A 57,671-nucleotide genomic window follows, 5' to 3' on the forward strand; every position below is an offset into this window, starting at 1 on the left:
ATTGGTAATAATAGCGCTGTTTTTAGGGTACAGCATTCCCCATATCGAACTGCTGGTGTAACCCATTATCAGTACCACATCAAACTTCCGTTTACGGGCATCCATAATACAGTTAAAATCGTATGCAAATTGCCCCGCGGCGCCCAGCAGGTATTCCGGATCGTAACAATGCACAATATCAACCCCGTTCCAGTTACTGGCGGTATAAGAGTGATTGTGCGAATTATAAACAGCAACCGAATGCCCTTTTTTAACCAGGCCTTCAGATACATACTCGGATATATGTTCAAATCCCCCGTAATTATTGGGGATGCCACGTGTACCTAAAATTGCTATTCTCAATTTCATGCGTTGTAGTTTGCTTGTAACAGGTTATAAAATTTGTTGCTACTATTTTGCCAGTTGTATTGCAGCCTTACTTGTGCAGCCACTTTCTCCATAAAGATGTTTGAAGGAGCCGTATCTATCATCTGCGATAGCTTTTGCTCAAAGTCGTTTTCATCAGCAGGATCAAATCTGTATGGTTCAAAAAAAGTGAAATCCTGCATGGCTGTTGCCGATGAACATAGCACAGGTGCGCCGCAAATAGCAGCCTCTAATGGCGGTATACCAAATCCTTCGGCTTTTGAGGGGTAAACAAACAGTTTGCAAGCCCGGTAAAACGCAGCCAAGTTTGGCTGGCTTACCTGTTTTATCCAATAAAATAGTTGCTTTTGCTCATCACTCAGGCCTTTGATCAGTTTGGTAAGGGCAGGAGTATGGATAGATTCCTTACCTATAAAAACCAATGCGATACCACGCTTATATAGTTCGAGTTTTAAATAACTTTTAAGGAGCAAAAGTTGGTTCTTTCGCGGCTCGATACGGCTGGTATACAGGATAAAGTTTTTAATACCGAACTTTTGTTCAACCGCTTTAATAGCGTGCTGCTTTGAGCTTTGAAACTGCATTAAGGCATCGTTTACGCCATTTTGGATAATGTGTACATCTGCCTCGGGGATGTTGTAATAGCTGCAAATGCGTTGTCTGGAATAGGCTGATACGGTGGTTTTAATATGCGCGCGTTTGATGCTGCTGCCAAAAAGCAGGTTCCGGCTTATACGGTACAGGAAAGAAAAATCCTGCCTGAAATCGTTAAACAAAACATCGTGCAGGGTTATTATATACTTACAACCCGGGCGGTTTTTTGGGGCGATGTATTGGAAATGGGCAAAATCAAAATGGTGTTTTTTGATGTATGCCGGGATGTCGAATATATAGCGTAACAAGCCTATCGTTCTTTTTTTGTAGCGAAGGATATTAGCTTGGGGTACTGTAGGAAAGATATTGCTGATGTTGGCTGTATCATAAGCCCCAAAATAGATATCCAGATTGGGATAGTTGACCAGCAGCTGCGTATACAACTCCCTTATAAAAGTTTGCGCACCCTGGTACTCCTTGTCAAAAACATGGGCATCAACAAATAACTTTATCTTTTTAGCTGCCATAGTTTAAACTTTTATTGTTTAATAATGTGATGGGCAGCTTTACCTTACCTAAACCGTAATTTGTTTTTGTGGAATGATAAAAGCCACGCAAAAACTTCTCGGGCAGGAAGGATAAAAGTAGTAGCAGATAGTTCTTGATATGCAACGGACTTATAGATAATGTCCTGATAAGATTTTTACGGGCCTTTTGCGGCTGATAGTTATTCCATAGGTGTTTTTTGCCTAACAGGGCATAATAAGCACCTTCCTTTATCCGCGGCGAATGTTGTTTTTTGCCTATCTGGCTTAGCTTTTGTCCGTCGGCTTCAGTAATGGTCAGGCTATTTAGAGCGGCATATTTTATTTTACGGAAGTTTATGGTACGCCATTTTTCATCAATAGTAATCGATTCGGGGTTTAAACGCACTTTAATAAGTGGTTGAGGTAGGTTGCAGGCTTTTTCGGTTTTGAGGATATTAGCCCAAAGAAAATGATCTTCAAAAGTATAGGCATGTTCGTTATACCCGCCTGCATTTATCACCACGTCCTTTTCGTAAAATACCCCCGAGTGGATAAAGGGACATACCTTATAACTTAACTGCCTTATTTCTGCAGAACTATAAGCCGCGGGCTGATGGGTAAATACATATTCGCCATCCACATCAACATAATCTGCCGCCGAACCTACGATGGAATAATCAGGGTGCGCGGTTATGAAATCGTACTGCACCTGCAACCTGTCGCGATAGCAAATGTCGTCCGCATCAAAACGGGCTATATAGGGTGCTTGCGCATGCTGCAGACCGTTGTTTAAAGCCGAGGCAACACCTTTATTTGCTTGGTTGATAACACGGATGCGGGCATCGTTAAAAGAAATGATCACGGCTAAAGTATCATCGGTAGAGCCATCGTTAACAATAAGCAGCTCGAAATTGGTAAAAGACTGCGCGAGTACGGAGTTAATTGCTTCGTGGATGTACCTGCTTGCGTTGTAAGCAGGCATTAAAACGGTTATTGCGGGGTTATGCATGTTCGAATCCTCCTGCAATACCTTGGGTTGTTTCTTTAATGTTGAGTAATAATAACAGTTCAAAAAACATCAATATGGATAACTGCTCAAACCAGTAATCGACTAATAATACGGCCATAATTAGTAGCAGTATAGGCAACCCGTAAGTAAGCTTTTTGTAATGCTTGGCAAAAAACCATAAGTAATAAACCGCGAAGGCCAGTAAGCCAAGCAATCCGTATTCTGCCCATAACTGGTCGTACACCGAAAAGGGGCTGTTTGTTAAAGAATGATACCCGGTATTTTTACTGAAAAAGTTAAGGTACAGGTCCAGATGATTGAGCATAAACGCTTGGTTGATGTAGACGTATTTATGCGGATAACCGCCCGCTATTCCCAATCCGGTTGCCCTGAAAGCCAGCTTTGATGAGAAATTTCCCATACCATCGCCCAGCAAAATTTTACCGGGGTGTTGCGCCATAAATTTGCCCGTTTGCAGTAAGCCAATAGCCTTGCCCGGGAGTGGTGGGGCAGGGATGTTTTCTGCTGAAATGGGTAGACCTGTTTTATGCCTGTCGATAAACGTAATAAGCGGATGCTGCGCCGGCAAAGGCACTTTAATACTTTGGTATGTTGCCGAATGGATATTTGCCTGTGGTAGCACAACTCTTCCTCCATCGGTGCGGATAATTGCTGGGTCTAACCGTTTGGGGGTGTGTTTATTTACCCTGATATACTCGGCCATGCTTAAGCTATCCAAATAAAGGGTGGCTATTTTTTCTTTACGTTGATCGGGGGTAAGTTCCGAGTCGGGCCTGTCGACAAGAGGGGTTTCCTTAACCTGTGGTTTTATATGATGCTTTGGATATCTCTCCAGTATATCTGCAATTGTTTCGTCAACGTATTGGTTATTTTGTGGGGATACTTTAGCCATAAAAACTACCAGCATCATCAGGCATGCCAGCATCATGCTTTTTTGGTTGCGGGTACTCCTGAAAGCAAACAGCAAAGCCATAATAAGCAGCAATGTTATGTTGATGAAGTTGCTACCGGTAAGCAATAAGGTTGCCATACAAACCAAGAGCATAACAGGCTTGCCCCTTACCAAAAAGTAGATAACGCCCATGGCATTTATCACCGCGTTGGTGGTGGAGGTATCAAAGGTTAATCCCCTGATGTAATCGCCGGTGCCGATGAAATATTTTTGATACTGCCCCTGGTACAGGTAAGGGTTAAGGGCTTTTATCTCCCATATAATGCTCAGCAGGTTTAATGCGGAAAATGCAACGTTAATAATAAAAAACAGCATCAGGGTATTGTGTATGGTTACCAATGATCTGCCCTCTACCGATAGCTTAACCTGGTGTATAGCCAGTATACACAGCACCCAAAAAACGATACCGGTACAAAAGGCTATCAGGTAATTGGTGTGGGTATAGCCGCCATTAATTAGCATCCCCACAAAGGCTAATGCTATGATGAGCAGGTAAAAAAGCGGCAGCCTTGAATTGTTAAACTTAAAGCCAAACTTAAAATCGAACTGTAACAGATAAATAAGCGCTATGGCAGGAATTTTTATAGCCAGCTTTACGTTTAGAAACAGCACAAGTAGCACCAATAGTTTCCAGTCGGCGTAACTTGTCCATTTTTTACGATCGAATTTTGTAAGGCTGATTGCCATCCCTCATTTATTGTTTACGGATAGAATGTATAAGCCTTTCGCGGCCATTTTACATGGGCACTGGTAGCATCCCCGGTGTATATAATCCTCAAAAACAATACGGACTAAAAATTAGAATGGTTGCTTTACATCTGCGGATAAAATGGAATTTATGTGCTAAAAAGTTTCCGGGTGGCATGGTAATCGGCAGGTCTTATTTGGGCGGTGATAAACAAGAGCGCAATGTAGAGTGTCACCGCTAAGACCGGTGCGATATTGGGGTTTAAAAAGTATGTTTTCGCAATTACACAGGATAGCACGGCGCAAAGTATACAGGCCAGTAAATTAAACCAAAGTCTGTTAAAACCCGCCATTGGGTACTTGATCATATAATACACCGACTGTACTATAGTTGCTGCTAAGAAAGCTGCCGCAGCACCTTCATTGCTGTAGATGGGAATAAGCACAACATCAAGCAAAACGTTTACTAACAGGGTGATGATAAAGCCTTTCAGGATCATTTTCATTCGCCCATTTGCAAAATGTATGGTCCACAAAAAATTATTGAGATATAAAAAGGGGATGCATAGGCTAAGAATGAATATGGTTTTGGTATTTACCGATCCATATTTTCCGGCTGTAACAGCATCAATAGCCGGCGACCAAAGCGTATTTATTAACACAATGGTTAAGGCCGCTATAATCATTTCGGTTTTTAATAACAGTTTAAGCGGGCCTGTGTCGATGTCATCCTGCTTAAATAATTTGGTAAACCATGGCAACAGCAGCGGCGCTATTGCCAGCAGGGGTAGGGTAGACATTTCAAAAACTTTATAGGCAAAGCTATACTCGGCCAGTTTTATAGCCGAAACGGTGAAGCCTATAAATATCCAATCGAAACGGGACATGGCCGAGGTAATTATTACAACACCCATTTGCGGTAAAGCTTCACGCAGTAAACCTATATATCCGGTTTTATTTAAGCTGATGTTCACCGGCAATCTGGTGATCCGCTTAAACAGGTAAATGCAAAACAGCAACTCTAACAGATCGCCGGCAATAAACAGGATTATTATGGTTTTTAAGGATAGGATATGTAATAAAACTAACAGGATCAGCCCGCCACCACGTACCAGGTTTGATATCACCAGCATAAAGGCCAATGGCCTAAAATGCTCCAGTCCGCTGGCGGCCTGCTTAAACGGGGTAGAGAAATAGATCATGAGCTTACCTAAGCCAATTAGTATTAAAATAGGATAAAGCCCGCCTTGCAGATCAATAAAAGTGCTGCCGGTTAGCAGAATAAAATAAAACAATAAACCCGTTAGTAAAACATGGAACAGGTAAAGCGACAGGATAGTCCCGGGTGGGTTACCCAATGCTATTTTGCGGATAGCAACTTGGTCTATCCCCAAACTAAGCAGGTTAAAAACGATAAGCAGAATTGCCAGTGCCAGGTTAAGCTGCCCAAAGCTGCTTTTATCAAGCCCGGTTGATAGTACGTAAAAAATAACCAGCCCCAATAGCTGATTAACAGCCAATTGAATTGTATTTGCCGATAGGTTACGTATTAAAGTGTTTTTCAAGAGCGTTAATATTCAACAACCAATTCCTTGTGAATGCCTTGCGTGGTTTGGGTAATGGGCTTGCTTTTTGTATATAGCCTCAAATAGGCATACTTAAGCCGGGTGTTTTTGTAAATGGCAAGGGCGATGTCAAGCCCTTCGGCACCATCCAGAAACCCAAAACGAAAAATATAATTTTTTACAAAGCCAAAAACAGGCGAAAGGTACAGCTTGGTAAACGTGGCTTTTTTGCCCATGGCATGGTATTGCCTGGCACTTAAACGGGCATAGTACACCGCTTTGCTGTTACACTCTTCTATATTTTGTACCGAGTAATGGTGCAGGTGACCGGCTATCTTCTTTATTTTAATATCATTGCATACCATCAGTTTTTCATGCACTTCGGGTTCCGACCATTTTACCGTTGTGCGGTTAAATAAGCGCAGGTGATGATCGCGCCCCCAGTTACCAAAACGGATCAGCTTTTCACCAAAGTACGACCGGAATTTGATGTCGTAAGCCACCTTAGGGTCTTGCAGATCAAGGTTGTGAAGGGCTGTTACCAGTTCCATATCCGGCAGTTCGTCGGCATCAATACTTAAGATCCAGTTGTAACGTGCAAGGGCCACACCTTTGTTTTTATTAGCCCCATAGCCGTACCAGTTTGTTTGAAACAGGCGGCAATTATATTGCCTTATGATCTGTAATGTTTCATCGGTACTGCCATTGTCAATCACCACAATATCATCTGTTATTAATGATGCCGCTTGTATGCAACCTGCAATTAATGCAGCTTCGTTTTTGGTGATGATAACAACAGAAACAGGTGCCATTTTACAATAGATATGTGAGATTCTTATTAACCGGAATATGAAATGCGGTTATAAGTAATTCGTTGAATAAGCCGCCGGGGTTGCCTGTGTATTAAGATATATTCAAATAAATATTGAGTGAAGATATTTTGTAGAGGGTATATAACACAGAAGCCCGACTTGTCAAAGCCGGGCTTCTGTTTCATTAGATCGAGTTAACGATTGAACTTTTCAGCAAACGTTTTTGCAAAATCTTCCAGTTTAGTTTTACCAAATGCGGCGGGTTTATTCAGGTCGTAATCTTCCCATAATATACCGCTTTTTGTGGCTGTGCCCATTTCAACATAGTTATTGGCAATTTCTGTTGGTAGGCCGGCTTGTTGCATGCCTTGTAATGCTTGTTCATCAGTAAACTCAACCCATTTAAGATCTGGCTGGCCAATGGCTTTGCCTAATGCTGATGCTACCTCACCCGCTGTACGCTCGTCCGAAGAAATATACCTGATACTTGTTCCTGTAAAATCCTGCTGTAACTCCTGTGCGGCAACCTCTGCAATATCATTTGGGTGCACTAACACCATGCGGGTATCAGCAGGGTAGTTTGAACCAATAAAGCCCAGGTGTTTTATCATCTCTATATTTTCGTTGAAATTAGTATAGAAAAATGCCGGGCGTAAATGCTTTATAGCTATGCCATTTAGTTTGCTATACGTTTGTTCTACATCATGTATACCGGATATCGGGCCTGTGCCGCCATCAATATGCGCACCTATACTACTCAGATTCACCACTTTTTTCACGCCCGAAGCTTGTATCGCATCAGCATAATTCTTGCCTATGTCGCCAATATATTGCCTGTAGTTTGTTGCACCGAAATTATTGGGCACCATTGTATATATGGCATCGGCACCTTTAAATGCATTTGTTAAAAAGGCAACATCCTCTACCGGGCCAATGGCCGGAATAGCGCCCAGTTTTTCAATCTCTGCCAATTTATTTTCACTGCTGCTGATAACTGTTACCTGATGACCCGCCTGAACTAATGTTTTTGCCAGCGATTTGCTGATGTTCCCTAATGAACCTGTTAATGTAATTTTCATGATAATTTTATTTTTGATTTGTTGGATACAAAGGTATATTTGTACTTACTTTTATACAAGTACTTACCCTAAAGTATGTATCAATGACAGCCATCAAAGAAAGCTCGACAAGAAACGAAAACAAGGAAATGTCTATCAGCGCCTGCCCGGTAAGCTATGTAATGAACAAGATAGGCGGGCACTGGAAGCCTGTTATCCTGTATCAGCTAATGAGCGGCCCCAAACGGTATAGCGAATTAAGAAAAGCGATCCCCACAATTACCGAAAAAATGCTGATTCAGCACCTTAAGCAATTACAGACCGATGACCTGGTGATACGTACAGCCGAGCCGGTTGTGCCCCCCTTTGTAACCTATAAACTTAGCAAGGTAGGTGAAAGCCTTACACCGGTATTAAACGCCATTGCAAATTGGGGTTATGCACAAACCGGCAGGTAACAGGAAAAATACTTTTAAAAATTTCCCTTGTGCAATTGTTTCATTATTAGTGACTTGCAAGGCGATGCAGTGGGTTTTAAATAGAAAATTTGTTGCTTGATAAACAATTTTCTTTCTTTTGGCGTTATAGTTGGCAGATAGTCATTTAAAAAACACTTACGATATAGATAAAAGATATACGCTTTAACCAAATTAATAAATTGAATTCAAACATGAACAGCATGAAAAAGTCCCTTTTAATGGTTGGCGCATTAGTCCTTTTAAATTTAACGGCCAGCCGCGTATTTGCGCAAGTACAGGATACCACTAAAAAAACAACCACCACAACCACTACAGCCACTACACCTGCAACCGATGGAGCAAGTGACGTGGTAGGCGCTTTAGCCAGTAATGCAGATTATTCAACAGCATTAAGTGCAGTAAAGGCAGCCGGGCTGGAGCCCACACTAAAAACAGGTGGCCCTTATACAATTTTTGCACCTAATAATATTGCTTTCAGTAGCCTTCCACAGGCAAAGCTGGATAGCTTAATGAAAGATCCGGCTAAACTGGCAACCGTATTAAAAGGCCACGTAGTTACCGGCAAATATGCCAAAGCCGATATCATTAAAGCATTAAATGCGGGTAAAGGCAAGGCTACATTAACCACTTTAGATGGGCAAACGCTTACCCTATCTGTAACGGCAGATAAGAAACTGCAATTAGCTGATGCTAAAGGTGATGCTGCCCAGGTGGTTTTATACGACCTGATAGGCGCCAATGGCGTTGTTAACGGCCTTAACGGTGTTTTAGCACCCACTAAGTAAATTACTTACATTAATAACACAAAAGCCCGGTTATGCCGGGCTTTTGTTGTTTATGATTACAATGGATATATTCTGCAATGCTGGCTGCTGATAGCAAGCAATAGTTTGGATGGCTATTCTTCTTCTTTTTCCTCTTTTAGCTCATCCTGTTTTTTGCCCTTACCCAGGCGGATCTTTGGCTTTTCCTGTGTACCGGTAATGGTCATCGGGATACCAAAAATACCAAATGGGGGCAGCCCCAGTCTAAATTTCAGGTTCAGGTCGCCTTTAAAGCTTACCTGGCCTTCAATGCGGGGCCTAAAGCCTGCCAATTTTATGGTAGTACGGTTTATGGTGATAATATTATTGGCTATGGCGGTTTTAATATCAACTTTTGAAACATCTTTACCTGCGCCAAGGCTGTCCCGCCCGGTTGATTTACCTACAGCGCTAAAGAGTTTAAAACCACGCAGTTTAACCTTCTTAACCGACAGCACACCACCGCCTTTTAAGGATGGATACATAGGCATCATATCACCATTAAGCTTGCCGCTTAATTTGTAATCTAAAGAAACAATACCCTGTACGTTTTTTGCCGATGAAGCCATGTCATGAAACAGCTTTACTTCGCGATAAGCGCGCTGGATATCAAATTCTTTGGCATCAATATGGTAATCAAAAAAGGCCTTTTGAGGGCTTATACTGCCATACGTGGCATCCATAATAACCGGGGCGCCAATTAAATTAAAGCCTGCTTGTTTAAGTATTATTTGCCCGTTACTGATATTCATTTGCCCCTTGGCGTCATTAATATCGAGGCCGTTATATTTTACCTTTTTAACATTAGCTATAAAGGCAAGGTCGAGGTTGGCCGGTACTAATATTACACCCGATGATTTGTTTGGTTTTGCAGAAGGGGTTGTACCTGCAAAAGCCATAAAGTCATCTGCAAGGATTAAATCGCTGGTAAAGGTAAATTCGCCTTTTAGGGGTGAGTTTGGTTTGATAGCGTAGTTGATAACATTTGATAATGAGCCGTTTAATGCAATTGCTGATTTGCCGTAATCTGCCCTAAACTGGTCAAATTTCATTTTATCCTGATTGAAGCTAAAATTGCCAGTTCTGATCAGGAATGGTTTAGGGAACAGGTCCGAGCTTAAGGCTATGTCCTTCACCTTCAGGGTGCCCGAGTTAGCCAATTGATCGTATCGGCCTGCGGTGGCATCACTATGTTTACCTTTTAAAGAGAAATTAGTCCGCACAAATCCCTTTACATCATAGCCTTTTATGGCAAATACCCGGTAAATTTTACCAATATCTAAAGTACCACGCGATGCTATGCGATAGTCCAGGTCATCAAAGTTTTTAAGGTTGGCCTTTAGGGTAAATGGCTTGTCCTCAAATTTGAAAGATATAGGTTTGATGTCGACTTTTAGACCTTTTAACGAGCCTGTATTATTCAAGATATTAACCCAAATATTTAAGTTTTGTACCGGATGAGGATAATATTTAGTTAATATGTATCCATTTTGCAGGTTAATATTCGCTTTTGTGACCGGAAAGATCCTTTTGCCGGGGATATATCTGCCTTTGGTTTGCACATCGGCCAGCAGGTCGCCTTTCATATCCAAACTATCAACCGGGTAGAATTTTTTGATATCCGCCAGGTGAAATTTCGCGTTGATGACAGCATCAATTAAGGCACCCGCGGTGTTGCTCATTTTAAGTCGGCCTTTTATATAATTGTTTAAGGCCTCGGCGTTAATGTTGCTCATATCCATAGTGGCATGGGCAATGTTATTGTCAGGGCAAGAGGCGTTCAGATCAAATCGGATGTTCTTCACCGCTTCGGGCAGGCGGGTGTATTTTACATAACCATCGCGGAAAGACGACCTCAGCGTAAATTTGGGGATGCTGGTAATAACGGTATCAACTTTCTGCCTTAAGCCGGTCTTTTTTATGCCTGTACTGTATTTGCCTTCGGCCAGCAGGTTTAGCTTGTACCGGCCCTTTACCTGGAATGGCTTTATACCAAAAGCTTTGTACCATTTCTCGAGATCAATTTCGGTGTTGATCTTGGCGAAAACATCCGGCGATTTTAATCCTTTCACTTTTATTACCGAGCCAAAGTAATCCTTATCGATATTAAAATATATCGAATCTATGTTCAGATCAAGGTTTTCGGGGTTTAGGCCGGGTACCTTGGCATCCATATTAATATACAGGTTTTTTACAGGCGCCGGTGTGTTCTTATTAGCCACATAGCCGTTTCTTACTTTTAGGTTGAAGCTAAGATCGGGCATGATGTTTTTTGCAGCGATATACTTGCCAATAAGGTTCATTTGTATTACACCGGTGCCTTTAATATCAGTGCCTTCTACATATTTGGCATATTCGGCGGGCAGGGCGGTGAAAATATCGCTCAGGTTATTTTGCTCAGATATGATCCTGAAATCCATGTCATAACCATCTTTCAAAAACTCGAACTTCCCTTTAAACGCTACCGGTAAACGGTTGATAAGCAGGTTATTCTTTTGAAAAGCAAAGGCAAGAGATTTGGTGTTGATGCTGGTAACCAGATCAGCATTAACTTTTTTATTGAGTACGTAGGGCTGGCCCCCGTAATAAAAATCGACAGACGACGCATCGGTATGGCTGTAAAGGTCAAAAATATCCTTGCTTAAATCGCCGCTGCCTTTGTAATTGAACCCACGTGCATTTACAAGCAGGGGCATAGAGCGGTCGTTATAAACCAGCCTGCTATTCTCTACCAGTATTTGCTCTATCCCTAACGAAGCGCTGCTGGTATCGGCAGGGTTAGCTTGTTCGTTACCCTTTGATTTGTACACGTTATAATTTGCACGGCCCGCGCTATCTACTTGTATATTGATCAGTGCCTGGTTAAGGTATATTTTATTAATGTTGATCTTGCTTTTTAACACCGATGACAGATCGATAGCCAGCGAGATCTCTTTGGCCGAAACAAGCGTGTCCGCTTCAAAAGGTGCGCTACCGGATAACGAAAAATTGTTAAGTGTAAGCGTAAGCGCCGGGAACTTTTTAAAGAAAGACAAGTTTGTATCCGAAAAGGCAAGCTTGCCGTTGATGCTGCCACCTGCCCATTGTTTTATTTTTTGCGTTACCGTTTGCGGGAACAGGTAAGGCAGCAAAAACATCAGGCATAATAAGGAAACGATTGTTATGGCGCTTATCTTAAACGTTTTGAGCAGGATTTTTTTTACGGGTAGCGGCATAATAAAGCAATAGGATGGCATGAAGGTAATGATAAAATATTACGACAATAAAAAGCATTTGTAATATATCTGTAGGTTTTTCACTCAATTTAATAATGTGCCTTAAAGGAAATTTAATTTAACATTTAAAAGATAACAGGCACTCGCTCGTCTTAACCAATAAGGATGCGCATACCAATGCGCAGTAAAACATATTAAACAGATTATACAAAAACAATGAACATAATTAAAGATAAAAAGATAGCCATAATAGGAGCAGGTCCCGGCGGGTTAACCCTTGCAAGGCTATTGCAAATAAACGATGCCGAAGTAAAAGTTTACGAACGGGATATAAACAAAGATGCCAGGGCAAAAGGTGCCACTTTAGATCTGCATGACGAATCGGGCTTAGCGGCCCTGCGTGCGGCAGGGTTAATGAGCGCCTTTATGGTAAACTATCGCCCGGGTGCAGACAAGCTGCGCATTGTGGATAAGCATGCGAATATTGTGCTGGAAGATAATGAGGAAAAAGAAGGCGAACGCTTTAGACCGGAAATTGACCGCGGCCCTCTGCAAAATATCCTGCTTGATTCCTTACAACCGGATACTGTGGTGTGGGACAGGCAGTTTGTGGCACTTAAACCCAACGATGGTGGATGGCAGATAGAATTTAAAAACGGCACAACTGCTTTTGCTGATATAGTGATAGCGGCAGATGGCGCAAACTCAAAGGTTCGCCCGTATATAACGCCTATAAAACCATTTTATGCCGGAGTTACTGCTGTAGAAGGCGCGGTTTATAATTCGGAAATAGCATGCCCGGGGATACACAAGCTATTAAATGGCGGAAAGATCTTTGCTATGGACGATGCAAAATCATTGATAGTAAGTTCCAAAGGGGATGGTAGTTTGGTTTTTTACCCAGGCTTTAAAAAGGACGAAAACTGGACGCGCGAATGCGGAATAGACTTTACTGATAAGGCACAGGTACTGGCCTGGTTTAAAACAGAGTATGCAGGCTGGGGCGATATCTGGGATGAGCTATTTGAGAATGCAAGCAACAGCTTTGTGCCCCGCCCGCAATATTGCATGCCCTTAGATCAAACCTGGGAAACGCTACCAAACCTTACTATGCTTGGCGATGCCGCCCACCTGATGCCACCGTATGCAGGCGAGGGCGTAAATATGGCTATGCTGGATGCTTTAGAGCTAAGCCGATACCTGCTTAACAAAAACTACCCGGATACCTTATCGGCTATTACTATATACGAAACCCGGATGCGTAAAAGAGCTTCAGAAACCGCAGATATGACCCTGCAATCAACAGAGGCATTACACACTGAAGGGGCGATTGAGTTTATGATGAATGTGATAAGTTAAGCGGCTACTTAAAAACGAAGAAATGTTACCCATTGGCCGGTCAAGGTATAAGATAAGGCGCTAAAGAACAGGATCATTTAATTGCTGCACCATTATCCATTGGTAAGCTTACATAAAACACTGTTCCTTTACCGGCATCGCTCTCAAACCAAATTTTTCCGTGGTGCGCCTCTATAATTTGCTTGCTGATATACAAACCTAAACCAATTGGCTGCTCGTTATGTGTGCCTTGCCGCCTGGCAGAAGTGAACGGATCAAATATCTGATTTTGTAAACTGACCGGTATACCCATACCCGTATCTGCTACGGCTATCACTACCTCATTGTTCAATTGTCCGGCATCAATATATATATCACTGCCTGCCGGACTAAACTTAATAGCGTTAATGATCAGATTATTCATCACACGCCATAGCTTTTCATAATCGGCACTTATAACCTCCGGCGCATTGCTGTTTAAAATTACCTCCTGTTCTTTGTCCTGCGCCATAAAACTAAGCAAGCGCGTACATTGCTCCAGCAGTTCGTTAAGGTTTACTTTCTCTCTTTTTAAATTTTGCTGCTGATCAAGGTCAGTTTCCAATAGTTCGTTGATAAGCTCTAAACAGTTTTTGCTCGAAACCTGCACCAGGTTAACTAACTCCCGCGTTTCTGCCGTCAGGGTCTTATCGGGTTGAAGCATGGCCGTAATAGTGTTAATGGCACCTATGGGGTTACGCAGATCATGTGCTACAATCTTAATTACCCGGGCATAATCCTTGTTCATCAGATCCAAAGCCTCCATGGTAGATTCTGATTGCTCAAACTGCACCCTTAATGCTTGCGCTATTTTTTGTGACCGTTTGCGGCTACGCCATAATATAATAATGATAATGAGGGTCATTATGCATAACAATACAGCCAAAAACAAAAATAGCATCTGGTATTTTGACTGTGTACGGGCCGAGTTTAACTGCTGGTCTTTCAGGGCGTATTCAATATAATCCACCCCCGAGTTACTACTCATCTTCTGCTGTTCATCATGCAGGGCTACCAGTTGTTTGCTGTAATTAAAAGCGGCGGCGTTATCGTTTTTTGCGCTATAAAAATTATACAGTATCCGGGTAAAATGCTCGTTATAAATGATGTAATTTTTTTCACGAGTAATTTCTAACCCCTGCAGGTAATACTTAACAGCCATAGCCGAATCTGTCGGCGCGTAAAAATCACCCAGGTTGGTAAGCAGATCAAGCGAAAGGTAATAGAGCTTATAGGCAAGCGCTTTAGAAAGGGTTTGTTTTAATAATGTTATACCCTTGGCTTCCTCATTATTCTTAATGTAGTTACGGGCAATTAATTGGTCAACAGCCAGTAATAAAACGCTGTCTTTATACTTAAGGCTAATTTTGCGGGCCCTGTCAATATATACCTGTACCGAATCTTTGGAGATACTATCCGGATATTGCAACACATAATCATAATAAACCAACGACATTATAGAGTCTTGCCGGAGTGTACGACCCTGGCTAACAGCTTGCTTATAATGAAGGACCGCTTTTTGATTGTTACCCATTTCCTGGTAAACCATTGCGATGTTTATAAGAGTTTGTATCACATTGGCCGAATCATGCAGGGCAAGGTAACGCATGCGGGCATCATTATAATACCGCATTGCCAGTTGCAGGTTGCCTTTTATATCATAAACTATACCCAGGTTATTGGCGGCATCGGCCATGCCGCGGGGATATGCCAGCCTATCGGCAATTGCGCGGGCCTTTTCTGTGTAATATAAAGTGGAGTCTGCATTTTCCTCATACAATAGCATGCCGAGCCTGTTCAAAGCATCCACATAGCGCAGGCTATCATGTATAAGGGGTAATTGTTGCTGTAGTTTTTTAATATTTTCTGTTTGGGCGTTACAAACAGCACACAACATTGTCAATAAGGCAAACAGTATCGGCTTTTTTCCCATAGAAAATTATCTTAATCTAAGATGCAGACCAGCGTAGTCCAATTTAATAAGAAATATTAACTGATACAATGCGTCGGAGCTGTAAAAGACAAATTAAGAATATTTATTGCGGAGGTATACGTAAACTGCTAAACAGAGTTGTGTTTATTTGCATATACAAAGGAGGTGGCAATGTACTCTATACAACTGCCAATGATGAGGCCTGTGCATTAAAGACAACGCAATTATGCCTTTTTTAAAGTAATTACTGTAATCTCTGGCCAGATACCCAGGCGCCCCTTGAAACCTAAAAAGCCGAAACCCCGGTTAACATACAAGTATTTCCCGTTTTGTTCATAAAGGCCGGCCCATTGGGGGTAAATATATTTAACAGGGCTCCATTGAAAGCCGAAAAGTTCGATGCCGAATTGCATGCCGTGCGTATGCCCGGCCAGCGCCAGGTGAATATGTTTTAAATGTTCCAGCGTTTTCGCTTCCCAGTGCGAAGGGTCATGCGACATTAAGATCTTGAATGCATCATCCGGCACATTCTCTGCAGCTTTGGTTAGGCTGCCATATTTATGAAAGCCGCCCTTGCCCCAGTTCTCTACACCGATAAGTGCAATAGATTGCCCGCCTTTTTCAATCTTAACCGCCTCGTTTAATAACAAATTAAAACCAATTTCCTGCTGTACTTTTTTTAGACGGTTAAGGTTGGCATATTTAGCTTGTTTGCTACCCCACTTAATGTAATCGCCATAATCATGATTGCCCAGAACCGAATATTTTCCAAAAGGAGCTGTTAATTTTGAAAAGGTATCTTTCCAGGGCTCCATTTCGTCCGCCTTGTTATTTACCATATCGCCGGTGAACAGTAGCAGGTCGCTCTTTTGTTTATTAACTAAAGCAACACCCTTTTCCACGCCTCTTTTGCTGGTAAAGCTGCCCGCATGAATATCAGATAATTGGGTGATGGTAAAACCGTCAAAAGCCTGTGGCAGATCGGGGAACTCCAGCATTGCCCGGTGTACCTTATAATGATGCCTCCCGCCGCTCATCCCATAAATAAGGCTGAAAAACGGTACGCCTGCTACAAAAACCGCTAATTTACTAACCCATACTTCCCTTGGGGGGAAATGCCGAAAGAACCTTGTAATATCTTCCAGAAGCAGTATTGGAAAAGCGAAAATTTTGGGGACAATAGTAAGAAGCGTTAACGCCATTAGCCAGGTAATAAGGTTGGCCGGTGATTGTTTGGCACGGCGCAAGCCGATGAGGTAGATAAAGCCTACTACGAGCAGAATGTCTCCCAGCCAATAAGCATGCAGTATAACCTCGTTTGTTGTAAGTGTTTGAACCGCTTCAAAAAAATAAATATCGGCTATAAACCAGGCTAATAAGATAAAAGGTAGTCGCTTTCCCATCAGAAATGCAAGCCGCAAATATGAATTATTTTAACCTGCTATACAAATAGACGATTATGCGGCCTAATTATTTTAAATAATATAGGTTTATAGCGAAAATATGTGGTAAAAACCCTAATATGACTTAGTTAAGATATTATGAGCACGCACCTAAAGCTATTAATTAGGCAAGCATTAAAACGATTTGAACCAAAAAACGCTGGCTTTTGAACTTATTAGCGAGGCCCAATTTGACGATTTTAAATATTACCCGGCCAATCGGTTAATTTTTAGATGGGTGGCATACAACAATTCTAACCTGTCCTTCTTAATGGGTTTCGATATAAAATCCCTTTACAAATAAATATTGTTTTGCTTTTAGCTTTTCGTCCTGGCATATGGAAGAGGATAGAATATAAATGCTGATAGATTTTTTGAACGACAAATACAACCGCTCAAATTGTTCAAGGAAATCCCTGCCGCTAAATTCCGGCATATTAAGGTCTAAAAATATAATATCAGGTAGCTCTACGGTATTTGTCCGGTTTTCAATTAAAAAATCAATTATGATTTGACCGCCCAACGCGTGCGACGCATTGGGAAACAGGTGATAGCGGTCAAATATTCTCTGCATAATCATGTGTTCCATCGGGTTGTCATCAATCATTACAAGCTTACACATATGTTGAATATTAGTATCTGGAAATCAATAAGGTACAATAACCACTCCAGTAAGTAACAAAAGACTTTATTCTTGTAAGTTGTTACACAAATACAAATAATACCCCCTGTATAAGGTTTTTTTCCCTTTGTCATTGTATTAGAAATAAATGCTACCGTACTGAATAGCCGTCAGATTTAAAGGAAAAAGAGCAAAGTGGATAAAAGCTTGCGATTAACTGACAATAAAAAACGGCCGGTTTAAGGCAATAAAACAGATATTTGCAGGTTTCTTTTATATCGCCTTTGTTAAATGGATTTGGTTTTTCGTTACGTTTACGTACTGCTTTTTTTTTGCTTACTTGCGCCGGGTTTTGCTCATGGCCAACAGCGCGTAGCCATTGATGATCAAAGGGAACAGCACATTTTTACCTTTAAAGAAATTGAAAGATTAGAAGACCCCGGTGGTAACCTGTCTTTCGGCCAGGTAACAAGCCCTGTCTTTAACAAGCGCTTTAAAGCCAGTGCAACCAGCACCCCGCAAAATACCCGGCTTAACGGCGTTTATTGGTACCGAATAAAAATTGCCCACCAAACAACCACCGATAAGGAATGGTTATTAGAGTTTTTTGATCAAACTATTGACCATATAACCGCGTACCTGCCTAATGGCAAAGGCGGATATACTATTAAGCGTTTGGGCGATGCCGAGGATTTTAGAAGCCGCGAGTTCAGGCATAAAAACTTTGAGATCCCGATAAAGCAATTTAACGGCGAGGACGTGTACTATTTCAGGATAAGGTCTCATCAAACAGCAGATATAATTGTTGTGCTCAGGTCTGTAAATTGGTTTGTGCAGTATGCAAACGATGAATATTTCACGTTTGGGATATTTTATGGTATGATCCTGATCTTCGGGTTTTATAACCTGCTTATGTTTGCTGCGGTAAGGTTACGGCAATATTTGTATTATATGCTTTACTTGTTTAGTATAGGCTTATATGAGATGTGTACCGATGGGCTGGCGTTTCAATACCTGTGGCCTTCCAACCCCGCGTTTAACCAGTATGCCTTTGCCATAGCGTTATGCCTTATAAGCACATTCTGTTTGCTTTTTACCCGTGCGCTGCTGCATACCAAAACAAATGCCCCGCTTTTAGATAAGATTATAGTGACTACTATAATAGTAAGGATAACCTTCTTCTTTTTCTGCTTTGGATTTAACAGAAGTTTATTCAATTATAAATTTATAGAGTTTATACCGCTTCTGCTTGCTTTTAGCACCGGTGTTGTGGTGTATCTAAAAGGGTATCGGCCAGCCTTTTATTTTGTGATAGGTTATGGCTGCCTGTGCTTCGGTTTCACCTATAAGATCCTGATCATGCTGCATTTAGATTGGTTAAACTTTGGTGCGATCACCTATTACAGCCTCACCATTAGTTTTATTGCCGAAATGATCTTCCTGTCGCTGGCCATTGCAGCGCAGGTAAGCGGGCTTAAACGCACAAAAGAAAAAGCCCAAAGGCGCATGATAACGGAGATGAAAAAAAGCCGTGACTTGCAACATACGCTGAATAAAGAGCTTGGCCATCTGGTGGATCTGCGCACGAGAGAATTACAGGAGAAGAGCGCGGTTGTAGAGGCGCAAAATCTCGCCCTTGCCCAAAACAACGAGATATTAGTTAAGCAGGCAGAGGAGATCTCGAGGATGAACGTGCTGCTGGAAAAAGATAATGAAGAACTGCATATCAGTGTGGTGGAAGTTACCCGCTCGCGTATTATGTCGGAAGAGGTAGACTTTGAGGAGTTCAGTAAGATCTATCCGGATAACGAAAGTTGTTTTGCCTACCTGGCCAACCTGAAATGGGCCAATAATTATAGCTGCCGCAAATGCGGTAACGATCATTACTTTGCCGGACATACCCCTCACAGCCGGCGTTGTGCTAAATGCGATTACGATGAATCTGTAATTGCCCATACCATTTTTCAACATTCGCGGATACCCATTACCAAAGCTTTTTACCTGTTGTTCCTGATGTACTCCAGCAAAGGGAAGATCTCTTCACATAAACTATCCGGGATATTAAATATCAGACAAGGCACCTGCTGGTCTTACAGCACTAAGATCAAAAAGCTGATGGACGATAAAAAGAAAGAGCTGAAGCAGGGAACTAAAGAGGGCTGGAGCAAATTGGTGCTTGAAAATCACGGATAAAAACTACCCATATTGCCATAGTATTGTAACAATTTTGAGCCATTACAAGGGTGTTTATGCGTATCGTTATGCTAATAACCTAAGCCTTTGGCTATTACTTTATTCCTTGATTATCAGCACATACTTTCCATTTCAAACAACGGCGTCTATCCGTATCAAATATCTCGTAACATGTTATTTATCAATGTATTGTGAGTTTATTTAGCTTGCTAATAAGAAGTATTGCATTCAAATTTGTCTCATCATTACATGCACTCTCTGTAGTAATGAAACCAGTTTCATTAACCAATTCAAAAAATTATGCAAAAACGAATTACTTTATTCTGTGCGTTTTTATTGGCCAGTGTTTTTGCCTATGGGCAAAACATTACCGTAAAGGGTACAGTAAGAGACCAGAAGGGGGAGACCCTTCCAGGCGTAAGTGTTAGGGTAAAAGATAGTGATGCCGGCGTCGCAACAGATGCTAACGGGGCTTTCAGTATCAATACCGCATCTAACAGCACATTGATTTTTTCCTACATCGGTTTCGCCACTAAAGAGCAGCCGGTAGCCGGACAAACAGTATTGAACGTAGTACTTGACGAAAGCAACAAAGCCCTTAGCGAAGTTATTGTTGTTGGTTATGGTACACAGCGTAAAGGCGATATTACAGGCGCCGTATCAGTTATTGGCAAAAAAGACCTGGATCAGCGACCGAACACCCAAATTGGTAACCTGATTGAAGGTAAAACAGCAGGTGTGCAGGTGGTATCGCCTTCTGGTAGTCCATCGGCAACGCTAAGTATCAAAATACGCGGTACAAATTCCATTAACGCAGGAAGTAACCCGCTATACGTTATTGATGGCGTGCCCGCTCAGGATACCCGTTCGTTGAACCCTGCCGATATCGAAACCATATCTGTACTAAAAGATGCTTCGTCTGCAGCCATATATGGTGCGCAGGGTGCAAACGGTGTTGTTTTGATCACAACCAAGCGTGGTACTACTGCAAAACCTAAAGTTGAGCTTTCTGCTTACTACGGCTTTGCCTCTGTAAGGAAAAAGCTTGATGTACTCAACGCCGATCAGTATCATCAGTTAGCTACAGATTTGGGTTACAGCACCGACTGGACAAAGTATACCGCAAACAACGATTGGCAGGATGAGATTTTCAGATCGGGTTCATCACAAAACTACCAGTTAGCTATATCAGGTAAAAATGAGGGTACCAGTTATTACATATCAGGTGGTTATGCAAAGCAGCTGGGCGTAATAGAAAGCTCGGAAATGGCACGCGCCAATTTCAAGGTAAACCTTGATCAGAAAGTAAATAATTGGTTAACCGTGGGTACAAACGTTGCTTATACCCGTTACAATGACGTAAGCATTACTGATGATACCAACGTTAATGGCGGAGGTGTTTTGTTAGGTGCGTTAACTACGCCGCCAAACATAGGTATATTTAACGCGGATGGTACGTATACCGCCAACCCTTTCCAGCAATGGGAAAACCCGCTTGCCAGTCTGTATGGTTCAACAAGGCCGTATAAAAACCAACGTTTATTAGGTAATGCTTATGGCGAAATAAAATTCACGCCTGATTTGAAATTCAGAAGCAGCCTGGGTATCGATTACATTAATGCGGTAAGTGATTATTTCCTTGACCCGTATTTAACTTCATACGGCCGCCAAAACAATGGTATTGCACGTAACGAGACCAACTTAACCAACTATTGGATCTCTGATAATACCTTAACCTACACAAAAAAATTAGGTAAACATAACTTTAATATTTTGGGCGGTTTTGTTGCGCAGAAATACCGTTACGAAAATACCTACATCCAAACTACCGGTTTCTCTGGTAATACCATCCCAACAACCAATGCCGGTTCGGTTATAGGTTCGGCTTATAATAATAAGTCCGAGAAATTTAATAACTCAATTATCGGTCGTGTTAATTATGACTATGCCGGCAAATATCTGTTCACCGCTAACTTCCGTGCAGATGCTTCATCGGTGTTCGGGCCTAATACACGCTGGGGATATTTCCCGTCGTTCTCTGCAGGCTGGAGATTATCCGAAGAAAGCTTCCTGAAAGACGTTACTGTAATTAACGACCTGAAATTAAGGGCTGGTTACGGTATAGTGGGTAACGATCAAATAAGTACTACTAATTATTACTCTTACTTAGGTGGAGTAGGTAGCGGTGCAAATTACATTATCGGTGGTAACATTCAGCCGGGTAATTATCCGTCTTCAATTGAAAACAGGAACCTTAAATGGGAAGAGACCAAGCAAACCAACATTGGTATTGATTTGACCATTTTAAACAACCGACTTACTTTCTCTGCGGATGCTTATATAAAAGACACAAAAGACTTGTTACAAACTTACCCTGTACCAAGATCAACAGGGTTTGATTTTGCGCTGAAAAATATAGGTACACTGCGTAACAAGGGTTTGGAATTTTTGGTGAGCTCTAAAAATATCGTGCAAAAAGATTTCCAGTGGAGCACAGACTTCAATATTTCGTTTAACCGTAATAATGTTACCGCTCTTTACGGTCAGCAGTATTTCTTAAATACCATTGCCGGTCGCAGCGAGGCTTCATTAGTGACCGAAGGCAAGCCGCTTGGTGTATTTTACGGATACGTTTACGAGGGTGTTGACCCCCAAACAGGTAATGCATTATACCTTGCAAAAAGTGGTGAGAAGAGTAGCAACCCAACGGCAGACGACCGTACCATTATTGGCAACCCCAATCCCGACTTTATTTACGGTTTAACCAACACATTCAGCTATAAAGATTTCAGCTTTACTGTGTTCCTTCAAGGTTCGCAGGGTAACGACATATTTAACGCTACCCGTATCGAAACCGAAGGCATGACAGGTCCGCAAAACCAATCTACCGCGGTATTACGCCGCTGGACTACACCTGGCCAGAACACTGATATCCCTAAAGCATCTGTAAACAATACCGATAATTCAAGGATCTCAACCCGCTTTGTGGAGAACGGATCATACCTGAGGGTGAAAACGGCCACGTTGAGCTACAATTTGCCTAAAACAATTGCTGCAAAATTAAGGCTGGCCAGTATCAGGTTTTATGCAACCGGCGAAAACCTGTTCACCTTTACCAAATATTCCGGATTTGACCCCGAAGTAAATGCATTTACATCAGGTAGTTCTGCAAATACAAACGGTGGTTTTGGTATAGATTACGGAACCTATCCACAAACAAGGAACTTGATTTTTGGTTTAAACGCTTCTTTTTAACACGCAAAAAAATGACAACAAAATATATTTTTAGATATGCCCTTGCTGCCTCACTGGCGGTTAGTGCAGCATCCTGTAAAAAATCGCTTGATTTGCAGCCTATCTCCGATGCAACGGTTAATAATTCATACAATACCGCATCACAGGCAGAGGCAGCCCTGGCAGGTGCTTACAATACTTTTGTATCTTCAGATTATTACATCTGGGATAATACCTACACAAGCGATGTACGGTCTGATAACCATTATGCCGGTGGTGATAACCCAGATTTCTTTCAGTACGATAACCTTACCTTAACAGCCACTAACAGCAAGGTATATGGCGATTGGAGCAACCTTTACAATGGCATATTAAAGGCAAACACGGTTATTCAACGTGTGCCCTTGATTACCGACCCCAGCTTAGCTGCCGACCGCAAGGCGCAGATAGTGGGCGAGGCCAAATTTCTGCGTGCTTACCACTATTTCCAGTTGGTTAAAAACTGGGGTGGCGTGCCGCTGGTTACGGTACCGGTAACTACTACAGATCCGGCTGATATTAATACACCACGCGCTTCTGTAGCCGATGTGTACAACCAGATCATTGCCGACCTTACCGATGCTGCAGGGGTATTGCCGGACACTTATGGCGATGCAAGCGTGAACAAAGCCCGTGCAACCAAGGGCGCGGCTAATGCATTACTGGCGAAGGTATACGCTCAAAAGCCAGATCGTGATTACAATAAAGTGCTTACTTATGCCGATGCTGTAATAAGCAGCCCTGCCGGTTATGCATTGGTTAGCAACTATAGCGATTTGTTCGACGATAACCATTATAACAACTCGGAGTCGATATTGGAAGCACAATTCAATGGTACAACTATAGGCAACTGGTCGCCATCATTATTGTTGCCGCCATCTATAACAAGTACTACCTGGAGGAAATTTATTACCCCATCAAAAAACCTGGCTAACGCGTTTGACAGCGAAGGTGATGTGGTTCGTAAAAACCAAACCATGCTTTTTGAAGCCGCTCCCTGGGTTGATGAATATTGGTCTGCAACTGTTAACGGTGTTGTGCCTTTCCCATACAAACAACGTAACCTGGTTAATGGTAACAGTACCAGCAGGCAATATATGTTAAGGTTAGGCGATATTATTTTACTAAAAGCAGAGGCCTTAAACGCGCTTGGCCGCACCGGCGAAGCTGCTACCGAAGTAAACAAGATCCGTACACGTGCGCACTTAGGAAATACCCCCGCGGCAACGCAATCTGCAATGGCCCTTGCTATTGAAAAAGAACGCCGTTTGGAGTTGGCACAGGAAGGCCAGCGCTGGGATGATCTTGTAAGGTATGGCAGGGCAGAAACGGTAATGAATGCCTTGAATGAAACTAACCTGATCACAGGCCAAAAAGTAAATTACAACATGACAGTTCAGAAGGAGTTGTTGCCAATTCCGCAGACAGAACTTAACCGTAATCCGGCTTTAACACAAAATCCCGGATATTAATAAAAAAGGCGGGACAATATTCCCGCCTTTTTTATATTAAATTTATTACAAAATTAAACCACTCTTATCTTGAAACCAATACTTGTAATTATACTATTGCTTACCGCTTTCGGCAGCGGAGCTATCAAGGCGCAGGAAAAAGCGGCGCGTAAACCATTGAGATCTGCAAAAGCAACTGTTTGGCTTACCAAGCCCGATAAGTCAGCTTTATTAGAGAAACAGGCTACACCGTTAACTTTTAGCAGGCTGAAAAATAATTACCCAACCATTACGGTAGATGAAAACCAAAAATACCAGCAGATAGATGGCTTTGGCTTTACGCTTACCGGGGGTAGTGCCGTGCTCATAAATAAATTGCCACTACAAGCCAGGAAACACCTGTTAAACGAACTTTTTTCTACCAGGGGGAATGGCATTGGTGTAAGTTATCTTCGTATAAGTATTGGCGCGTCTGACCTTAACAGCGAGGTTTTTACTTATGATGATGTACCTGCGGGCGAAACGGATGTTAAGCTGAGCAAGTTTAGCTTAGCAAAAGACGCTGACGTTATTTCGCTGTTAAAAGAGGTCTTAGCTATTAACCCACGGATTAAAATACTAGGTAGCCCCTGGACGGCGCCTTCATGGATGAAAACTAATGAGTCATCAAAGGGCGGATATTTAAAACCGGAATATTACCAGGTTTACGCGCAATACCTCACAAAGTATATCCAGCTAATGAAAGCGGAACACATCAATATAGATGCTATTACACCGCAAAATGAACCGCTTAACCCAAAAAATAACCCAAGCATGGTGATGGAGGCAGCGCAGCAGGCCGAGTTTATAAAAACTAACCTGGGGCCAACCTTTAAAGCAGCCGGCGTTAAAACAAAGATCATTACTTATGATCACAATGCCGACCGGCCGGATTATCCTATGGATATTTTGAAAGACCCGGAAGCCCGGAAATATGTAGATGGCTCAGCATTTCACTTATATGGTGGAAAGATCGAAGCACTTACCGAGGTTCACAATGCCTATCCGGATAAGAATATTTACTTTACAGAACAGTGGGTAGGTGCTCCGGGAGATTTTGCAAGTAATTTAAACTGGCACATCAATCAGCTTATTATAGGTGCCACACGTAACTGGTCGCGCAATGTACTGGAATGGAACTTAGCCGCAGATGCAAGTTATTCGCCGCATACGCCCGGTGGCTGCACAGAATGTTTGGGCGCCATCACGGTAGGAAATGATATTACCCGCAATGTTGCTTATTACATTATTGGCCATGCTTCAAAATTTGTGCCTCAGGGTTCGGTACGCATCGCGTCAAACATAAGCGGCGATTTTGTGAATGTTGCTTTCCGTACGCCTCAGGGTAAAAAGGTATTGATCGTTATAAATAACGGTAAAAATAAAGGCTCATTTAATATTAGAGATAAAGGCAAAGCCGTTGCTTACGAACTGGGTGCCGGCGCTGTAGGTACTTTTGTTTGGTAACCTGTTTTTTTTATTGCGGGAACCGGCAATTATAACTGATTTGATCACATTATTTGAAATTCACAAATAATGGATTGAAATGTACAAACTGCGGGCTAATATCTTCAGCACCTTTGCTTTATCAAAATGAATAACAACATGGAAGACAAAAGTAAGGTAGCCCTGGTAACCGGCGGTAGCCGCGGTTTGGGTAAAAATATGGCGCTAAAACTTGCCGATAAAGGTATTAACGTGGTTATTACTTATTACAGCAAAGAGCAGGAAGCGCTTGAGGTAGTTGCAGAAATACAACAAAAAGGGTTAAAAGCCGCCGCTTTAAAGTTAGACGCGGGAGATGTAAAAAGCTTCGATGCTTTTTTTGGCCGGTTAAAAGATGTTCTTAAAAGTACCTTCAACTCACAAAGTTTTGACTTTTTGATCAATAACGCCGGTATTGGGCGGAATGAGTTGATTGAAAAACTGGAAGAAGATATTTTTGACGAATTGCTGAATGTGCACTTTAAGGGCGTATATTTTTTAACACAGAAAGCACTGCCTTTGCTGAACGACGGCGGAGGTATTATCAATATATCGACAGGCCTTAGCCGTATTATTTTGCCACGATACTCTGCCTATGGGTCTATAAAAAGCGCGGTAGAGACCTTTACCAAATACCTTGCTGTTGAGCTTGGCGGCCGTAAGATAAGGGCGAATGTGGTAGCGCCGGGAGCTATTGCAACAGATTTTTCTGGCGGACACGTTCGTGATAACGAACAAGTTAACCAGACGGTATCTGGTATGACCGCACTTGGCCGCGCCGGTTTGCCGGAAGATATAGGCGGGGTTGTAGCTTTTTTATGTACCCCGGATGCAGGCTGGATAAATGCACAGCGTATTGAGGTATCCGGTGGTATGCGTATTTAATAAGATCAGTAAAATTTGTGGCAGATAGTTAAATTTGATTTTGCAAAAGTTATGATCTCAAAATCGATAGAAGACTTTTATAGGAAATCAACAGCCAGCCTCCCGCAAGGAATTATAAAGGAAATTGGCCATTTCAATGTATTTGAGATAGAAAAGCTGTTTGATAAAAAAACGGGTACACGCATAATGCCCTACAGCAGGCGCGAGTATTACAAGATCAGTTTTATAAAAGGCAGGAGCAGGGCGGAGTATGCCGATAAGGTAATTGATATCCCGGAGAGCGCCCTGCTTTTTGCTACACCCAAAATACCCTATCACTGGATTCCGCAGGATGATAACCAGTCGGGGTTATTTTGCATTTTTACCGGAGATTTTTTATCTCAGAATAAGGCCGGTATTGTACTGGATGACCTGCCGATCTTCCGCCCGGGCGAACTGCCTGTCTTTCAGATCACAGCAGAGCAATCGCAAGAACTGGAATACATTTTTCGAAAGATGCATAAAGAGCTGGCAACAGATTATCTGTATAAGTATGACCTGCTTCGTAACCTGCTTTTAGAAGTGATCCATTATGGGCAAAAATTGCAGCCCATGTCGGCACTCCACTCTACTCAGAATGCCTCCGAAAGAATATCTTCCTTATTTATCGAACTGCTGGAAAGGCAGTTCCCTGTAGAATCGCCACAGCAGCATCGGCTTGGTCTTCGTACAGCTAAAGAATATGCAGACAGGTTAGCCATACATGTTAATCATCTTAATAAGGTACTAAAAGAATCTACCGGTAAAACAACTACAGAGATAATTAGCGGCAGGGTAACGCAGGAAGCGAAAATTTTGCTTAAGCAAACCGACTGGAATATTTCTGAAATAGCTTACCTATTGGGCTTTGACGATCTGGCAAATTTTTCTAATTTTTTCAAAAAGCAAACTACTTTTACACCAATGGCGTTTCGTTCTTAGTACTATCCCTTAATATCGTTTCCAGCAGTATATCGGTTTAACGTAAATTCATACATCATGAAAAACATATCAAAAAACATTATCCGTATAACCATGGCTGTAGGTATAGCATTTGCCGCTTTATTTACCCCATCTGTGGCGCATGCACAGCAGGCTGCCCCGGTTAAAAACATCGTTTTGGTACACGGCGCATTTGTAGATGGTTCGGGATGGAAGCCGGTTTATGAGATACTGGTGAGTAAAGGTTACCACGTGAGCGTTGTACAGCAGCCTTTAACCTCTTTTGATGCCGATCTGACTGCGGTAAAGCGCGTATTAGATCTTCAAAATGGCCCTTGTATTTTAGTTGGCCATAGTTATGGCGGTGGTTTAATAACCGAAGCTGGTAACGACCCTCATGTGGTGGGTTTGGTTTACATAGCGGCCCATGCACCCGATAAGGGCGAATCTGAAGCAGACAATGGCAAGCGTATGCCTTCTGCTTATAAATCCCTGCAAAAGCCGGCTAATGGGTTCGATTACATAGACCCGGCACAATTTCCCGCCGATTTTGCAGGTGACCTTCCTAAAAAGGAAGCGGAATTTATGGCCAACGCGCAGATGCCAACAGCCGACCAGGTTTTTCATGCCATAATTCAAAATCCAGCATGGCGGACTAAACCCAGTTGGTACATGGTAGCTAAAGCCGACCGCATTATCAATCCTGACCTGGAAAGGATGTATGCCAAACGTGCCGGCAGCCATACCGTGGAAATAGAGGGGGCAAGCCATTCTGTATTTTTGTCGCACCCCGCGGATGTTGCCCGGTTAATTATTGAAGCAGCAACAGGAAGCTCTAAATAGCATTATTGCACCCCGTTGCCGCTTCTGTAAATTTCTACTAATTTTTTACCATGCGTACGCCATAAACCGGGCCGGCGCTGTTGCCTTGTTTAGGTAATAATTTTATGCTGACCTTGTTTTTTCCTTTTGTTAACTCGATAGGTATCTCATAAGAGATATCATAAAAGCGGCTTTCTTTATACTTGTTCAGGTCCTCGGTAGTTAGCTTTACGTTATCGATCAATATATCGAAAACACGGCCGCGGTTATCCATACCCCAGTAGGTGTTGATAAGCGTGTTTTTTTCGTTGGCATCTATCTTCATATCAAAGGTGATAAAACCTCCCTCATTAGTAGAGCGCCATTTACGCTGATGATCTTCACCGTTAATGATCTTTTCGCCGGTAAAGTTATGGTCGCGCTCGGGTTGCATTTCTCCCACACGTAAAATATCGGTAGTGCGGGCCTCCAGCTCCCGGGCTTTTTTACGGGCTTCATCATAGGCTTTTTGTTGCACCACCCAGGCATCCGGCGAAAACACATCCCAGTAAACAGAGTAATACTCGTTTTTAGTTTGATTGAATGGGATTAATTTCACATCGGCAGGCTGGGCAATATTAGCGGTACGGAAGCCGAGCTGGCTTTTATCAACCATCTGTAGCCACTTGTTAGGGTCGGTTTCGCTGGTTACAAATACAGGTACACCATTTAACGGATCTGGCTCGGTATCGCCTAAAACACCGGCTAACAAAACCGGGCCATAAAACAACGCGCGGCGGTTGGCATTATCAGGCATCGATTCGGTATAAATACTTTCAGGAACTGTAAACTCAATCAGGTCGTTATTTTTCCAGGTACGATCTATCACAAGGTAACCGGTACTGTCTTTACTTACCTGCAGTGTTTTGCCGTTTACTTTAAGTACCGAACCGGTGGTCCATTTTGGTTGACGGATGCGGATAGCAAACTTTATTGGCTTTGTTGCGCCAATAGTAAAAGTAACCTTATCGCTCTGGGGCAGGGTGGTTTCCTGTTTAATGGTGATGCCCTTATCCTTCCAGTTAAGTATCGATGGGATGAATAAGTTAACATATAAGCTGCCATCGCTACCGCGGAAATAAATGCTCTCGTTATATTTTACATGGTTCTCCATACCCGAACCTACACAGCAGGTAAAGGAGGTAAACGGTGAGCTGTATTCCTTTTTACCACCCATGCGCAAAGGCACAAAATAGCACATCATGCCATCGTCATGGTTTTGCGAGGCAAGGATGTGGTTATAAAGCGCTTTTTCGTAATAATCCATTAAACCTGCAGAGGGGTTAACCGCGAATAGGTGGCGGGTAAGCTTTAGCATGTTATAGGTATTGCAAGTTTCGGTAGTATTTTCGGTGAGTTTATCGTTAAGCTTGCATGGCTCGCCCAGGTATTCGTAATTGCTGTTACCGCCGGTAACGTACGAGTGGTTGTTTACAACAGTTTCCCAAAAAAAGTCGGCGATAGCCTGGTCTTTTTTATCTCCGGTGAGTTCATATCTGCGGGCGCTGGCAATAACTTTGGGTATTTGTGTATTAGAGTGCTTACCCGGCAATACATCCTGTTTTTCGGCCAGTGGGTCAAGTATCCGTTTATCGTAGAATTTATACGACAGATCAAGATACTTTTTATTGCCCGTAAAGGCATATAGATTTACAAATGTTTCGGCCATGCCGCCATATTCGCAGAATAGCATTTTCTGCAGTTTTTCATCATCCAGGTTTTTGATGGTTTCGCCTGTCCAGTTGGCTAAACCTTCGCTTATCTTCAATGCCTGTTTATTACCACAATATAAGTAAACATCAAGCAAGCCCGCGAAAACCTTATGTACCGTATACCAGGGCGACCACCCGCCATTAAGGTCAAACCCGCGCGAACGGATTTCGCCCGCGGCAACTTCGGCCCAAATGGTATCTTCTTTAGGAATAGCACCTATATAGCCTGTTTTGCGTGCCTTTTGGCACTCATCAAGTTCGCTCACTATGTAATTTGCACGTTTTAAAAATTCCGCATCGCCTGTAGATGCATAGTGCATGGCTATGGCAGACATATAATGCCCCAGGGTATGGCCGGCCAATCCCGATGATTCCCAACCTTCATACTTTGCACCTTTAGGCTTTAACCCCGAATGCGAGCGAAAATCTGAAAGCAACCTGTCGGGGTTAATTGATAGCAGGTAAGCCTCATCAGCTTTCATGGCAGTTTTAAAAGGCCCGTTAAGCAATTGTACCTGGTTTAAATTAAAGCTGTAAGCTTTTATAGGGGTAGCTGTTTTTACCTTGATGTGCGAGTCGTTAAACTCCGGGACATAATTTTGTGCATTTATATCATTAGCAGTACCTATAACCATCAATATATAGCAGGGTACCAATAGTAATTTTTTCTTCAGCATAATAGTTTATAAACAGGTGAATGAGTGAGGTAAAATTAGGGTAAATAAAATACCGCTATTGTATCATTATTGGCAATTGATACCCGGATTTTAACTCGTTTATATGTAAGTATGCTTAGGCAATATATTAACTGTTGTTAATATATTGCTATTAGTGAGCAAATTACGGCTAACTCCCGGTTGGCAATGCTAATATCTTTATCCTAAAGTTTTATTAACCCCTAAAATAACTGGATATGGATTTTAAATGGCTACTCAAATTTGCGTGCCTTATACTATGCTGTACATTTACAGCTACGGTATACGCACAAACCACACAACTGCGAGGTAAAATACTTGATGATGATAATGCACCTGTGCCCGGTGCTACCATCAAAGTAAAAGGAACCACAAATGCGGTAAGCAGCGCGGCAGACGGAAGCTTTTCAATAAGCTATAATAATCCGTCGACTTTAATTGTAAGTTTTATAGGCTACACCACTAAGAATATAAATGTAACCAACGAAACTAATTTGGTTATAACCTTAGCCCCAGACAGGCAGGCCCTGGGCGAGGTTGTGGTGACAGCATTAGGTGTAAAGCGAGAGAAGCGAAACCTTACTTACAGCACACAGGAAATAAAAGGAGAACAGCTCACGCAAACAAAAGAACCCAACCTGGTAAATGCTATTGCAGGCAAAGTTTCGGGTGTGCAAGTAACAAGTTCATCGGGCACGCCGGGTAGCTCTTCAAGGATAGTTATACGTGGCGGGTCATCCTTTTTTGGCGAAAACCAGCCGCTAATGGTAATTGATGGTGTGCCGGTTGACAATGCGGAAACGGGTAACCTTAATTCGGGCCCGGGAACTAACAGGCTGGCAGATATCGACCCTGCTATAATAGATAACATAAACGTATTAAAGGGTGCTGCCGCAACAGCGCTATACGGCTCTAAAGGCGCTAATGGCGTTGTTATTATCACAACCAAAAATGGAGGATTAAATAAAAGGGCGACCATTAACGTTTCATCCGATTTTTCGTTCGAGAAACCTTTATTACCACAAATACAAAGCAAGTACTCGCTGGGAACCAACGGGATTTATTTTGATGGCGAAAGTCAAAAAACAAGTACCTCATGGGGCGCTCTTATGGATACGCTGTTAATTAACGGCCAACCCGCCAAAAAGTACAACCAGTCCGATTTGTTTTTTAGAACAGGGCATACTTATAACAATACAGTAAGCATAAACGGCGGCGGTGCAGCATCTACCTACTTAATATCTTATTCAAACCTTACGCAGGACGGAACAGTACCTACAACATCTTTTAAAAGGAACACAATATTTGCCAAATATGGGGCAGAGATCCTTCCAAATTTACATACCACGTTCCAGCTGAATTATGCTAACTCCAAAAACGACAGGATGCCGGAAGGATACGCACTGGAAAGCCCGGTTTGGACAATTTTTTCGGCGCCTATATCTTACAATATGCAGCCTTCTACAAATCCTGATGGCACACAGCGTTTGTATCGTTTTTCGCGCAATAACCCTTATTGGGTGCTTGACAATATCAAGAACACATCATCAGTAAACAGGTTTCTGCCAACATTTACGGCAGATTACAAACCTTTAAAGTGGCTTACTATCACCGAGCGCTTCGGGGCAGATGTGTATACAGAGATGGCAAGATACCGCGAGTCGACCAAGTCATCATCTAATCCGAACGGGCGTTTGGTTGATTATAATAACACCTTCAGACAAATCAACAATGATTTAATTATCAGTGCCAACAAGCAGGCCGGCGATTTTAATATAGACGTGTTATTGGGAAATAACATTATATCAACATATTCAGAAAATACATATGCTAACGGTGTTGGATTAACCGTGCCTGGTTTATATAACATGAGCTCGGCATCGTCGGTTACTTATAGCGAAGGATCTTACCTACAGCGTAAAGTTGGGTTTTATCTGCAATCATCGGTAGATTATAAACGTTTCCTGATATTATCCCTTACAGGCAGATATGATGGAAACTCGGTACTAGCAACGGATAAAAACTTTTATCCTTACGGCTCGGCAGCAACCAGCTTCATATTTTCCGAATTCTTTTCTGATAGCTTTAAGCAAATAATGAACCTGGGTAAAGTGAGGGTTTCTTACGGTACTGTGGGTAACGACGGCAGCATAGGCGCGTATAATTTATCAACGGCTTACGATAAGCAAACTATCCGCAATATAGCTTTTCCATACAGCGGGCAGGCAGGGTTCTTGATAAGCAATACGCTTGCTAACGCCACCCTTAAAAACGAAAGGATCAACGAGTTTGAAGTTGGTTTCGAGGCAGGCTTTTTTAACAACCGTATCAGTTTAGAAGCATCTTATTTTAATAAGCAAACCATTGATGGGATTATTCCAAATGTGGCCATTGCGCCGTCAACCGGCTATAGTGCCACCAGCGTAAACTCTGCTAAAATGCGTAACAGGGGTATTGAGGTATTATTGAACGCGACCCCGGTTAAAACGCAGGATTTCCGTTGGGACCTTACCTTAAACTTTACACGGCTCCGCAATAAGGTGCTCGGTATTTACCAGGATCAAAAACAACTTAGCAATGGCTTTACATCTATTATCCTGGATCAGCCTTATGGGGTTATCTTTGGTACGCGTTACGCGCGTAATGATCAGGGTAAATTGCTAACTGATGATACCGGATTGCCGTTTGCCGATGCCGAGCAAGGGATTGTTGGTAACATAAACCCCGACTGGCTTGGCGGGATGAACAACAATATCAGGTATAAACAATTTTCATTAAGCTTCTTCTTTGATATTAAACAAGGTGGTGATATTCAGAATAACGTTGATGGATACGGCTATTTTTATGGAACACCAAAGGTGACAGAAGATAGAGGCCCGCGTGTTGTTGACGGTATAAACGCTACAACCGGCCAGCCAAATACAGTATCTGTTAACGGGCAGGCGTATTACCAACGTATTAATGGTGTGCTGGAATCTGTGATTCAGGATGGCAGTTATATTAAGTTACGTAATGTAAGTATTGGTTATAGCTTTAAGCCATCATGGTTAGCTAAAACGCCTTTCAAATCGGCCTCGGTGGGGGTTACCGGTCGTAACTTGTGGATACATGCACCACATTTTACCGGTGGCGACCCTGAAGTAAGTTCGTTTGGAGCTGCAAACGGATCGCAGGGGATCTATTCATTCTCTACACCAACATCAAGGTCAATCGATTTTAATATTAAGTTCACCTTATAAGCTTTTGCTTATTGCAAATAAAGTAAACATGAAAAAATATATAATCTTACTAACAGTTACACTCACCGTATTTACGGGGTGTAAAAAATATATCGATGTAAATAAGGACCCTAACAGGCCTGTAAACGTAAGCGAGGCTTTAATACTTGCACCGGTAGAAGTAGCTATATCACAAAACATACAAGCCGCCGGGGGCGGTAACCTGGCTATTATAATACAGGAATATATGCAGGTGATAGCGCTGAACCAGCCGCCGCCTAATGCAGGTACTTATTTAATGTACAACCAGGATATGGACGGCGATTGGTACAACTTTTACGTTCAATGCCTTAATAATCTGGTTATTTTAAATAAAAAAGCCGAAGCAAATAATAATACCAATTACGCTGCTATAGCCAAAATACTAACCGCCTATTGCCTTGGCTCGGCTACCGATGTTTGGGGTGATATACCCTATTCAGAGGCTTTTAATGGTATAGATAACTTAACGCCTGTGTATGATTCACAGGAGAAGATTTACGAGAGTATCCAAACCCTGCTTGACAATGCGATAGCAGATATTGCTAAGGGCGGCATACTAAAGCCGGCTGGCGACGACTTCTTTTATGGGGGCGATATGGATAAATGGCAAAGGCTTGCTTATACGTTAAAGGCACGTTATTATATGCATTTAACTAAAGCGCCCGGCCATACGGCGGCAGCACAAGCACAGCTTGCCCTTACCGCCCTTGAAAAAGGAATGATAAGTAACGATGATGACCTGAAAATGGAATTTGGTGGTGAGGCCGGCGAAGAGAATCCATGGCAGCAAAACTTTCTTCCGGGTTCTACGCTGGTGCTGGCATCTACGGGAGTAGAAGGGTTTAAACAACGTAGCGATCCCAGATTATCAAAAATGGTAGCGCCAGCAAAAGAAACAGGCTTATACACAGGCAGAGAGATAGGAATTGATGGAATTGGTAGCTTAGAATCATATTCATTAGGTGGGCCTTTTTATGCTAATGCAAGCTCAAATAACTACATTTTCAACTATTCAGAAGCGCTGTTTTTAAAGGCGGAAGCTACCCTTATTACATCAGGTGTTAGCGCTGCCCAACCCATTTATGTAGATGCTGTAATGTCGCACATGACTAAGCTTGGTATAGGTACTACCGCTGCAAATAACTATCTCACCGCGAGGGGGGCATTAACAGCCGGCAATGCGCTGCAACTGATCATTGAAGAGAAGCAGATAGCGAACTACCTTTCGATGGAAAATTTTACCGATTGGAGAAGAACGGGCTTCCCGGTGTTAACCAAGGTGAAAAATGCATTATCGGAGATCCCGCGCCGGGTATTGTATCCTCAAGCAGAGATCATAGCTAATTCGCAGCCTCAACAAACTGCAAAGTTAACTGATAGATTATGGTGGGATGCGCAATAATGTATGCTACTTAACAGATATTACTATTAAGCCCATTTTTGATAATATAATGCTACAACCTGTTAAATAGCAGCATTATTACTTTTAAGCGAAGAGTTAATTTTGAACAAATAATAAAATATGATAAAATTTGATTGGAAAGGTGTTTTCCCGGCAGTAACAACAAAGTTTACAGCAAACGATGAATTAGATTTTGAAGCCTTTGATAAGAATTTAAACGCGCAGATAGAAGCAGGTGTAAACGGCATTATATTAGGCGGATCGCTGGGGGAGGCCAGTGTTTTAAGCGATGAGGAAAAGTTTGCGTTACTTACGCATACCATTAAGTTTGTTGACGCGCAAATACCTGTTTTGTTAAATATTGCCGAGCAAACCACCAAAGCAGCTATTGCACTTGCCCAAAAAGCGTTGGATTTAGGTGCCGATGGTTTAATGGCATTGCCACCAATGCGATATAATGCTGATACTTACGAAACGCTTAATTATTTTAGCGCGATAGCCAAAAGCACGCCTTTGCCTATTATGATATACAATAACCCGGTTGATTATAAAATAGAGGTTACCCTTGATATGTTTGAAGAACTTGCCGCTTATGATAATATACAGGCGGTAAAAGAATCAACCCGTAACATATCAAATGTTACCCGTATGATCAACCGCTTTGGCGACAGGTTTAAAATAATGACCGGGGTTGACCCCTTAGCTATGGAAAGCCTTGTAATGGGCGCGCATGGCTGGGTAGCCGGTTTGGTTGATGCCTTCCCAAAAGAAACGGTTGCTATTTACAGGCTGGTAAAAGCAGGGCGTATTGATGAGGCATTGGCTATATATCGTTGGTTTTTGCCTGTTTTAGAGCTGGATATACACCCCAAACTGGTACAATACATTAAACTGGCCGAAGTGGCAACAGGTATTGGTACCGAAACGGTACGCGCGCCGCGTTTAGCCCTGATGGGAGCAGAGCGTGCGCAGGTGCAAAAAATTATAGATGATGCATTGGCTACCAGACCGGTTTTACCTGAAGGTACCTGGGGTGAGTTAAGCGAAGTAACAGCATAGGTTAATCAGAATTAACACAGCGAAGCCAGATAGGTATTTATGTCTATTCTTTTGCTTAAAGCAAGTTTGAGTTAATAATTACACTGCAAAACAGAAGGCTGCCAAATAATATTTTGGCAGCCTTCTGTTTTTAACGTTAGCTTGATTTTGTTTTTCGCAAAATCACATCGATTTTATCAAATACTACCCATATTTTACCCTAATTAGTGTTACGTGTTGGTATTTAAAGTTAAATAATTGTAAATTGTACACATATTAAATCTGCCACCATGAAAGTACTGCAATTTACAATACCGGTAGCACACGATAAAAGTGTGATTGCAGAGCAGGTTAACCTGCCGCATCATTATCCTTACCTGCATCGTCACCAGGAGGCGCAGATCACCTGGATCCAGGAAGGGGAGGGAACTTTAATAGCAGGGAATAACATGCATGCTTTTGGCCCCGGCGATATATTTTTATTAGGGGTTAACCTGCCGCATTTATTTAAAAGTAATCATGAATATTATCAGCCCGATAGTACCTTGCGGGCAAAAGCGATAACCATTTTCTTTAATCCGGATGGCTTACTTTCGTCTATGTTTGAGCTGCCCGAAATGAAAGCGTTCAAGATCTTTATTCAGCAGCACCAGCAAGGATTTAAGGTGCCCGAAGAGTATTCTCACAAAATATCGCAGGCCATGTATTCGGTTAAAAAGGCAAAAGGCTGCGATCAGCTCATTGCTTTCTTTAATCTGCTTAAAAACTTGCATATGATGAACGCTAAGCTCGGCCCGCTCTCTGCATTTGGTAGTTTCCCGGGCATTACCGAAAATGAAGGTATCAGGATAGGCAATATCTACAATTTTATAATGCAAAACTACAGCGAATCTATAACGCTGGAAGATGTTGCAAAAGCGGCCTATATGACACCCGAATCATTTTGCCGATATTTTAAAAAGCATACCGGGCATACCTTTATATCATTCCTTAACGAGATGCGCATTAACGAGGCCTGTAAAAAACTTACCGAGCATAAGTTTGCAAGTATCTCAACAGTAGCTTACAATTGCGGTTTTAAAAGCATTAATAACTTTAACAGGGTGTTTAAGTATTTAATAGGCAGCTCTCCGCGCGAGTATTTGGACAGTTACAATAACAACGTAAGCAACCTTACCCGGGTAGCAAGCTAACGTGATCTAAAAATAATCGGTTTCAATTTTATAGCCGGACAGGCACCGGATGGCCAACCTTATTTCTTTTTTTATGAATAAAAACACACTATTTTCCGTTCCTGTTAGCGGGCTGTATAAATGTCTTTTAGTTTTAATGTTGACGGTTTACAGTCCGCTTGTTTTTGCGCAAAACACGGCTAATATGGCCGCTATTTATGAACAAGCCAGTGAAATGTCGGGCAAGATCATTCAGTACAACCAGGATGTAGACGCTATATCAGATTTTTATTCGCCATACACCACTAATGAACGTACGGAGTATCAACGCAGACAACAGGCGCTTAACTCGCCGCAGCAGCGTAAAAGATTGGTTGAACTAAACAACGATTATCTTAAACAATTGGCCGGTACCAATTTTGATGCGATGAGTATCTACGGTAAGGTTGATTATATCCTGCTGAAAAAGAAGATCAATTTTGAGCTGCTTGATTTAGATAAAGAAGAAGAAAAATACAACGGCATTAAAAAATATATATCATTTGCCAATCCTATTTACGAGTTGGAAATGAAACGCCGCCGAGGCGGCAGCATGGATGCGCAACAGGTAGCCCAGCAATTGAACGCTATTATTAAACAAATAAAAACAGACTCGGCATCGGTTAAAAAAGTGGCATCAATAGATATGCCTTTAGCCAAAATGGCCCAATCTGCCGTTATTGGTCTGCGCGATCGTTTAAGAAGCACCTGTAATTTCTACTTGGGGTACGATCCGCAATTTACGTGGTGGATAGCTGCTCCTTACAGATCATTGGATAGCAGCCTTACACGTTACAGCAAACTCCTGATTGGCGCTGGAAAAGTATTAAACACCACACAAAAACCAGATAGCAGCGGTATTAAGGGTGTCCCTATTGGCCGTGATCAACTGATAAAACAATTGCAAGCCGAACTGATCCCATATACCCCTGAGGAACTTATTGCGCTTGCCAATAAGGAATTTGCCTGGTGCGATAAAGAAATGCTTAAAGCGTCAAATGAAATGGGTTTTGGCAACGACTGGAAAAAAGCCCTCGAAAAGGTAAAGAATAGTTATGTAGAAGTAGGTAAACAACCCGAGCTGATCGTAAAGCTATATAACGACGCTATCTCTTTCATAAAAGAGCGGGATATGATCACCATACCACCACTTGCCGAAGAAACTTGGGGAATGGTAATGATGTCGCCCCAGAGGCAGTTGGTGAACCCATTTTTTACCGGTGGTAAAGAGATCAGCATATCCTACCCTACTAATACAATGAGTACGGAAGATAAACTAATGAGTATGCGCGGCAACAATCCTTATTTTTCGAGGGGCACGGTACAGCATGAGTTGATACCGGGTCATAATCTGCAATATTTTATGAACAGTCGTTACAAACCCTATCGCCGGGATTTTTCTACGCCGTTTGCTATCGAAGGCTGGTCGTTATACTGGGAGCTGCTATTGTATGATAAAGGTTTTGCCAAAACGCCTGAAGAAAGGATAGGGATGTTGTTTTGGCGGATGCACCGTTGCGCGCGTATTATTTTCTCGCTTAACTATCACTTAGGCAAATGGTCGCCACAGCAATGTATTGATTTTTTGGTTGACAGGGTAGGTCATGAAAAAGCTAATGCCGAGGGTGAAGTGCGCCGCTCGTTCGTAGGTGGTTACAGTCCGCTTTACCAGGTAGCTTATCTGGTAGGTGGCTTGCAACTTTTTAGCTTAAAAAAAGAACTGGTTGATAATGGTAAAATGACGCTTAAACAATTTCATGATACGGTGATAAAAGAGAACCTGATACCTGTAGAACTATTGAGGGCAACGTTAACTAACCAAAAGCTCGATCGCGATTTTACCACGCAATGGAAGTTTTACGATTTTAACAAATAGCCTTAAGTATGTTTTAGCATTGTTGAAGCAGGGAAAGATCAATCTTAAAACCTTTAATTGTCGTTGAACATAATGATCGTAAGCTTTAAACCCTGACGCTAACTTTTAAGAAATTGGCGTCGATTGAGGTATGCCCGTCAGTACCTTTGTTTTGCGCGTTAAACAACTCCTCTAATTGTTGTTGCAATACTTCTGCCTGGCCATTTTTTTCGGCCGCCTCAAAGGCATTCATTGTCGGGCCGTAATATAAACGGAACATACCCAGATATTCGGCAGGCGTGCAGTCAATGTTAAACGTAAATGAGTCTTTAAGAAAGCTGATATTTTCTTTGGGGATCCCCGCTGCCGTGAACCGTTCGATGACCTGGTCTTCTTTTCCCCAAAGCATCGGGCTAACGAAGCCTTCGGGTGGCGGTGGTGTATAAGCCGAGCTGATCTTCAGGATCTGTGCCACCAAAGTTGGGTCACCCGGTATCCAGTTACCCATCACTATCCGACCCCCGGGTTTAGTAACGCGCACCATTTCCTTAGCAACATCAAAAGGCCTGGGTGCAAACATCGCCCCAAATACACTAACTACCAGGTCAAAATTATTATCCGGAAGTTCACTTAGATTGGTTGCATCGCCTTCTTTAAAAGTGATATTGTTCAAGCCCTCGGTTTTAGCCCGCAGGTTTCCTGCAGCTACCAGGTTTTGTGCGATATCTACCCCTAAAACAACCGCACCACGCTTAGCTTCTGGTATAGCTGTTGTACCGTCCCCACAGCCAAGGTCAAGAACTTGCATGCCTTTAGTAATGCCTAACTTAGCTACAAAGGCTTCGCCGCTATCACGCATGGTGGCAGCTATGCGGGTAAAGTCGCCTTTTTCCCATAACGCTTTGTTCGGATTCATAATTGATTTTAGGAAAGTAAATTTAGCATAATTTATGTGTTTTGCAAGTCTAAGAGTCTATTAGTCTGTAACTTACTGTGATATTATACTGTGTTAATTAGAGTCTCCGTGAAAAAATGTTATGTCGATTTATTTGCTGCCAGCAGCACATTGTATTCTATTTATTGACAATTCAACTATCGTTCAGATAAGTTTCTGTTGTAAATAATAAATCACTATCAAAGTACTTTGAAACAAAAAGTAAATTATTACTTTTGTTATCATATGATACCATTGAAGGTTACCAAACCGGATGTTGGCTCCAATTTATTAGATGATGAGTTATGACAAGAATGATAGCGTCAACATAATTTAGATGATTTCAGATGAATAATCAAACGGATCACTTTTACAACAAATTCTCATTCTTATACCCCTTGGTGGATGTGTTTCTGAAACCGCAAAAGAAAGTTTTGTTCGACGAAATCAATAGGTTGCCTGAGGGTAATTTGCTTGAGATTGGTGTTGGCAACGGTGCTCATTTCCACCTTTATAAAAAGCATAAAGTAGTTGGTATCGATACCTCTGCAGCAATGCTCGAAATTGCCCGAAAAAAATGTTGCGAAAATATCAAGGTTTTTAAAATGGATGGTAAGGCACTTTTGTTTTATGATGAAGAATTTGACTACGTTGTTCTCTCGCATGTTATTGCCGTAGTAGATGATCCGGAGCAATTGTTAAAAGAAGTGTTAAGAGTATTAAAGCCACAAGGACAAGTATTTATTCTTAATCATTTTACACCAAATAACTGGCTTAGACATTTTGATCGTGCATTTGGGATGATTTCAAAGTTCTTTCACTTCAAATCGGTTTTCTGTATTGATGAAATAACCACTATCAAGAAGTTTATTCTTTTAAAAGAGGTTCATTTTGGTTTAGCATCCTATTTCAAACTTTTAATTTATCAAAAAAAGTGAGAAGAAAGTATGTTTTTATTTGCGTATCGTTGCTCATCAGTTTGTTCATTTATTTATTTTATCGAACAGAGAGAACAGTTGTGAACGAGATCGTTATTCGAATGATCTCATACGAGACATACACAAGCTTAAAGGCACATATCGTTAAGCTATTACCTTTGAATGATATTGTGATTTATTCATTACCCGAAGGGTTATGGGTATTTTGCATTACGCTTACATCAAAACCGTATTATATTAGGCTTAATAACTGGCGAATTGACTGCGTGTTTGTTCCACTCGTGCATTGTTTTGGCCTGGAAATATTCCAGCTTTTCCACCTTACAAATGGGCGATTTGATTTTATGGATATTGGGATTTCTACCATATTTTGGTTGATTGGAAATTACGCTTTCGGTGACAAGTCTGACAAGCAGAATATTTTAGCTTCGCTTAATTCAAAAACGATGGTTTGTATCGCTACTTATTGCATTGTTTATTTATCGCATGTTATAAAATAGCATAAAATATTACACCGAAGAGAACATGAACAGAATCAAGAAACACCTAACCAGCTATCAATACTCCATACGCGGAATATGGCTGGCATTTAGATACGAACATAACATGATCTTTCATCTTGTGGCTGCTATTGCCGTTGTGATAGTAAACAGCCTGCTGAAAGTTAATAAAACCGAGTGGCTCGTAACCCTTATACTGATTGGCCTGGCATGGATGGCGGAGATCTTCAATACAGCTATCGAAAAGTTAGCGGACCGGGTTACCAAAGAGCATGACCCATTGATTGGCCAGGTAAAAGATTTATCTGCCGGGGCTGTGCTTATTATATGCTTTTTCGCGACTGTATGCGCCGTTATCATTTACCTGCCTTATTTGATGGGATTGAAGTATTAAGCAAAACCCTTTAAAAATCCTCTGCAACTTCAAAGATGAGCTTTTCTTTAGTTATGGGATGTGCAAACTCAAGATAAGCAGCGTGGAGGTATAATCTTTCAGAAACGGTACCATACAGGTCATCACCAACAATCGGCGCATTAAGCCCCTGCTCGTGAGCCGAGTGGACGCGCAATTGATGGGTGCGCCCGGTTAATGGCCAAAAATGAACTTTAGTGGTTGTTTCATTAGCCGTAATAACTTTCCATTTTGTTATGCTTTTTTTTCCGAATTCAGAACATACCAGTTGTCTTGGTCTGTTATGTAAGTCGCCACGCAACGGGAGCACGATCTCGCCTTCTGCTGGGGCCATCACTTTAGAAAGCAAGGCAGTGTAACGTTTGTTCACAGTTCGTTTAAGAAATTGCCTTTGAATAGATTTATGTGCTTCTTTTGTTTTTGCTACAACCAACAAGCCGGAGGTTGACATATCCAGCCGGTGGATCATCAAAGGTTCAATATTTACAAATGCTGATTTAAGCCGTGTATAAACCGAATCCTGGATGTGGATACCCGGGACCGAAAGTAATTCGGCAGGTTTATTGATTATTACAAAAGCATCATCTTCGTAAACAATCGTAAGTTCGCGGTTTTCTCCCGGATTTTTTATAAGCGGGTCTTCATCTAAAGTGATCCCTTCAAGCATATGTTTAAGGATGGGTTTACACTTCCCCGTGCAGGCCGGATAAAATTGTTTGTGTTTCCTGATCTCGGATTTGGGAGAAGCGCCCCACCAAAATTCTGCCATTGCAAGTGGCTTGTATCCGTTCAAAAAAGCGTGTTGTAATAATTTGGGTGTCGCGCACTCCCCGGCAGCCGAGGGCGGCTTTCCAAAAACGGTGTCGTTAAAGATAGACTGTAAACTTTTCTTGTCACCATCTTTATTCAAAAACTCATATTGCTCAAATAGTTGCTTTTGTAAAGCAGCAGATCTTTCCCTGCGCTCATTTTTTAAAGCTTCGACCTCAGTTGCAAATTCTTCTATCCCGGATCTTATTTCTCCTAAAAGTTGTGCCCATTTATTCAATAATACATTAAGCAAATGCTTGTCATGTAAACTTTGTTTAATCAAATCTGCTTCAAAATCGCTGTAAGCAACTTCACTTAACATGCCCTTTTGGTCTTCCCTGAGTTTTTTCCGGGCGGCTTTATTGATCTTTAATTGTTTCTTGAAATCAGATATTTCCTGAATAGATAGGGCATTTGAGCGCTCCAGGTCCTGTTTTAAGTTTTTGTAATTATCACCCGATTCTATTTTTTTGATCTGCAGATTAATAGTGTTAATGATCTCCTGCTCTTTTAAAAAAAAGCTGTCTTCGATCAGCATATCAAAAACCGGTGGGACAAACTTAGCATGGTCATTTGAACCGGCAAGCTTCCCCGAAAATGCCGATAAGTAGCCTAATTTTCCTTGTTTGTCCTGAACCACTAAAACACCAAACATTTTCCCGATAACGGGCCCCTGATGATCTTCTGTAAGACCGAAATTGTGCTGCAGGTCCGTTTGGGTTTCCAGATAGCATTGAAGTTCGGCAGCCGCTATTTTTGTAAGCGGATGCGGTTCATAATAAAAAGGGAAGGTAAAACACGCAGGTAACTCAATCCCTTTAACCGAACTATCAGAAAAGTAAATAATATTATTGGGGATGTTATTTACCAGGGGCTTTGTTTTTGTATTATCCAATGATCTTTATTAAAAATAAAGCCTAACCAATTATTTCTAATTGGCTAGGCCTTTAATTGTGTGGAGCCAGAGGGGGTAGGGTCGAACACTTTATTCCTCTTTTATTGCTAATTAGTGAATTTAAAATCAAGTAGTTAAATAATATGCGGTCAAATTGTGATTGCTTAATAGTTTGTTTAGAAGAAGTCAAAATCGAACAACTTTAAAACTTTATTTGAAATATTCGATGCAGAAATGTTCGACTATCGAATACTTATTGATTTTAAGTGATTTGTCTTTTTTGCTTTTGTAAGACTCTGATTTACAACTTCATGAATTAGGAATATTTAATATTAATAATTTTTACGAATTGACTATTTTGCTGCCGGGCTCTTAAATCGACTCATCTGACCACGTCCTTTATGGGAAATGGTGTATAATAAGGACTTGAATAAATATCAAGCATTAAATAAAGTGATTGGGGGCCTTGTATGGCTTGACAAGAGATATTTGCGGAGAGCTGGGTTCAGAACCTAAGTTAATTTTGTTCTGTAAATCAGGTGTTTATGAAATTATAAAAGTTCACTGCCACGATTCTGCCACGAACTTGAAAACATGGACAAAAAGCGCCTGATTGCTCTCCAATTTATATCATCAGTTATCAACTGCCTAACTTCTACGTAAGTCAAAGCTCCCTGTAACTGTAAATCGTTTCTTTTTATTTATAAAGATAGAAAAGAACGAGTAAACAAACAAATTTCCGTAAACAATTGGATTATGACTATCAATTTAAAAGATTGAATAATTCGAGCCCAATCAGGGGAGCCGGAATGGGCAAGCACGAGAAATCGGTCGCTTGCCCTTCTTTTTTGCTTTTTATTTCGCTGTTAATCAAGTAGACAAGTGTAAAGTTCACTAGTCAATGCGGTTCGATGTTGCAATTCTTCGAAAGTGAATTTTTGGGGGAACATCGAACCGATTAATTCGCGTTTTTCATAACTTGTTGATTTTGAGTATATCGTATTTAGTTTTGTTAATTTGGTAATTGCTTTCCGTAACATCGGTTCAATATTTTCAGCTCTAGAATTAGCGGCGGCTTCTGTCAACAGACGATAAGACCAGGCTTATGTTAACATTCAGCAGTTTTCCGGATGAAGTGATCCGTAAGCATCTTGATTTTTATTCGAATGTTACCCTTGGTGTTTTGAAGAATTTGTGTGAGTAGCTCATAAAGAAACCCTGACGCTTTCACGTAAGGGCTTTGTGCGAATTGATTAAAGTGGCTACGCTGAAGGATTAGTAAACCAAACTATTCTGTTCTCAGACTTTTAATGGGGTTAACAATGGCCGCCTTGAGTGATTCATAACTAACGGTTATCCAGGCAATCAGCAGGGCCGCTACAGGTGCCACCAGGAAAATAACCCAGCCTGCATCAATATGATAAGCGAATCCGCTTAACCAACTGTTAACAGCATACCATGAAAGCGGTACGGCAATTACGATGGCTATCGCTATTAACCTCGTGATACCCGCAGATAATAAGTAAACAAGGTTAAATATAGACGCGCCTAATACCTTGCGTACACCGATCTCTTTGGTGCGTTGTTCGGCCATAAAGGCCGACAGGCCATATAAGCCAAGACATGAAATAAAGATGGCCAGGCATGCAAATAAATTAAAGATACTGCCTATTTGCTGCTCACCTTTATAAAGGTTAGCCAAATCCTGGTCAAGAAAGTCATACTTAAACGGATAGGCTGGATTAAGCTGTTTGCTTATTTTCTCTAATGCCGCGATGGTTTGCTCGGTACTTCCCGGGTTTGTCCGTATCATTATAATTCCGCCGTATTTGTTAAAGCGTAAAACCAGTGGTTCAATAGCCTGCTGTATTGGTTTAAAATTAAAATCCTTTACTACGCCAATGATATTGCCTTTGGCTCCCTGAAACTCAAATGTTTTACCTACCGCCGAATTGACATCCAAACACATAACAGCCAGCATCTTTTCATTAACAACAAAATTATTTGAATCTGCTAAAAACGAAGTTGAAAAACCACGACCCCTCAATAGCTTTATTTGAAAAACCTTTATAAAATCTTCATTCACATCTAAAGACGGGATCACCACCTGCGACCGCGGATCTTTACCCTTCCAGTTTACATCTATCGTTCCGCTGATCAGGTTAGTGGGCAGGTCAGAAATAATTGCAAAATTACTGGTAAGCGGGTTTCCTCTCAGTTCGGCTTTCAGGGCCTGCTGTTTGCCCCACATATCGCCGGTCATGGGCATATACAGCAGATTATCTTTCACAAAGCCTGGGTTCCTGTTTTTTATAAACTTAAGCTGGTTGTAAATGGTACGTGTATCCAAAGCCGGCAAACACGCCATAAGCGAAAAACCAATGTCGGTAAATGCCCGGCAGGGTCAGGAAATGGTTGATGCCTGTAAAAAGGCAGGTGTAAAGCTGTTGGTTGGCTACGGCATGCACTTTGAACCCAAAACACTGGAGGTTATCCGGATGAGGCAAGCTGGTGAGTTTGGCAAGATCAGTTTTTTATCGGTACCCGCCAGCCGGGCGATCTTATTGACGCCCAGACCGGCATATCCCTCGTTCTTAAAGACCTGGGCCACCGCGTTGATCAGCTTTCGTTTGGTTTGTTCTTTGTCTCTCATGATTACCGTGGGTTTAGGTATAGTCTGGATTCAATTTGCCTTCAAAACATATTTGAAGCTTAATATGATCGTTGCCAGGATAAGTATGATTGAAACGCCTGCAATAACTGGTATGGCAGAAACTATCTCTGCGGGTCCGCCTGCGGCTAAGGCGCCAAAGACCGCAACGCCGATGGCTCCGCCGGTCTGCCGTATTGTATTCAGTACTGCCGAGGCAGTGCCGGATAATGATTTATCTACACTCGCCAGGATGCCGTTAGTCATGGCCGGAACCGCCATGCCCATGCCTGCGGGCATGAGTAAAAAAGGCAGGAATAATTGCCAGTAGGGTGTGTTTGCGCCAGCGAGGAAAAGTCCCGTGAAGCCTAATGCAAAAATGAAGAGACCGGTGATAATCGATAAGCCGATACCGAACCGGTTAATGACCCGTCCGCTTAACAGGTTAGTGATCACAAAACCAACAGTTAAGGGGACAAAGGCCAGGCCTGCGCTCATAGAAGAATAATGCAGGACGTTTTGCAGATAAAGGCTAAGTACGAAAACGCTTCCATAATAAGAGCCATTAAGGATGCCTCCTAACAGCAGTAATACATTAAAGCTTGGAGAAGCGAACAAATGCAATGGAAGGATCGGGTTCGGGGCTTGCTTCTCGATCCAAATAAATGATCCCATCAACAGTATGCTTAATAATATACCCCCTGAAATAAACGGATTCTTTATTCCGAACTGATGCCATTCGATAATGGAGGCGATCAATATAGTAGCGGCCAGCATCCAAATCAATTGCCCTGCTGTATCGAACTTTTTAGCGGTAACGGCTACGGTCCCTTTTGGTAATTTGAAACTTAGCAAAAAACCTGCGAGGCAAAACGGAATGTTGACGTAAAAGATAAAACGCCAGTTGCTGATATGGATCAGCAGGCCGCCGATCAGCGGCCCGGCAGCCAGCGCAGCACTGCCCGCAGCCGTCCAAAGCCCAACAGCCCGGATTCTCGTAGAAGGCTCGTGCGCAAAAGCCTGGTTAAGAATGGCCAGGGAACTGGGGATCATGGTGGCGGCGCCGATACCCTGCAACACCCTGAAAACGACCAGCCAGATCGAACTGTTTGCTAAGCCGCAGCCGGCAGAAGCGATGCAGAATATCATGATGCCCGACTGGAAGATCCTCAAAGCGCCCAAACGATCGCTTAAACTGCCTGCTGATAACATCAGCACTGCAAAAGCCAGGGTATAAGCATCCACCACCCATTGTAAAGTAGTTATACTTGCATGATAGGATTGCGCGATCTGCGGCAGCGCGAGATTAACAATGGATACATCCAGCTGCGCGACGACAAAAGCTAAGCCGGTGACGGTAACTACTTGTCCGAAATTTGTATGTTTTGACGCTATATTCAACTTTATAAATTTTCTGAGCGCCAAATTAAGCGTTGAATTTTTTAGGAATTTGGAACCTGATCAAGATGCCCCCCGGTTAAATCCTATCGTATCCCTGTAAAATTGCGGCGAAATATCTGTTTTGCCTTTAAAAACCCGGCTGAAATAATACTCGTCCTCATAGCCGAGTTCCCACGCGATTTCTTTAATGGTCTTATCAGTAAGATATAATTCCCTTTTGGCTTCAATAATGATCCGTTCGGTGATCAGGTCTGATGGTGTTTTATTAAAATGATTTTTGGTGATCCGGGCAAGTGAAACCGGCGTCAGATTTAAAATATCGGCGTAATCGCTTGCAGAATGTTTTAACCGGAAATTGTCCTCGATCGCATTTTTCAGGTTCTGGATCAAAAAATGTTGTTTACTGTTGGTGTTATCAGCATCCTGAAGGGTTTGCTGTTCAAGTTTTATCCTGGTGGCCATCACCAGTAATATTTTCACGTAAGAGACAAGCACCTCATCTTTCCTGAACTCTTCGTCTTTTAATTCATTGGCTATTTGTTCGATGAGGTTTAAGATCGTTTTTTTACAACTTTTGTTGATGCAGACAAATGGCTGTTCATAGATATTGTTAAACAGAAGCCCGTTATTGGCTATTTCTTTATGGTGCCTGTAGATACAGAAAAAGTCATGATGGAACTGGATCGCGATACCTGTCAAAGTCCCTTTTGACAGCAACATAAATGGCTGGTAAGGATAGAATGCGAAAAGGGTATTTTCCTGGAAAGAATAGTCGCACATATCAACCCTGGCCAATCCTTCACCGGAAGTGATGAAGATGAGCGTGAAATAATTATTCCGCTGAATATGATCAAAATAGCTGTTATTATCGAACTCAAATAGTTTGAACGACAAATTTCCGTTCTGCTGATTGACGAGTGTATATACAGATTGAGATAACATGGTACTTACGATTTAATAAATGTTTTACTGAACTGTTCGCTGAGGGCTTTACACTCATCCGAACAAATTCCCCCGGTGATCTTCGGACCGGTTCCCCATTTTGGTACGTCCGCTGTAGACAGGATATTAAATCGGGAAGTTGAACCACCAATATATGGTACAGAGGCCCCATATACCAGTTCAGGGATCTTGTGATGCCGGATCACGTAGGAACACATGATGCAGGGTTCATGCGTAGTATACATGATCGATCTTTCCAATTGGTCTGCATGTCCGTTTTTTACAGCATCCCTTACCGCTAATATTTCCGCATGGTTGGTAACATCACCCGAGGACCTCCCTGATTCTATACCTGTACCGATCACATTTCCATCAGAAACGATGATCGCGCCCACAGGTGGATTGCCGGCCGCCAAAGCGATCTTAGCAAGCTCTAAACACTGGCGCATGTAAATATTATATTCCTCTTCCATGATCTCCATTATAACGTTTGCCCCATTGGAAATTGGGATGGCACAATACATAAAATTACTTAAAAATAAATAATCATGGTGTACGCACAGGTAACCACTGCAAAGATGTGGTAGTCTTCCTTACCGGGGAATGGATAATTTTTACTTTATGATGGATGATTTTTTAATTCAAAAGCCTTGCTGTTTCCTGATATTGCAAATTTAGCCGGGCTGCAGTACTTCAACTGCTGGCAGTTTTTCCGGCACATAATAAGCCGCCCCAACATAAATTGGGAACGGCTTTTCTGAGATCAGTCATAGTAAAATCATTTCCTGCCAATATTAACACGGCAGCATAACCCTGCTATAACAGGTGTAATTTATCAGGAGCCCGGGCGTACGAAAGTTTGCCATCCCCGCATGGTTTCGATAAAGCGCTCGCTCAGGCCGCCCTGGCGCAGATATTCCGCTGTTACCGGCATCTTTGGGCTTTCGTACAGCGGATTGGCTTTGACCTGAAGCGGGAAATCCCGCTGAAGAATGCCCGCCCGCGCGATCAGTACGAAGTCACAGCCTTCATCCAGTAATTCGCCCGCACGCTGCGCACTGTAGATCTTTCCGGCTGCCCCTAAACGGACGCCTTTGCGGGGAAGTTCGGTAAATATGCTGAGCAGGGTCTTTCCCTGGAATGTTCCTTCCCTGACGACCTGGGCCGAATCCCATAAGGCCAGGTCCAGGTAGTCGATCAACTCACGGTCAAAGATCTCTGCGGTGATCTCCCGCAGTTCCTCCAGGCGCAGTCCGTAGCGCTCGATAGATAAGCGCCAGCCGATCTGGAAATCCGGTCCGCAGGCCCGGCGAATGCCCTCAATGACCTCGATCGTGAAACGCGCGCGGTTCTCTACGCTGCCGCCATATTTATCCGTCCGGTCATTCAGATTCGGCGACAGGAATTCCGAAAGGATCCATCCGAAAGCGCCGTGAACTGAGACCCCGTCGAAACCAGCCAGCTGTGCTCTTTTGGCCGCCGCTATAAAACTGTCCCGGATCCGCTCTACCTCTTCGGTCGTGATCGCTTTGACACCTTTTACCGTTTTGTCTGACGCAGGTGCGGGAATTCCCCCGACTTCCGGAACGGCCCGATGGCCGGCGTGGTGTAACTGCACTGCCGATAATGCGCCGCCTTCGCGGATCGCTGTAGCCATACTGGTCAGCCCCGGCAAGTGGTTATCACTGTGGATTCCCAGTTGCCGCTCAAACGCGATACCCCCGGCTTCTACGGTAGCCGCACTGGTTTGGATCAACGCGTAACCGCTTTGCGCAAGCTGCTCGATCCAAAATTGGTCGTATTCTGATGCTGTTCCGTCAAATTCACTTTGCTGGCTGGTCAAAGGTGCCATCATGAAACGGTTTCTCATTGCCTTGCCGTGCAGCAAAGTAAGGGGTTTGAATAGATCACAGACTGCCATTTCGATTAAGTTTATTGATATTGTTTTTATATACTCTATGACAAAGATGCCATTGAAATTGCCCCTATAGAATGGATGATTTGCACTATCTGATGGATGATTTTGGATATCGTAAAAAAGCCACCCCAACCGAAGTTGGGAATGGCTTCCCTCACATCACTCATCAATAAAGATTATTTCCAGCCACCGCCAAGCGAGCGGTAAAGCTCTGCTACGGCACTTAACTGCTGGCGCTTAACCGAGGCCAGTTCGAGTTCACTTTGCAGCACATTACTTTGGGCCGTGATCACCTCCAGGTAGTTAGCCATGCCATTTTTAAATAACAGGTTGGCATTGCCTGTAGCCTGCTGCAGGGTGGTTACACGATTTGCAGCAATGGCCTGCCGTTCTTTCAATTTTTCAATTTTTACGAGGGCATCCGATACTTCACCAACGGCATTGAGTACCGACTGGCGGAATTGCAGCACGACCTTCTCGCGCTCAATTTTTGATACCTCGTATTGGGTTTTTAATTTTTTGCGGTTAAATATGGGTTGCAAAACACTACCCGCTACCGTGCCGAATAAGGATGCCGGTATATTGAACCAGTTACTGGCCTTTAAGGAGTTTACGCCACCCGCGGCTGTTATATTCAGCACGGGATACATGTTGGCTTTATTGAAACCAACATTTGCATTGGCGACATTAAGCGCTAATTCGGCACTCCGTACATCCGGTCTGCGGCTCACGACTACTGATGGCACCCCGGTCGGCACGCCCTCTGTTACCCTAAGCTGATCTAAACGCGTATTGCGTCCGATCTGAGCAGGCAAAGCACCGGTAAGGATGCGCAGGGCATTTTCCTGTATGGCGATGTTCTGCTCAAATTCGGGCACCAGTTGGGCGGCTGCCAGCTGCTGTGCTTCGGCCTGCTGAACAGCCAGGGAAGTCACCTGTCCCGCCTGCAACTGCAATTTGATAATTTGAAGGGTACTATCGTTCAGCCTTACATTGCGACGGGCAATGTCCAGCTGTTCGTCCAGCATCAACAGGTTATAATACCCTTGTGATACCGATGAGACGATATTGGTTTGGATCGCCTTCCTGGCTTCAGCGGTCTGCAGGTATTGCGCCAGCGCGGCTTTACTCTGATTACGGATCTTACCCCAGATATCGGCCTCCCATGATAACGAAAGATTAGCGCTGTAATCTTCGATATGGTTAGTACCTAAAAACTGGCCTACGGTTAAACCATTCAAACTATTGTTTGACGGGTTGCTGGTATTCGCCGAAACGTTCAGGTTGACCTGTGGCGTGTAATTAAATTTGGTCTGTTTGAACAGCAGCCGCGAGGATTCGATGTTTTTTAATGCGATCTGCATATCATAGTTGTTGCTGATCGCACTATCGATCAGCTGTTGCAGGGTAGCATCAGTAAAAAAGTTTTTCCACTGTATGTCAGCAATGCTGCTTGTATCGGCAGTGGCAACGGCATTCCTGAAAGCAGCAGGCAATGCCGGTTTCGGTGTTTCTATGTTCCTGGAAACGTTGCAGGCGCTTATGATCATCAGTAAGGTGAGCCCGCTTATTATTTTTTTCATTTGTTGAGATATTGATATTATGATAATTCCGGTTCTAACTTTTTGATATCATGCCCGTCTTTAGCATCGTCCGGATGTTTTTCAACAGGTGCCCCGCTAACTTTTTCCTGCAGGTGCTGGAATATGATGAACAGGACCGGTATAATGAACAAGCCTAATAACACACCGGATACCATGCCGCCGGCTGCGCCGATACTGATAGAATGGTTACCCTGCGCAGATGGCCCTGTAGCAATACTCATCGGAAACAATCCGGCCACGAACGCAACCGAGGTCATGATGATCGGGCGGAGCCTGAGTTTCGCTGCTTCTATCGCTGCTGAAACCAGCGACTGCCCGGCCTTTCTTCGCTGAACGGCAAACTCCACGATCAGGATCGCATTCTTAGCGAGCAAACCAACCAGCATGATCAGGGCGACCTGTACATAGATGCTGTTGGAAATACCCGTTAACCCGATGGCCACGAAAACACCGAATATTCCGGCAGGTAACGATAAGATTACCGCCAATGGAAGGATATAACTTTCGTATTGCGCTGCCAGCAAGAAGTAGACAAACACCAGACATAAGATAAAGACAAGTGTTGATTGCCCCCCGGATGCGATCTCTTCACGCGTTTGACCGGAGAATTCGTAGGAATAGCCTTCCGGCAGTTGCTTTGCAGCTACTTCCTCAACCGCTTTGATAGCAGCACCGGAACTGAACCCGGTCTTCGGTATGGCGTTGACCGAGATCGAATTAAACATGTTATATCTGGAAACCGTCTCTGATCCATATACACGGGTTAGTTTCACCAGCGTGTTCATTGGAACCATATCACCCATTTTGTTCTTAACAAAAACACGGTCTATGGATGACGGATCCGCCCGGTCAACAATATCCGCCTGCACCATCACGCGGTAATATTTACCAAAACGGTTAAAGTCTGATGCCTGGGCGCTGCCGAAATAAGCCTGCATCGTTTCCAGAATATCTTTTACGTTGACACCCAATTGACCTGCTTTGTCATCATCGATTTCCATCTGTAACTGTGGATAATCAGCTTTAAAACTGGTAAAGGCTACGCCAATTTCGGGGCGTTTCATTAATTCTGCGATAAACTGCTGGGAGATATTACTGAACTTATCCAGTTTACCACCTGTTCTATCCTGCAGCACCAGGTCTAATGCTTCCACGCTGCTGAAACCCGGAACTGTCGGGAAACTGAAAACGAACGCACCGGCGCCGGTAATGGCACTCATTTTACCTCTTGCCACATCCATAACCGCATCGAGGTTTCTTACTTTACCCCGCTCTTTGTTCGGCTTCAGTAAAATATAGATGATCCCTTTGGACGGGCTCATGGAGTTGGTCAATACGTCAAAACCGGAAATGGCGGTCACAAAGCGCACAGCATCCATTTTCTTTAAGCTGATCTCTGCTTCTTTCATTACCTTTTGCGTACCGTCCAGTGTGGTACCGGATGGTGTATTCACAGCAATAGCGATGAATCCCTGATCTTCGGTGGGTATAAATGCGGACGGCGTAAATTTAATCAATACCACCGTAGCCACCGTTACCAGTGCTAAACCAGCCATGCTGAGCCATTTATGATTGATCAGGAATTTTAAGCCGCCTATATAACGATTGGTTATGGCGTTAAAACTGCTGTTGAACCCAATGAAGAACTTTTCTTTAAAGCTTCTGTTGACAGGTGTTCCTTCTACATGATCGTGCGAATGGACATCTTTCAGGAACAATGCAGCTAATGCCGGGCTTAAAGTTAAAGCATTCACTGCCGAAATGACGATTGCTATGGCCATGGTAAAGGCAAACTGGCGGTAGAACAGGCCGGTTGAACCTTCCATAGAACCCACCGGCACGAACACGGCTGCCATCACCAACGTGATAGAGATGATCGCACCGGAAATTTCATGCATGGCTTCATGGGTAGCCGCTTTCGCCCCCAGGCCTTTATGCTCCATCTTGGCATGGACCGCCTCGACAACCACGATCGCATCATCCACTACGATACCGATGGCCAGGATCAGGGCAAACAGGGTCAGTAAGTTGATCGAGAAACCAAAGATATGCATGAAAAAGAATGTGCCCAATATCGCCACGGGGACAGCAATAGCCGGGATCAATGTCGACCGGAAATCCTGCAGGAACAGGAATACCACGATGAATACCAAAACAAATGCTTCTATCAGTGTGTCTTTAACCTGGTCAATTGATTCATCCAAAGCTATTTTAGTACTAAAAAAGATCTGGTGTTTGATCCCTGCCGGAAAGCTTTTCGAGGCCTTTTCCATCGCTTTTCTTACCGCGATCTGCGTCTCATTTGCGTTGGCACCTGATAACTGAAGGATACCGAGGACCACACCTTTTTTACCGCTTAAACGCGTTAAGCTGTTGTAAGAAAAAGTACCTAATTCCACTCTCGCCACATCTTTTAAGCGAAGTACTGATCCGTCGGCATTGGATCTGATCGCAATATTCTCATATTCTTCCGGCTTGGTTAACTTACCTTTGTATTTGATCACATATTCGAATATCTCCTCACTGTGCTGACCGAATTTACCCGGCGCGGCTTCCAGACTTTTATCCTGGATGGCTCGTGTCACTTCGTCGGGAGTGACCTGGTGGGCCGACATTTGTGAAGGGTTTAACCATACCCGCATAGAATAATCCTTGGACCCGCCGTATATGCTTGCCTGGCCCACGCCCGGAATACGTTTTAATTCAGGGAGGATGTTGATCTCTGCATAATTGCCCACAAAGGTCTGGTCATATTTTGATTCATCCTCCGTATACAGGCCGATACCCATCATGAAGGTAACGTGTTGCTTGGAAGTGGTGATCCCTTGCTGGATAACTTCAGCGGGTAAATGACTTAATGCCTGTGATACCCGGTTTTGTACGTTGATCGCTGCCTGGTCCGGGTTAGTGCCCAGTTTGAAGTAAACGGCAATCGATAAGGTACCATCATTACTGGCAGTTGAATTCATATAGGTCATATCTTCAACACCGTTGATGGATTCCTCCAGCGATGGTGCTACGGAACGCAACACGGTTTCTGCATTCGCGCCCGGATAAAGAGCACTTACCACTACAGAGGGCGGTGCAATATCGGGGAACTGTTGTATGGGCAACTTGATCAAACTGATCACACCCAATATCACCAGTATGATGGAGATCACTGTCGCCAATACTGGTCTTTGTATAAATACTTTGAACATGGTCGTAAAACTTAGTTTTTGTTAATTAATTGGGCTGTTTTATCCGCGGCTTTGTCCGGGTGGATCTCCTGCCCGTCCTGCAGGCGGTCAAAACCACTCAGTACGATCTGGTCGCCCGACTTTACACCATCTTTAATGAGGTATTTGTCGCCGCTTTTGCCAATGACCGAGATCTGCGTTTTGGCTACTTTGTTATCTTTGCCGACTGCAAAAACAAATACCTTATCCTGTATCTCTACGGTGGCAGATTGGGGTACCAGGATGGCATCGTCATGTTGGAGGCCCAGCCTGATCTTACCGGTATTACCCGAGCGTAAAATGCCGCTGGCATTTGGAAAGCTGGCTCGTAAAGTGATCGCTCCGGTGTTTTTATCGAACTGACCATCGATCATATCAATTTTACCTTTAACCGGATAGGCGGACTGATCAGCCAGAACCAGTTCAACCGGCGGTAAATGTTTGATCCTGTCAGCAGGCGTTTTGCCTGGGTAATGCAGGTTGAAACTGTTAAAATCATTTTCTGCCAAAGCGAAGTAAACATGCACCTCGTGGATATCAGACAGCTGCGTTAAGGCGATCTGGTCAGCAGGGGAAACTAAGCTTCCCTGTTTCTTGGGAATGCGGCCGATATAACCGCTTACGGTTGCTTTAACATTGGTATAGCTTAAATTGATCTGGGCCGACGCAACATTTGCCCTGGCCTGTTCTGCATTCGACCGGGCGATCTGAAGCGTGGTCTTTGCGGTTTTTAGCTGAAAATCTGAAACGACCTTATTCTCTACGAGCGGGGTGAGTTTATCCACTTCCAGTTGCGCGTTCAGGATTGCCGCTTCAGCAGCGTGCAAGCTTGCTTTGGCATTATTTAACGCCTCTTTAAAAGGCTGGGCATTGATTTGGAATAAGGTTTGCCCTGCAGAAACATAAGCGCCCTCGTTAACTAAAACACTTTGTAAATATCCGCTGACCTGTGGGCGGATATCAATATCTACCGCACCCTGAATGGATGCCGGGTATTCCTGGAAAGTAGTTTCGGAAGCACTGGCGATAGTGCCTACCGGCAATGACGGCGGCGGGGCCTGGGGTGTTTGCGGTGTTGATGAACAGCCGTATAATGCAATGGCGACAAGCGCTAAAATGATATTTTTCATTTGATTAATTTTTTAATGATGTTAATTGGAAGAATCAGTACTGCCTGATGGCAGACAATGAGTTAAATCGGTTAACGGCGAAAAATAAAAGAACACCGTTAACGAAGGGTCAAAAGCTAAGTTGCTTTTGCAATGGAATTGATGATATCGCTTATCGCGACTTTCAGTACCTGGTTATTCATTTCATCGGAATACCCTCTTTTTAAGATATTAATAGAAATTAGCCCGTGAACAACAGACCAGAAAGTGTAATATTTTAAGCAGATGACATCCGGGGAAGGGTTAGCCGAATTCATCAGGCTTAGAATTACTTCCCTGAACTGGTTAAGCGGATTCTTGGACTCCGGCAGTTCTTCGACCACACCACAGCAACAATTGATCTGGACGCCGAACATGAGCTGGTAGAGTTCCTGGTTCGCGAATGCGAAGTCCCAGTAGGCCAGCCACATCGCTTCCAGTTGACTTGCCGGAAGATCGTGCTTATTTCGGGCCGCCTGTATATCTTTTGACAGGATCAGGTAGCCGCGCCTGGTGAGC

The 57,671-nt window shown here is 42.9% G+C and carries 41 protein-coding genes (2 of these 41 cut by a window edge); 17 read left to right on the forward strand and 24 right to left on the reverse strand.

Annotated features, from left to right (window positions below):
* From NPE20_RS13910 to NPE20_RS13940, 7 genes are all read right to left on the reverse strand, one after another.
* On the reverse strand, positions 1-348 hold the beginning of the coding sequence (locus tag NPE20_RS13910) for a DUF1972 domain-containing protein (RefSeq protein WP_256539269.1). The gene continues 786 nt to the left of window position 1, outside the view; the window shows 348 of its 1,134 coding nt (coding positions 1-348); the start codon lies at positions 346-348; its stop codon lies beyond the left edge, outside the window.
* A complete protein-coding gene (locus tag NPE20_RS13915) occupies positions 345-1,487 on the reverse strand; it encodes a glycosyltransferase family 4 protein (RefSeq protein ID WP_256539270.1) in 1,143 nt (380 codons plus the stop codon). The genes NPE20_RS13910 and NPE20_RS13915 overlap by 4 nt, the downstream gene beginning before the upstream one ends.
* Positions 1,477-2,496 (reverse strand): glycosyltransferase, encoded by a 1,020-nt coding sequence (locus NPE20_RS13920; protein WP_256539271.1) that lies wholly within the window; start codon positions 2,494-2,496, stop codon positions 1,477-1,479. The genes NPE20_RS13915 and NPE20_RS13920 overlap by 11 nt, the downstream gene beginning before the upstream one ends.
* Positions 2,489-4,156 carry an O-antigen ligase family protein gene (locus tag NPE20_RS13925; RefSeq protein WP_256539272.1) on the reverse strand — a complete coding sequence of 556 codons (1,668 nt, stop codon included), beginning with the start codon at positions 4,154-4,156 and terminating at the stop codon, positions 2,489-2,491. The genes NPE20_RS13920 and NPE20_RS13925 overlap by 8 nt, the downstream gene beginning before the upstream one ends.
* Positions 4,157-4,305: 149 nt before the next feature.
* Positions 4,306-5,721, reverse strand: a complete 1,416-nt coding sequence (locus tag NPE20_RS13930) for an oligosaccharide flippase family protein (RefSeq protein ID WP_256539273.1) — start codon at positions 5,719-5,721, stop codon at positions 4,306-4,308.
* A 5-nt stretch (positions 5,722-5,726) separates the two neighbouring features.
* Positions 5,727-6,533, reverse strand: coding sequence for a glycosyltransferase family 2 protein (locus NPE20_RS13935; RefSeq protein ID WP_256539274.1), 807 nt, complete (start codon positions 6,531-6,533; stop codon positions 5,727-5,729).
* 194 nt (positions 6,534-6,727) lie between these two features.
* On the reverse strand, positions 6,728-7,612 hold the full coding sequence (locus NPE20_RS13940) for an NmrA family NAD(P)-binding protein (protein ID WP_256539275.1): 885 nt from the start codon (positions 7,610-7,612) through the stop codon (positions 6,728-6,730).
* Positions 7,613-7,695: 83 nt separating this feature from the next.
* Between NPE20_RS13940 and NPE20_RS13945 the strand changes: the two genes are divergently transcribed.
* Positions 7,696-8,049, forward strand: coding sequence for a winged helix-turn-helix transcriptional regulator (locus NPE20_RS13945; RefSeq protein ID WP_256539276.1), 354 nt, complete (start codon positions 7,696-7,698; stop codon positions 8,047-8,049).
* Between the two features lie 221 nt (positions 8,050-8,270).
* On the forward strand, positions 8,271-8,855 hold the full coding sequence (locus NPE20_RS13950; RefSeq protein ID WP_256539277.1) for a fasciclin domain-containing protein: 585 nt from the start codon (positions 8,271-8,273) through the stop codon (positions 8,853-8,855).
* 113 nt (positions 8,856-8,968) lie between these two features.
* Here NPE20_RS13950 and NPE20_RS13955 read toward each other — a convergent pair whose 3' ends face one another.
* The gene (locus NPE20_RS13955) at positions 8,969-12,109 is read right to left on the reverse strand and encodes an AsmA family protein (protein WP_256539278.1); all 3,141 of its coding nucleotides are present in this window, start codon (positions 12,107-12,109) and stop codon (positions 8,969-8,971) included.
* A 195-nt stretch (positions 12,110-12,304) separates the two neighbouring features.
* On the opposite strand from NPE20_RS13955, the gene NPE20_RS13960 reads away from it, so the two are divergent.
* Complete coding sequence (locus NPE20_RS13960; RefSeq protein ID WP_256539279.1) at positions 12,305-13,447, forward strand: FAD-dependent oxidoreductase; 1,143 nt, start codon at positions 12,305-12,307, stop codon at positions 13,445-13,447.
* Positions 13,448-13,520: 73 nt separating this feature from the next.
* On the opposite strand, the gene NPE20_RS13965 is transcribed toward NPE20_RS13960, so the two are convergent.
* The 3 genes from NPE20_RS13965 to NPE20_RS13975 all read right to left on the reverse strand — a co-directional run bounded on the left by NPE20_RS13965 (position 13,521) and on the right by NPE20_RS13975 (position 17,462).
* The gene (locus NPE20_RS13965; RefSeq protein WP_256539280.1) at positions 13,521-15,398 is read right to left on the reverse strand and encodes a tetratricopeptide repeat-containing sensor histidine kinase; all 1,878 of its coding nucleotides are present in this window, start codon (positions 15,396-15,398) and stop codon (positions 13,521-13,523) included.
* A gap of 224 nt (positions 15,399-15,622) precedes the next feature.
* Positions 15,623-16,801 carry a metallophosphoesterase gene (locus tag NPE20_RS13970; protein ID WP_256539281.1) on the reverse strand — a complete coding sequence of 393 codons (1,179 nt, stop codon included), beginning with the start codon at positions 16,799-16,801 and terminating at the stop codon, positions 15,623-15,625.
* A gap of 307 nt (positions 16,802-17,108) precedes the next feature.
* Positions 17,109-17,462 (reverse strand): response regulator, encoded by a 354-nt coding sequence (locus NPE20_RS13975; protein ID WP_256539282.1) that lies wholly within the window; start codon positions 17,460-17,462, stop codon positions 17,109-17,111.
* A gap of 291 nt (positions 17,463-17,753) precedes the next feature.
* Between NPE20_RS13975 and NPE20_RS13980 the strand changes: the two genes are divergently transcribed.
* From NPE20_RS13980 to NPE20_RS14010, 7 genes are all read left to right on the forward strand, one after another.
* On the forward strand, positions 17,754-19,655 hold the full coding sequence (locus NPE20_RS13980) for a 7TM diverse intracellular signaling domain-containing protein (protein ID WP_256539283.1): 1,902 nt from the start codon (positions 17,754-17,756) through the stop codon (positions 19,653-19,655).
* Between the two features lie 300 nt (positions 19,656-19,955).
* Positions 19,956-22,910 (forward strand): SusC/RagA family TonB-linked outer membrane protein, encoded by a 2,955-nt coding sequence (locus NPE20_RS13985; protein WP_256539284.1) that lies wholly within the window; start codon positions 19,956-19,958, stop codon positions 22,908-22,910.
* An 11-nt stretch (positions 22,911-22,921) separates the two neighbouring features.
* Positions 22,922-24,400, forward strand: a complete 1,479-nt coding sequence (locus NPE20_RS13990; RefSeq protein WP_256539285.1) for a RagB/SusD family nutrient uptake outer membrane protein — start codon at positions 22,922-22,924, stop codon at positions 24,398-24,400.
* Positions 24,401-24,469: 69 nt separating this feature from the next.
* Entirely contained in the window at positions 24,470-25,885 is a 1,416-nt protein-coding gene (locus tag NPE20_RS13995) for a glycoside hydrolase family 30 protein (protein ID WP_256539286.1), read from the forward strand.
* A 138-nt stretch (positions 25,886-26,023) separates the two neighbouring features.
* On the forward strand, positions 26,024-26,788 hold the full coding sequence (locus tag NPE20_RS14000; RefSeq protein ID WP_256539287.1) for an SDR family NAD(P)-dependent oxidoreductase: 765 nt from the start codon (positions 26,024-26,026) through the stop codon (positions 26,786-26,788).
* Positions 26,789-26,839: 51 nt separating this feature from the next.
* Positions 26,840-27,748: a helix-turn-helix domain-containing protein gene (locus NPE20_RS14005; RefSeq protein WP_256539288.1), complete on the forward strand. Its 909-nt coding sequence runs from the start codon at positions 26,840-26,842 to the stop codon at positions 27,746-27,748.
* Between the two features lie 57 nt (positions 27,749-27,805).
* Positions 27,806-28,591 (forward strand): alpha/beta hydrolase, encoded by a 786-nt coding sequence (locus NPE20_RS14010; protein ID WP_256539289.1) that lies wholly within the window; start codon positions 27,806-27,808, stop codon positions 28,589-28,591.
* Between the two features lie 37 nt (positions 28,592-28,628).
* Here NPE20_RS14010 and NPE20_RS14015 read toward each other — a convergent pair whose 3' ends face one another.
* The gene (locus NPE20_RS14015) at positions 28,629-30,998 is read right to left on the reverse strand and encodes a glycoside hydrolase family 127 protein (RefSeq protein ID WP_256539290.1); all 2,370 of its coding nucleotides are present in this window, start codon (positions 30,996-30,998) and stop codon (positions 28,629-28,631) included.
* A 236-nt stretch (positions 30,999-31,234) separates the two neighbouring features.
* Between NPE20_RS14015 and NPE20_RS14020 the strand changes: the two genes are divergently transcribed.
* The 5 genes from NPE20_RS14020 (at position 31,235) to NPE20_RS14040 (ending at position 39,803) form a co-directional block, all read left to right on the forward strand.
* Complete coding sequence (locus tag NPE20_RS14020; RefSeq protein WP_256539292.1) at positions 31,235-34,255, forward strand: SusC/RagA family TonB-linked outer membrane protein; 3,021 nt, start codon at positions 31,235-31,237, stop codon at positions 34,253-34,255.
* Between the two features lie 28 nt (positions 34,256-34,283).
* Positions 34,284-35,678, forward strand: coding sequence for a SusD/RagB family nutrient-binding outer membrane lipoprotein (locus tag NPE20_RS14025; RefSeq protein ID WP_256539293.1), 1,395 nt, complete (start codon positions 34,284-34,286; stop codon positions 35,676-35,678).
* Between the two features lie 120 nt (positions 35,679-35,798).
* Positions 35,799-36,737, forward strand: a complete 939-nt coding sequence (locus tag NPE20_RS14030; protein WP_256539294.1) for a dihydrodipicolinate synthase family protein — start codon at positions 35,799-35,801, stop codon at positions 36,735-36,737.
* A gap of 269 nt (positions 36,738-37,006) precedes the next feature.
* Complete coding sequence (locus NPE20_RS14035) at positions 37,007-37,909, forward strand: AraC family transcriptional regulator (RefSeq protein WP_256539295.1); 903 nt, start codon at positions 37,007-37,009, stop codon at positions 37,907-37,909.
* Between the two features lie 136 nt (positions 37,910-38,045).
* Positions 38,046-39,803 carry a DUF885 family protein gene (locus NPE20_RS14040; protein ID WP_256539296.1) on the forward strand — a complete coding sequence of 586 codons (1,758 nt, stop codon included), beginning with the start codon at positions 38,046-38,048 and terminating at the stop codon, positions 39,801-39,803.
* 85 nt (positions 39,804-39,888) lie between these two features.
* Here the strand turns inward: NPE20_RS14040 and NPE20_RS14045 are convergent, their stop codons facing one another.
* Positions 39,889-40,698: a class I SAM-dependent methyltransferase gene (locus tag NPE20_RS14045; RefSeq protein WP_256539297.1), complete on the reverse strand. Its 810-nt coding sequence runs from the start codon at positions 40,696-40,698 to the stop codon at positions 39,889-39,891.
* Between the two features lie 365 nt (positions 40,699-41,063).
* On the opposite strand from NPE20_RS14045, the gene NPE20_RS14050 reads away from it, so the two are divergent.
* Both NPE20_RS14050 and NPE20_RS14055 read left to right on the forward strand, forming a co-directional pair.
* Positions 41,064-41,654 (forward strand): class I SAM-dependent methyltransferase, encoded by a 591-nt coding sequence (locus NPE20_RS14050; protein WP_256539298.1) that lies wholly within the window; start codon positions 41,064-41,066, stop codon positions 41,652-41,654.
* Between the two features lie 525 nt (positions 41,655-42,179).
* Entirely contained in the window at positions 42,180-42,548 is a 369-nt protein-coding gene (locus NPE20_RS14055; protein WP_256539299.1) for a diacylglycerol kinase family protein, read from the forward strand.
* A gap of 10 nt (positions 42,549-42,558) precedes the next feature.
* Here NPE20_RS14055 and NPE20_RS14060 read toward each other — a convergent pair whose 3' ends face one another.
* The 11 genes from NPE20_RS14060 to NPE20_RS14110 form a co-directional block, all read right to left on the reverse strand.
* Positions 42,559-44,271, reverse strand: coding sequence for an RluA family pseudouridine synthase (locus NPE20_RS14060; protein WP_256539301.1), 1,713 nt, complete (start codon positions 44,269-44,271; stop codon positions 42,559-42,561).
* A gap of 1,288 nt (positions 44,272-45,559) precedes the next feature.
* A complete protein-coding gene (locus NPE20_RS14065) occupies positions 45,560-46,639 on the reverse strand; it encodes an ABC transporter permease (protein WP_256539495.1) in 1,080 nt (359 codons plus the stop codon).
* An 87-nt stretch (positions 46,640-46,726) separates the two neighbouring features.
* Positions 46,727-46,924 carry a TetR/AcrR family transcriptional regulator gene (locus NPE20_RS14070; RefSeq protein ID WP_256539496.1) on the reverse strand — a complete coding sequence of 66 codons (198 nt, stop codon included), beginning with the start codon at positions 46,922-46,924 and terminating at the stop codon, positions 46,727-46,729.
* A 30-nt stretch (positions 46,925-46,954) separates the two neighbouring features.
* Complete coding sequence (locus NPE20_RS14075) at positions 46,955-48,346, reverse strand: MFS transporter (protein ID WP_256539302.1); 1,392 nt, start codon at positions 48,344-48,346, stop codon at positions 46,955-46,957.
* A 36-nt stretch (positions 48,347-48,382) separates the two neighbouring features.
* Positions 48,383-49,264, reverse strand: a complete 882-nt coding sequence (locus tag NPE20_RS14080) for a helix-turn-helix domain-containing protein (RefSeq protein WP_256539303.1) — start codon at positions 49,262-49,264, stop codon at positions 48,383-48,385.
* 5 nt (positions 49,265-49,269) lie between these two features.
* Complete coding sequence (locus NPE20_RS14085; RefSeq protein WP_256539304.1) at positions 49,270-49,737, reverse strand: nucleoside deaminase; 468 nt, start codon at positions 49,735-49,737, stop codon at positions 49,270-49,272.
* A gap of 362 nt (positions 49,738-50,099) precedes the next feature.
* Complete coding sequence (locus NPE20_RS14090) at positions 50,100-51,185, reverse strand: NADH:flavin oxidoreductase (protein ID WP_256539305.1); 1,086 nt, start codon at positions 51,183-51,185, stop codon at positions 50,100-50,102.
* 173 nt (positions 51,186-51,358) lie between these two features.
* Positions 51,359-52,765, reverse strand: coding sequence for an efflux transporter outer membrane subunit (locus tag NPE20_RS14095; RefSeq protein WP_256539306.1), 1,407 nt, complete (start codon positions 52,763-52,765; stop codon positions 51,359-51,361).
* 17 nt (positions 52,766-52,782) lie between these two features.
* On the reverse strand, positions 52,783-55,986 hold the full coding sequence (locus NPE20_RS14100) for an efflux RND transporter permease subunit (protein WP_256539307.1): 3,204 nt from the start codon (positions 55,984-55,986) through the stop codon (positions 52,783-52,785).
* An 11-nt stretch (positions 55,987-55,997) separates the two neighbouring features.
* Entirely contained in the window at positions 55,998-57,134 is a 1,137-nt protein-coding gene (locus NPE20_RS14105) for an efflux RND transporter periplasmic adaptor subunit (protein WP_256539308.1), read from the reverse strand.
* 116 nt (positions 57,135-57,250) lie between these two features.
* On the reverse strand, positions 57,251-57,671 hold the 3' portion of the coding sequence (locus NPE20_RS14110) for a TetR/AcrR family transcriptional regulator (protein ID WP_354003250.1). 287 nt of this gene lie beyond the right edge of the window; only the last 421 of its 708 coding nucleotides appear in the window; the start codon falls outside the window, past its right edge; it ends in the stop codon at positions 57,251-57,253.

This window comes from Mucilaginibacter aquariorum (assembly GCF_024498135.1).
In the GTDB taxonomy this organism is placed as follows: domain Bacteria; phylum Bacteroidota; class Bacteroidia; order Sphingobacteriales; family Sphingobacteriaceae; genus Mucilaginibacter; species Mucilaginibacter aquariorum.

Excerpts from the sequence above, each read along its gene's own strand:
- NPE20_RS13915 (WP_256539270.1), bottom strand. The coding sequence starts at position 1,487 with ATGGCAGCTAAAAAGATAAAGTTATTTGTTGATGCCCATGTTTTTGAC.
- NPE20_RS13920 (WP_256539271.1), bottom strand. The coding sequence starts at position 2,496 with ATGCATAACCCCGCAATAACCGTTTTAATGCCTGCTTACAACGCAAGC.
- NPE20_RS13925 (WP_256539272.1), bottom strand. The coding sequence starts at position 4,156 with ATGGCAATCAGCCTTACAAAATTCGATCGTAAAAAATGGACAAGTTAC.
- NPE20_RS13935 (WP_256539274.1), bottom strand. The coding sequence starts at position 6,533 with ATGGCACCTGTTTCTGTTGTTATCATCACCAAAAACGAAGCTGCATTA.
- NPE20_RS13940 (WP_256539275.1), bottom strand. The coding sequence starts at position 7,612 with ATGAAAATTACATTAACAGGTTCATTAGGGAACATCAGCAAATCGCTG.
- NPE20_RS13945 (WP_256539276.1), top strand. The coding sequence starts at position 7,696 with ATGACAGCCATCAAAGAAAGCTCGACAAGAAACGAAAACAAGGAAATG.
- NPE20_RS13950 (WP_256539277.1), top strand. The coding sequence starts at position 8,271 with ATGAAAAAGTCCCTTTTAATGGTTGGCGCATTAGTCCTTTTAAATTTA.
- NPE20_RS13955 (WP_256539278.1), bottom strand. The coding sequence starts at position 12,109 with ATGCCATCCTATTGCTTTATTATGCCGCTACCCGTAAAAAAAATCCTG.
- NPE20_RS13960 (WP_256539279.1), top strand. The coding sequence starts at position 12,305 with ATGAACATAATTAAAGATAAAAAGATAGCCATAATAGGAGCAGGTCCC.
- NPE20_RS13965 (WP_256539280.1), bottom strand. The coding sequence starts at position 15,398 with ATGGGAAAAAAGCCGATACTGTTTGCCTTATTGACAATGTTGTGTGCT.
- NPE20_RS13970 (WP_256539281.1), bottom strand. The coding sequence starts at position 16,801 with ATGGGAAAGCGACTACCTTTTATCTTATTAGCCTGGTTTATAGCCGAT.
- NPE20_RS13975 (WP_256539282.1), bottom strand. The coding sequence starts at position 17,462 with ATGTGTAAGCTTGTAATGATTGATGACAACCCGATGGAACACATGATT.
- NPE20_RS13980 (WP_256539283.1), top strand. The coding sequence starts at position 17,754 with ATGGATTTGGTTTTTCGTTACGTTTACGTACTGCTTTTTTTTTGCTTA.
- NPE20_RS13985 (WP_256539284.1), top strand. The coding sequence starts at position 19,956 with ATGCAAAAACGAATTACTTTATTCTGTGCGTTTTTATTGGCCAGTGTT.
- NPE20_RS13990 (WP_256539285.1), top strand. The coding sequence starts at position 22,922 with ATGACAACAAAATATATTTTTAGATATGCCCTTGCTGCCTCACTGGCG.
- NPE20_RS14000 (WP_256539287.1), top strand. The coding sequence starts at position 26,024 with ATGGAAGACAAAAGTAAGGTAGCCCTGGTAACCGGCGGTAGCCGCGGT.
- NPE20_RS14005 (WP_256539288.1), top strand. The coding sequence starts at position 26,840 with ATGATCTCAAAATCGATAGAAGACTTTTATAGGAAATCAACAGCCAGC.
- NPE20_RS14010 (WP_256539289.1), top strand. The coding sequence starts at position 27,806 with ATGAAAAACATATCAAAAAACATTATCCGTATAACCATGGCTGTAGGT.
- NPE20_RS14015 (WP_256539290.1), bottom strand. The coding sequence starts at position 30,998 with ATGCTGAAGAAAAAATTACTATTGGTACCCTGCTATATATTGATGGTT.
- NPE20_RS14020 (WP_256539292.1), top strand. The coding sequence starts at position 31,235 with ATGGATTTTAAATGGCTACTCAAATTTGCGTGCCTTATACTATGCTGT.
- NPE20_RS14025 (WP_256539293.1), top strand. The coding sequence starts at position 34,284 with ATGAAAAAATATATAATCTTACTAACAGTTACACTCACCGTATTTACG.
- NPE20_RS14030 (WP_256539294.1), top strand. The coding sequence starts at position 35,799 with ATGATAAAATTTGATTGGAAAGGTGTTTTCCCGGCAGTAACAACAAAG.
- NPE20_RS14035 (WP_256539295.1), top strand. The coding sequence starts at position 37,007 with ATGAAAGTACTGCAATTTACAATACCGGTAGCACACGATAAAAGTGTG.
- NPE20_RS14040 (WP_256539296.1), top strand. The coding sequence starts at position 38,046 with ATGTTGACGGTTTACAGTCCGCTTGTTTTTGCGCAAAACACGGCTAAT.
- NPE20_RS14045 (WP_256539297.1), bottom strand. The coding sequence starts at position 40,698 with ATGAATCCGAACAAAGCGTTATGGGAAAAAGGCGACTTTACCCGCATA.
- NPE20_RS14050 (WP_256539298.1), top strand. The coding sequence starts at position 41,064 with ATGAATAATCAAACGGATCACTTTTACAACAAATTCTCATTCTTATAC.
- NPE20_RS14055 (WP_256539299.1), top strand. The coding sequence starts at position 42,180 with ATGAACAGAATCAAGAAACACCTAACCAGCTATCAATACTCCATACGC.
- NPE20_RS14065 (WP_256539495.1), bottom strand. The coding sequence starts at position 46,639 with ATGGCGTGTTTGCCGGCTTTGGATACACGTACCATTTACAACCAGCTT.
- NPE20_RS14070 (WP_256539496.1), bottom strand. The coding sequence starts at position 46,924 with ATGAGAGACAAAGAACAAACCAAACGAAAGCTGATCAACGCGGTGGCC.
- NPE20_RS14080 (WP_256539303.1), bottom strand. The coding sequence starts at position 49,264 with ATGTTATCTCAATCTGTATATACACTCGTCAATCAGCAGAACGGAAAT.
- NPE20_RS14085 (WP_256539304.1), bottom strand. The coding sequence starts at position 49,737 with ATGGAAGAGGAATATAATATTTACATGCGCCAGTGTTTAGAGCTTGCT.
- NPE20_RS14090 (WP_256539305.1), bottom strand. The coding sequence starts at position 51,185 with ATGGCAGTCTGTGATCTATTCAAACCCCTTACTTTGCTGCACGGCAAG.
- NPE20_RS14095 (WP_256539306.1), bottom strand. The coding sequence starts at position 52,765 with ATGAAAAAAATAATAAGCGGGCTCACCTTACTGATGATCATAAGCGCC.
- NPE20_RS14100 (WP_256539307.1), bottom strand. The coding sequence starts at position 55,986 with ATGTTCAAAGTATTTATACAAAGACCAGTATTGGCGACAGTGATCTCC.
- NPE20_RS14105 (WP_256539308.1), bottom strand. The coding sequence starts at position 57,134 with ATGAAAAATATCATTTTAGCGCTTGTCGCCATTGCATTATACGGCTGT.